Annotated in this window: 47 protein-coding genes (1 of these 47 only partly in view); 19 read left to right on the forward strand and 28 right to left on the reverse strand. The window is 35.0% G+C overall.

The window, feature by feature from the left end; all coding sequences use genetic code 11:
- Nucleotides 1-154: 154 nt before the first annotated feature.
- On the reverse strand, nt 155-1,027 hold the full coding sequence (locus MYRA21_RS03100) for a pirin family protein (RefSeq protein WP_006266945.1): 873 nt from the start codon (nt 1,025-1,027) through the stop codon (nt 155-157).
- Between the two features lie 133 nt (nt 1,028-1,160).
- Entirely contained in the window at nt 1,161-7,043 is a 5,883-nt protein-coding gene (locus tag MYRA21_RS03105) for an alpha-2-macroglobulin (protein WP_039328504.1), read from the reverse strand.
- A 223-nt stretch (nt 7,044-7,266) separates the two neighbouring features.
- Between MYRA21_RS03105 and MYRA21_RS03110 the strand changes: the two genes are divergently transcribed.
- Nucleotides 7,267-8,217 carry an alkaline phosphatase family protein gene (locus tag MYRA21_RS03110; protein WP_006259534.1) on the forward strand — a complete coding sequence of 317 codons (951 nt, stop codon included), beginning with the start codon at nt 7,267-7,269 and terminating at the stop codon, nt 8,215-8,217.
- A gap of 76 nt (nt 8,218-8,293) precedes the next feature.
- On the opposite strand, the gene MYRA21_RS03115 is transcribed toward MYRA21_RS03110, so the two are convergent.
- The 8 genes from MYRA21_RS03115 to MYRA21_RS03150 all read right to left on the reverse strand — a co-directional run bounded on the left by MYRA21_RS03115 (nt 8,294) and on the right by MYRA21_RS03150 (nt 14,435).
- A complete protein-coding gene (locus tag MYRA21_RS03115; RefSeq protein WP_039328506.1) occupies nt 8,294-8,680 on the reverse strand; it encodes a hypothetical protein in 387 nt (128 codons plus the stop codon).
- A 104-nt stretch (nt 8,681-8,784) separates the two neighbouring features.
- Nucleotides 8,785-9,216, reverse strand: coding sequence for a hypothetical protein (locus MYRA21_RS03120; RefSeq protein ID WP_006264717.1), 432 nt, complete (start codon nt 9,214-9,216; stop codon nt 8,785-8,787).
- Between the two features lie 199 nt (nt 9,217-9,415).
- Nucleotides 9,416-9,745 carry a hypothetical protein gene (locus tag MYRA21_RS03125; protein ID WP_006264716.1) on the reverse strand — a complete coding sequence of 110 codons (330 nt, stop codon included), beginning with the start codon at nt 9,743-9,745 and terminating at the stop codon, nt 9,416-9,418.
- Between the two features lie 93 nt (nt 9,746-9,838).
- Nucleotides 9,839-11,404, reverse strand: coding sequence for a M20/M25/M40 family metallo-hydrolase (locus MYRA21_RS03130; protein ID WP_016650396.1), 1,566 nt, complete (start codon nt 11,402-11,404; stop codon nt 9,839-9,841).
- Between the two features lie 177 nt (nt 11,405-11,581).
- The gene (locus MYRA21_RS03135) at nt 11,582-12,277 is read right to left on the reverse strand and encodes a hypothetical protein (RefSeq protein ID WP_016650395.1); all 696 of its coding nucleotides are present in this window, start codon (nt 12,275-12,277) and stop codon (nt 11,582-11,584) included.
- 24 nt (nt 12,278-12,301) lie between these two features.
- Nucleotides 12,302-12,988: a hypothetical protein gene (locus MYRA21_RS03140; protein ID WP_016650394.1), complete on the reverse strand. Its 687-nt coding sequence runs from the start codon at nt 12,986-12,988 to the stop codon at nt 12,302-12,304.
- 23 nt (nt 12,989-13,011) lie between these two features.
- Nucleotides 13,012-13,701, reverse strand: coding sequence for a hypothetical protein (locus MYRA21_RS03145; RefSeq protein WP_016650393.1), 690 nt, complete (start codon nt 13,699-13,701; stop codon nt 13,012-13,014).
- A gap of 23 nt (nt 13,702-13,724) precedes the next feature.
- Entirely contained in the window at nt 13,725-14,435 is a 711-nt protein-coding gene (locus MYRA21_RS03150) for a hypothetical protein (RefSeq protein WP_016650392.1), read from the reverse strand.
- Between the two features lie 222 nt (nt 14,436-14,657).
- Between MYRA21_RS03150 and MYRA21_RS03155 the strand changes: the two genes are divergently transcribed.
- The gene (locus MYRA21_RS03155) at nt 14,658-15,554 is read left to right on the forward strand and encodes a DMT family transporter (protein WP_016650391.1); all 897 of its coding nucleotides are present in this window, start codon (nt 14,658-14,660) and stop codon (nt 15,552-15,554) included.
- 180 nt (nt 15,555-15,734) lie between these two features.
- Here the strand turns inward: MYRA21_RS03155 and MYRA21_RS03160 are convergent, their stop codons facing one another.
- The 4 genes from MYRA21_RS03160 to MYRA21_RS03175 all read right to left on the reverse strand — a co-directional run bounded on the left by MYRA21_RS03160 (nt 15,735) and on the right by MYRA21_RS03175 (nt 17,952).
- Nucleotides 15,735-16,088: a hypothetical protein gene (locus tag MYRA21_RS03160; protein ID WP_016650390.1), complete on the reverse strand. Its 354-nt coding sequence runs from the start codon at nt 16,086-16,088 to the stop codon at nt 15,735-15,737.
- Between the two features lie 508 nt (nt 16,089-16,596).
- Nucleotides 16,597-16,986, reverse strand: a complete 390-nt coding sequence (locus MYRA21_RS03165) for a hypothetical protein (protein ID WP_039328512.1) — start codon at nt 16,984-16,986, stop codon at nt 16,597-16,599.
- Nucleotides 16,983-17,297 (reverse strand): hypothetical protein, encoded by a 315-nt coding sequence (locus tag MYRA21_RS03170; RefSeq protein WP_016650388.1) that lies wholly within the window; start codon nt 17,295-17,297, stop codon nt 16,983-16,985. The genes MYRA21_RS03165 and MYRA21_RS03170 overlap by 4 nt, the downstream gene beginning before the upstream one ends.
- Nucleotides 17,298-17,406: 109 nt before the next feature.
- Nucleotides 17,407-17,952, reverse strand: a complete 546-nt coding sequence (locus MYRA21_RS03175; RefSeq protein ID WP_006259546.1) for a HugZ family protein — start codon at nt 17,950-17,952, stop codon at nt 17,407-17,409.
- A 190-nt stretch (nt 17,953-18,142) separates the two neighbouring features.
- On the opposite strand from MYRA21_RS03175, the gene MYRA21_RS03180 reads away from it, so the two are divergent.
- Genes MYRA21_RS03180 through MYRA21_RS03190 form a run of 3 tightly spaced genes read left to right on the forward strand, consistent with a single transcriptional unit; the run spans nt 18,143 to nt 20,785 of the window.
- Nucleotides 18,143-19,036 carry a hypothetical protein gene (locus tag MYRA21_RS03180; RefSeq protein ID WP_016650387.1) on the forward strand — a complete coding sequence of 298 codons (894 nt, stop codon included), beginning with the start codon at nt 18,143-18,145 and terminating at the stop codon, nt 19,034-19,036.
- A gap of 4 nt (nt 19,037-19,040) precedes the next feature.
- Entirely contained in the window at nt 19,041-19,889 is an 849-nt protein-coding gene (locus MYRA21_RS03185) for a hypothetical protein (protein ID WP_039328515.1), read from the forward strand.
- 17 nt (nt 19,890-19,906) lie between these two features.
- Complete coding sequence (locus tag MYRA21_RS03190; RefSeq protein WP_006264708.1) at nt 19,907-20,785, forward strand: hypothetical protein; 879 nt, start codon at nt 19,907-19,909, stop codon at nt 20,783-20,785.
- Between the two features lie 36 nt (nt 20,786-20,821).
- On the opposite strand, the gene MYRA21_RS03195 is transcribed toward MYRA21_RS03190, so the two are convergent.
- Nucleotides 20,822-21,331, reverse strand: a complete 510-nt coding sequence (locus MYRA21_RS03195) for a GNAT family N-acetyltransferase (protein ID WP_039328517.1) — start codon at nt 21,329-21,331, stop codon at nt 20,822-20,824.
- A 113-nt stretch (nt 21,332-21,444) separates the two neighbouring features.
- The gene (locus MYRA21_RS03200) at nt 21,445-22,836 is read right to left on the reverse strand and encodes a M17 family metallopeptidase (protein ID WP_039328519.1); all 1,392 of its coding nucleotides are present in this window, start codon (nt 22,834-22,836) and stop codon (nt 21,445-21,447) included.
- 295 nt (nt 22,837-23,131) lie between these two features.
- Here MYRA21_RS03200 and MYRA21_RS03205 point away from each other — a divergent pair, with 295 nt between their 5' ends.
- The 3 genes from MYRA21_RS03205 (at nt 23,132) to MYRA21_RS03215 (ending at nt 24,595) form a co-directional block, all read left to right on the forward strand.
- Nucleotides 23,132-23,752, forward strand: a complete 621-nt coding sequence (locus tag MYRA21_RS03205) for a DUF2975 domain-containing protein (protein WP_039328521.1) — start codon at nt 23,132-23,134, stop codon at nt 23,750-23,752.
- Nucleotides 23,753-23,833: 81 nt separating this feature from the next.
- The gene (locus MYRA21_RS03210) at nt 23,834-24,376 is read left to right on the forward strand and encodes a DUF2975 domain-containing protein (protein ID WP_235280033.1); all 543 of its coding nucleotides are present in this window, start codon (nt 23,834-23,836) and stop codon (nt 24,374-24,376) included.
- A 9-nt stretch (nt 24,377-24,385) separates the two neighbouring features.
- On the forward strand, nt 24,386-24,595 hold the full coding sequence (locus tag MYRA21_RS03215; protein WP_006259555.1) for a helix-turn-helix transcriptional regulator: 210 nt from the start codon (nt 24,386-24,388) through the stop codon (nt 24,593-24,595).
- An 18-nt stretch (nt 24,596-24,613) separates the two neighbouring features.
- Here the strand turns inward: MYRA21_RS03215 and MYRA21_RS03220 are convergent, their stop codons facing one another.
- On the reverse strand, nt 24,614-25,450 hold the full coding sequence (locus MYRA21_RS03220; RefSeq protein WP_006259556.1) for a hypothetical protein: 837 nt from the start codon (nt 25,448-25,450) through the stop codon (nt 24,614-24,616).
- A 124-nt stretch (nt 25,451-25,574) separates the two neighbouring features.
- Between MYRA21_RS03220 and gcvP the strand changes: the two genes are divergently transcribed.
- On the forward strand, nt 25,575-28,424 hold the full coding sequence (gene gcvP, locus MYRA21_RS03225) for an aminomethyl-transferring glycine dehydrogenase (RefSeq protein ID WP_039328524.1): 2,850 nt from the start codon (nt 25,575-25,577) through the stop codon (nt 28,422-28,424).
- A gap of 321 nt (nt 28,425-28,745) precedes the next feature.
- Here the strand turns inward: gcvP and MYRA21_RS03230 are convergent, their stop codons facing one another.
- Together MYRA21_RS03230 and MYRA21_RS03235 are read right to left on the reverse strand one after the other, a co-directional pair.
- Nucleotides 28,746-32,222 carry an AAA domain-containing protein gene (locus tag MYRA21_RS03230; protein WP_039328526.1) on the reverse strand — a complete coding sequence of 1,159 codons (3,477 nt, stop codon included), beginning with the start codon at nt 32,220-32,222 and terminating at the stop codon, nt 28,746-28,748.
- 833 nt (nt 32,223-33,055) lie between these two features.
- Nucleotides 33,056-33,670 carry a hypothetical protein gene (locus MYRA21_RS03235; protein ID WP_025124533.1) on the reverse strand — a complete coding sequence of 205 codons (615 nt, stop codon included), beginning with the start codon at nt 33,668-33,670 and terminating at the stop codon, nt 33,056-33,058.
- A gap of 142 nt (nt 33,671-33,812) precedes the next feature.
- On the opposite strand from MYRA21_RS03235, the gene MYRA21_RS03240 reads away from it, so the two are divergent.
- From MYRA21_RS03240 to MYRA21_RS03265, 6 genes are all read left to right on the forward strand, one after another.
- The gene (locus tag MYRA21_RS03240) at nt 33,813-34,862 is read left to right on the forward strand and encodes an alpha/beta hydrolase (RefSeq protein ID WP_039328529.1); all 1,050 of its coding nucleotides are present in this window, start codon (nt 33,813-33,815) and stop codon (nt 34,860-34,862) included.
- Nucleotides 34,863-35,072: 210 nt separating this feature from the next.
- A complete protein-coding gene (locus tag MYRA21_RS03245; RefSeq protein ID WP_006259563.1) occupies nt 35,073-36,131 on the forward strand; it encodes a 3-oxoacyl-ACP synthase III family protein in 1,059 nt (352 codons plus the stop codon).
- A 630-nt stretch (nt 36,132-36,761) separates the two neighbouring features.
- The gene (locus MYRA21_RS03250) at nt 36,762-38,147 is read left to right on the forward strand and encodes a phosphatase PAP2 family protein (protein WP_039328531.1); all 1,386 of its coding nucleotides are present in this window, start codon (nt 36,762-36,764) and stop codon (nt 38,145-38,147) included.
- 142 nt (nt 38,148-38,289) lie between these two features.
- Nucleotides 38,290-39,204 carry an AraC family transcriptional regulator gene (locus MYRA21_RS03255; protein WP_006266928.1) on the forward strand — a complete coding sequence of 305 codons (915 nt, stop codon included), beginning with the start codon at nt 38,290-38,292 and terminating at the stop codon, nt 39,202-39,204.
- A 96-nt stretch (nt 39,205-39,300) separates the two neighbouring features.
- Entirely contained in the window at nt 39,301-40,506 is a 1,206-nt protein-coding gene (locus tag MYRA21_RS03260) for an MFS transporter (RefSeq protein ID WP_006266927.1), read from the forward strand.
- 295 nt (nt 40,507-40,801) lie between these two features.
- Entirely contained in the window at nt 40,802-41,713 is a 912-nt protein-coding gene (locus MYRA21_RS03265; RefSeq protein ID WP_006266926.1) for a DMT family transporter, read from the forward strand.
- 77 nt (nt 41,714-41,790) lie between these two features.
- Here MYRA21_RS03265 and MYRA21_RS03270 read toward each other — a convergent pair whose 3' ends face one another.
- A complete protein-coding gene (locus MYRA21_RS03270; RefSeq protein WP_039328533.1) occupies nt 41,791-43,257 on the reverse strand; it encodes a lipopolysaccharide biosynthesis protein in 1,467 nt (488 codons plus the stop codon).
- 136 nt (nt 43,258-43,393) lie between these two features.
- On the opposite strand from MYRA21_RS03270, the gene MYRA21_RS03275 reads away from it, so the two are divergent.
- The 3 genes from MYRA21_RS03275 (at nt 43,394) to MYRA21_RS03285 (ending at nt 45,843) form a co-directional block, all read left to right on the forward strand.
- Complete coding sequence (locus MYRA21_RS03275) at nt 43,394-44,248, forward strand: glycosyltransferase family A protein (protein WP_039328535.1); 855 nt, start codon at nt 43,394-43,396, stop codon at nt 44,246-44,248.
- 68 nt (nt 44,249-44,316) lie between these two features.
- Nucleotides 44,317-45,063, forward strand: coding sequence for an ABC transporter permease (locus MYRA21_RS03280; RefSeq protein ID WP_006259573.1), 747 nt, complete (start codon nt 44,317-44,319; stop codon nt 45,061-45,063).
- 3 nt (nt 45,064-45,066) lie between these two features.
- Entirely contained in the window at nt 45,067-45,843 is a 777-nt protein-coding gene (locus MYRA21_RS03285) for an ABC transporter ATP-binding protein (protein WP_006259574.1), read from the forward strand.
- 53 nt (nt 45,844-45,896) lie between these two features.
- Here MYRA21_RS03285 and MYRA21_RS03290 read toward each other — a convergent pair whose 3' ends face one another.
- From MYRA21_RS03290 to MYRA21_RS03325, 8 genes are all read right to left on the reverse strand, one after another.
- Complete coding sequence (locus MYRA21_RS03290) at nt 45,897-46,964, reverse strand: mannose-1-phosphate guanylyltransferase (RefSeq protein WP_006259576.1); 1,068 nt, start codon at nt 46,962-46,964, stop codon at nt 45,897-45,899.
- A gap of 6 nt (nt 46,965-46,970) precedes the next feature.
- Complete coding sequence (locus MYRA21_RS03295) at nt 46,971-47,594, reverse strand: SprT-like domain-containing protein (protein ID WP_006262099.1); 624 nt, start codon at nt 47,592-47,594, stop codon at nt 46,971-46,973.
- A gap of 12 nt (nt 47,595-47,606) precedes the next feature.
- Complete coding sequence (locus MYRA21_RS03300; protein ID WP_039328538.1) at nt 47,607-48,284, reverse strand: SDR family oxidoreductase; 678 nt, start codon at nt 48,282-48,284, stop codon at nt 47,607-47,609.
- Nucleotide 48,285: 1 nt separating this feature from the next.
- Nucleotides 48,286-49,218, reverse strand: a complete 933-nt coding sequence (locus tag MYRA21_RS03305) for a M20/M25/M40 family metallo-hydrolase (protein ID WP_039328540.1) — start codon at nt 49,216-49,218, stop codon at nt 48,286-48,288.
- A 145-nt stretch (nt 49,219-49,363) separates the two neighbouring features.
- On the reverse strand, nt 49,364-50,977 hold the full coding sequence (locus MYRA21_RS03310; RefSeq protein WP_039328542.1) for a 2-oxo acid dehydrogenase subunit E2: 1,614 nt from the start codon (nt 50,975-50,977) through the stop codon (nt 49,364-49,366).
- Between the two features lie 10 nt (nt 50,978-50,987).
- Nucleotides 50,988-51,986, reverse strand: coding sequence for a pyruvate dehydrogenase (acetyl-transferring) E1 component subunit alpha (gene pdhA / locus MYRA21_RS03315; RefSeq protein WP_006259581.1), 999 nt, complete (start codon nt 51,984-51,986; stop codon nt 50,988-50,990).
- 708 nt (nt 51,987-52,694) lie between these two features.
- Complete coding sequence (locus MYRA21_RS03320; RefSeq protein WP_006259582.1) at nt 52,695-54,143, reverse strand: SusD/RagB family nutrient-binding outer membrane lipoprotein; 1,449 nt, start codon at nt 54,141-54,143, stop codon at nt 52,695-52,697.
- 17 nt (nt 54,144-54,160) lie between these two features.
- A complete protein-coding gene (locus MYRA21_RS03325) occupies nt 54,161-57,409 on the reverse strand; it encodes a SusC/RagA family TonB-linked outer membrane protein (RefSeq protein WP_039328545.1) in 3,249 nt (1,082 codons plus the stop codon).
- 211 nt (nt 57,410-57,620) lie between these two features.
- Between MYRA21_RS03325 and MYRA21_RS03330 the strand changes: the two genes are divergently transcribed.
- Nucleotides 57,621-57,671 carry the start of a superoxide dismutase gene (locus MYRA21_RS03330; protein ID WP_016650376.1) on the forward strand. 543 nt of this gene lie beyond the right edge of the window, so the window shows 51 of its 594 coding nt (coding positions 1-51); it begins with the start codon at nt 57,621-57,623; the stop codon falls past the right edge of the window.

Consider the following 57,671-nt stretch of genomic DNA (forward strand, 5'->3'; position numbering starts at 1 on the left):
AAAGCACAAATTATACAATAGCCATTTATAGTGATTTAATAAATTAACATTTACCACTATAATAAAGAAAGGGAGAGGCAATCCATACCTCTCCCTTCACCAAAACAAAACCACTATAAAAATATAGTCACCTTACTTATTATGAAATTTATTATTATGCAAGATCTCCAAACTTCCCAGAGTTAAAGTCATCTACTGCTTGTACCAACTCATCTGTTGTATTCATTACGAATGGTCCATAGTGTGCTATTGGTTCATTTAAAGGTTCTCCTGAGATTACTAAGACTACAGTATCTTTAGTAACTTCTACCGTAAACTCTTCTCCTTCTCTCTCCATGTGCGCCACATGATCTGTAGCTACTGCTGTTCCATTTACTTTTACTTCACCTTCTAATACTAACAATAAAGTAGTGTACCCTGAAGGAAAGCTAAAGTTAGTACTTGTACCTACTTTTGCTTTTAAATTGTACATGTGAATAGGCGAGAATGTAGAAGCTGTTCCTTTAGTTCCATTATAGTCTCCTGCTATCACTTCGATTACCCCTCCCCCATTAGGCAATGTATATTTTGCCATTTTATCATGTTCTATTGCCTGATACTTAGCAGGTCCTTTCTTATCTTCTCTCTTTAAGTTCACCCATAACTGTACCATTTGAAACTCACCACCTGTTTTACTCCATTCTGTTTCATGAAACTCTTTGTGTAAAACTCCAGACGCTGCAGTCATCCACTGTACATCACCTTCCCCTATGATACCTCCACCTCCGCTACTATCTCCATGTTCTACACGTCCTTTATATGCTATCGTTACAGTCTCAAACCCTTTATGTGGGTGAACTCCTACACCTCTTGGGATTTCTGAAGGCCCAAATGTGTATTTAGAATTATAATCAAACATGATGAAAGGATCCATCTGTTGCATATTCATATTAGGCATACTTGGAATAAAGTTGTGCACTCTAAAACCATCTCCTACAAAGTGTGCTGGTTGTGGTTTTACTACTTGTTTAATATTTCTTGTTTTCATATCTCTTTGTTTTTTGTATTACAAATTTACAACCTCATCCACCTTTAAACACTTAACCTACAACAAGAAGTATGCCTCATAAAAAAGGAGGTTTACCTCAGCAAACCTCCTCCTGTTTATTTGTCTAGTATGACTAGTTCTTAATCTCTATTCTAATGCCTTCGCTATGAGCACTCATCTCTGGTGCGTACATACTCTGCATAGTCGTAATACCATTAGAGAATTGACCACTTACATTAGCTCTTAACTCATACTCGAATACATAGCTTCCTTTTCTCAATCTCGATATAAAGAAATTCGTAGATGCGTCTCTTGTCTCTTCATAGTATCCGAACTCTCCTTTCCATCTATATCCTGATAATACATTCGTAGGTTCAAACCCACTAGCGCGCATATCTTTTAAGTGAACATAATCCATATCCCTATCTGCACTTATCTCTAAACGTACTGTCACTATATCACCAACTTTAATTGGAGACTCTTTAGTGATCTCACGTAGTACTTGACCTTGCTCTGTATTCGCTTTTATATATAGCTTTTTAGTTAACTTAATACCTGTCTCTGCTGTATTAATAGCATCTAAATCTTCAAAGTACTGCCAGTACATCGCGCCATAAGCAATACCAGGAGATGTCTTATTTACTTCTACAACACCTTTTTTAGCTGTCAGCTCTGCTTTAGTCCAACTCTGTTTAATATAACCACTACCCGCCTGAGCATTTGCTTCTGTATCTATAGGATATCCTCCTACTTTTACTTCAAGACCTTGCTCTGCATCTAACCAAGACTTTCCTGTATTTAATAAGGCATATACAGCCTTTGTAGTAGCTTTAGTAGATCTCCATCCAGTAGTTTGTTTATTCTTTAGTAACCAAACTTTCATCTGTTCTATCGCATTAGCGTATTTCTCTTTATTTACCTCGTTGGTAGCTTCTAGAATTGCTACTTGAGTTTCGATAGGCGCCTGATACCATAACCATCCTGCAGTATTATTCTTCCAATACATTCCCATCTCATCAGATTCTATCGCTGTCTCCATAATCCCCTTAACAATACTCTCTGCCTTTTTATCAGAACCAAATCTCTTTGCTATCACAGCTCGTATAGCCTCTTGATAAAGATTATTAGCAGGTTTCTCGCTCTCGATACTTTGACGAATAGCTGTTATCATAGGAGAGTATTTCTCATTGATACCAAAGTCCCCTATAAAATAACTACGTGCATATAGATAGTGTGTACCTAAGCTAGGAACTTTACCTTTTACACCAAACTTCACTTGCTCTTCATAATCTTTATACTGTGCCTGATCCATATACTCTATTGCTCTCTTTAGCATCGAAATATAATTCACATCACTTGCCCAAGGCGCATCCATTGCACCTATGCATTTCAGATTACCAAAACCTTCTACAATAGTTTGTGTAATATAGTTGTCTGATTTACCTCCTTTAAACCAAGAGAATCCTCCATCTTCGTTTTGTTGCTCGATTAACTTATCAATATCCGACTGAAGATCATATTGCATTTTATTCAAATCAAACAAGACTGCCATACGCTTCATTTGCTCAGCCTCACTTGTTGCTTCTCTAACCCATGGCGACTCAGCTAACAGTACACTCTTCAACTCTTGATTCTGTTCTAGTTTAGAAGACATTTCTCCTTTTACATTCCATTGATCAAAGACAGTCTTAATCTTAGGATTGTCATTTAATATCTTCGTTGCAACAGCATTAGCAAACACTTTACTAAACACTTGCTCTGAGCTATCATAAGGATATTCTTGTAAGTATGGTAAAGCAAACACAGCATTCCAAATCGGATTAGTCGTTAACTCTAATGTCAGTTTATGATTCTGCAGTGTATTGCTTCTATTCGCTTCATACTCTTTAAACTTGAATATCTTATTCTGTCCTTCTTTGATGTAGATAGGCATCGTCTCTGTTACTAGCATTCTATTAGTCAATACCGGTAGTACAGACTCTTCTCCATCACTATAATTATCTGACACAGCTACTATTCTACACGATACTACATCTACGCTATTCGGAACTTCTATATCCCAATTTACAGCACTTGACTCTTCCTTATTGACAGAGAACTCTCCTGTTTTCTCTACCAACAACTCATTCGTGTAAGCATTAAACAGTTGAAGAGTAGCTTTTCCTTTTCTATTAGTATCAGATAGATTAACTACTTTAGTAGATAACGTTAACTTATCTCCTTGTCGTAAGAAACGAGGTAAGTTAGGCACTACCATTAACTCTTTTTGAGTTACTACTTCTTTTTCTGCATAGTCACTACGCAAATCCTTAGTATGAGCAAAAGCCATAAACTTCCATTTAGTCAAAGCTTCAGGCATTGTGAACTCAAACTTCACATCACCATTCTCATCTGTCTTTAGTGTAGGGTAAAAGAATGCTGTCTCTTGTAAGTTTTTACGAATAGTCGGTGCAGGGGCATCAGCTTTTTCTACACTGTTACCTCCAGTACTTACGTCCTTAGACTCATTCATAGAAGCATCTTCTTTTAACTCCTCCTTAAACGCAACAGTTGGAGCAACTATGTTTTCAGCCATTGCATCTCCACTCACCTTACTCATCCCTCTCACTCGCATTGTTCCAGAACCAATTCTTACTTTAGGTTGGAAGTTTAAGCCGTAAGTATTAAATACGATTGGTCTATCTATTATAAACTTAGTATAATCAACTGTCTCACTTGCTAATGAATTAAAGTAACTTATTCCCTTGATATTACTAAAATCATACATACTAAATGAAGGTCTGTTGTAATAATGTACAGGAACCTTAAGAGTAGTATTTAGACTATGTGATACGAACTGATCTAAAGAAGCATCATACATAGTAGCCAATATTTCAGATACCACTTGCTCCTTCTCCTTCCCTTTTACACTTAAAGACCACTTTTCTTTAGCTCCTGGTTCTACCTTATCTCTAAAAGACTCAATAACTAAAAACAGTTTACTCTCTTCTCCTTTTAGAGCAACACTAGCCGCATCTTGTGCTGCTATATTGTGCTTTAATGCTAAGGCATAAACATCTACTACCTTATAATCCTGTTTAATAGGAATATCTATTGACGAACCTCTCTTATTGATCTTCATCACTTTTTGATAAACCTGTTTACCGTTTGCTTTTACTTCTACGAATGCATACGTATTATTCTCAGCACTACGTATCTCTACACTAGCCTTATCTCCTACTTTATATACTTTGTCCTCTGCTTTTAATTCTACTAAGACCTTTGATGGCTCTTTTGACTCCTCATTTCTTAATGTAAAGCGTTTCTCTATCTCATTCTTCTCACCGTTCTCGTATACATATCCCTTAACGATATACGCACCCGAAGACAATTGTTTAGCTCCCTTAAATACCACCTCTTTTGTATCTGCTGTATTAAATGATGTACTAAACACAGAATTACCTATTCCCCATTGTGCAGTATCTTTCTCATCTCCGTAATCTAAATGAGGGAATAGAGAGACAAACTCATTGTAATCATACAACTTATAATCTCCTTTATCTAAACCAAAATTATCAGAGATACGCTCAGGATTAGGAGCTAAAAGAGGAAATATACTTAACTCCCCTTGAGAAGCATAGTCTATCCCATTTAAGTTCTTCGTACTAATCGTAAACTTACTCAAATCCTTTACTGTAGAAATAAAAGGAAGATTAACAGCTAACTCTATATTCTTCTCTCCTACTATAACATCTATACTACTGCTATGTGTTTCTCCATTCTGGTCTATTACATCTGCATAGATATAATAAGTAAAGGTACGAGGCAGCTTACTTTCTTTTTCTTCTTTAGGCAACGCCTTAAAGCTGATAGTAAACTTTCCTTTCTCATCCGTTATTGTCTCTCCCTGAATCATTGTCTCAGGATTCAGATATCTACTTGGGTAGTAAGGTCCACATATCCAATAAGGCCATATCTCTTGTCGTTCTACTCTATAGATTACTTTTGCCTTATCTATATTAGCCCCTAAGAAAGCTTTAGCGTTTCCTTCTACTATTACCTCCTCATTTAGCTTATAGATCTCTTTAGGTTTTTCGAACTCTACTTCAAATTTCGGGCGCTTATACTCTTCTACTGACAGATGACTCCATCCTACAGTCTCCTCTCCTAATATGACTTCAACACTATAATTACCTAATCTACCTACAGATGGCAATACAAACTGTCCATTGACAGAACCAAACTCATTGGTCAACAGTTGTTGTGTAGTCAATTCCTTTCCATTAGGATCATATAGCTTTATAGATACTTGTGCCTTAGCTACGACTTGCTCACTCAGCTTACTCTTTTTAGAAACTATAGATTTAAAATATAAGACTTGTCCTGGTCTATAGATACCTCTATCTGTTAGTACAGTCGCTTTATACTGTACATTATCTTCTTTTTCTTCTTGCTGATAACGATTGTATACATAAGAAGAATAATATACCTCTTCCCCTTTTATATTAGCATAAAGATATCGATCAGATTTAGCAAAATCAAGATTAGCCTCTCCATTCGAGTCTGTCGTTATCACCGTTTCCCAATAATTACTATTAGTTCGCTTCTCATCTTCATTAGCGATGTGAATACTAATATTGCTTAATGGCTTACCTGTTCTTCTATTATAAGCACGTAATTTCCCTTCGTTTATTTCTATAATATTAGGTGTCACATTAACTAGGCTCACTTGTACATCCGACTCTCCTTCTTTGATTTGGTCAAAAGGAACATTAGAAAATGCTATAAAGTATCTACCTGCCTCTAATGGATGTAACGCTACCACAGTCTTGTGCATTTCATAATCAGTGAAGGTACTCAACTGCAATGCATAAGTATCTATAGAAGTATATTCCTTATCTAATCTGTTATATGCCTCTATCCCCTTATGAAAGGGTACATTGTTACTTCTCTTAGCCTGGTTGTTCTTATACACGCGCACATATACCTTATCCCCATTCTGATGTCCTATGCTCACAGGTATAGCCTGCTTATCTAGCACATACTTATTGATATTATAAGTGTATTGTTTGCGTTCTGTATACTTCTTCAGTGCACTTAAGTTCTCTGCCGTCTTGGTATTAGGAAATAACTTTACAGCCTTATCTATTAGAGCTACTAGTTCTACTCCATTTAGATAATTAGCATATCCCTCATACACAAGAGGCTCATTAGGATACGCTGCTAATAAGCTTTCGAACTTCTCTTTTCTATCCTCACTAGATTCTATAGTAGCTGCTAGATACATCTCTACATACACATAGAGTGTAGGATCATTCTTAGCTTTTACATCTTTTAGAAGAGATGCTTTTAACTCTTCCTTCTTTTGCTCTAGTGTTCTACGTTCTTCATCTGACAAATCAAATGAGTTATACTGTAGATTGTCTAAATAATTTAGACGCAATGCATCATACACTGTCAGTTTAGTCCTATTAACACCTAAGTTAGAAACATTAGAGCTAAACATATCTCCCCAATTACCAATAGACTCTCCTTGTTCTTTAGCTGCTAGAGAAAGTCCACTTTGATAATACTTTTCTATTTCTTTCTTAAACTCCTCAGCAGTCCAGTATGCAACACCAGAAGCTGTACTTTGTTCTAAAGTTGTTCTACCTCTAAGTTTATATTTATTAGCAGTGTAATAAAGCTTAAATATTTCAGCGATATACGTGTCGATAATAGCCTTATTAATTCCTTTAGCATTTCTTCTTTCTTCAGCGAATTGCTTAATGACTGTATTGACATCATACTTATCATCTTCACTGACTAAGATATTCACTCTTGCCTCATAGAACATTGCCTTAATCATACTAGGATAGTCATTGTGTCTTTTTGACAACTTCTTTACTTCCTGTATATTGGGCAACATGCTCTTTACCTCAGCATTCTCTTCTTGTTTCTGAATAATATTCCACAACTCTTGTATTCTCCCATTCGAGCTTTGTCCAAAGCCGATCATCGGAGCAAGAATCATAAGATACAAACCTAACTTCTTCATAGTTTTATAATTGAATCCTTAAAGATAGAGTTTTTATAAATTACTTCTAAAAACTTGTACAGCAAATGATACAAAATAGTCGTTAACCTATCATTAAATAACAACTTCTGTTCTTCTTTTTTCTAAACATTTATGTAACCTAAGCTTCACAAACGCATAATGCGAATAACTTGTATTATGCAGCATAATCGAGGTTACTTTGTGATATACAAAAAACATCATTATGAAAAGAATTATTCTAAGCCTTATCTTATGTGTATCCCTAGCATCATGCTCTAGCGATGACAACAAAGTAGAACAAAAAGAAAACAAAAAGTATCAAACTGAGAATGTCGTATTACTCGTAATCGACGGCCCTAGAATGACAGAGACGTGGCAAGAAACTACACAAGCGCATATCCCTAACCGTATTGCTCTATTAAAAGAAGGAGTTTTTATCAGCAACTTTAGAAACAATGGACTAACGAATACTAATGCAGGACATACAGCTCTTATCACAGGTGTATATGACAGTATTAAAAATAACGGTAAAGAACTTCCTACCAATCCTTCTGTGTTACAACAATGGTTAAAACAAACGAACAAAGACAGTAGCAAAGCTTGGGTTGTCGTATCTAAAGACAAATTAGAAGTACTAAACAATACTAAAAACCCAGATTGGAACAATAAATATATGCCTAAAGCAGATGCAGGAGTAGCAGGTAATGGTACAGGTTATAGAACAGATGAAGTAACTATCGAGAACTTCAAAAAAGTAATCACAACTGACAAACCTAATGTAGTTGTTATTAACCTAAAAGATGTGGATAGCTATGGACATGCTAACAAATGGAATGAATACATACAAGCTATCAAAACAACAGATCAAAGCATTAAAGATATATGGGATTTCTTACAATCTCAACCTGACTATAAAGGCAAAACAACACTAATGGTATCAAATGACCATGGTCGTCATTTAGATGGGGTAAAAGATTCTTTTGTTAACCATGGAGATGCTTGTCTAGGATGTCGTCATATCGAATTCTTCGCTATGGGACCAGACTTTAAACAAAATACAACTATCAGTACAGGTAGTTATGAACAAATAGATGTAGCGAATACAATGGCTGAACTATTAGGTATAAAGCTAGAATACAGTAAAGGAAAAGTGATAAAAGATATCTTTAAGTAAGTCTATACTTTGTTTCAACAAAAAGAGCTATTAGAGAAAATCTCAAATAGCTCTTTTTTTAGTTATAAGTAATAATTTATTTTATTGGCAACAAAGGATCTACAAATGCAATAACAGGTCTGACATACAACTTTCTATCTTTGATAAATCCGACATCACTCACTTGTCCTTCCACAAGCACTGTCACTGTCGTTACTCCTCCAGGACTTACATTAAAGTCCTCTGACTTAAACTTTTTTCCCTCTACAGTAGTTAGTTCTAGATATCCCTTTAACTGGTTAGTAGTAACAGACTTCACATTGTACATGAACTGACTATACCTTTTTGAATCTCTTTGTATAACAGTATGACTCACATATTCTGTATAAGCATCTTTATCATTACTCTTAAGTCCATTGTCATCTGACGAGCAACTAACTAATAATAGCATCATCATGATCATAGACATCAATATCTTATTCATAAAGCAATTTTTATTACAAATAAACTGCACAAACAAAATAAAACACAATGCTTTAACACTACGTCAACATTAAGTATCCCATTTGTATATATCCTATAGACATTCTATCCTGCCTTTGGAAATTTATACATAGGTGGATTAAAGAAGTCTCTTGAAGGCATTCCCTTATTCGGAAATGCATCAAAATTGATAGGTGTAGCATACACTTTATAGCTTTTTACATAATCTCTTTCAACTACTACTCCTTCTTTCTTCACTAGAACTTCTCTATGTTCTCCCATACTAAGAGAAAATCTATCCGACTTTATCTTCTCATTATTTATAGTAACTATTTCTACATACCCTTGCATAGGTGTACGCACTTTAGATCTAATAGTAAAATAAAAATTAGTGTACTCCTTAGCTTTTCTAGTTTCTACAGATGTACCATTGTACTGAATACTGACATCTTTATTGCTTACTTCTAAGTCTTCTTTTGAACATCCAGTAACAAAAACCATGACTAACATCATGATAACCAAACTTATATTTTTCATGTTATTATTGTTTTAGGGCATCAAAGTAAAATAAAAACAACAAAAGTTTATACCAAAAAAATATTATTTAACGTAAATACAAAACAGAAAACAATAAAATTAAGATTAAAAAATATAGTTTATTAAAATAGTCACCAAAAACTAACCATCAATACTAGAAACTAAATATAAAAACTAGTTTACACTAATATAAAACTCACTACCACTCCTCAAATGTATAACTATGACTGAAGCTCAAATCAAAGTTTTTATATTGCTCTTTAATTAATTCTATACACTCTTCTCTAGTCCCTTCCTTCTGATAAGAGCCTTTTTTACTCACTATAGGAATATCTATAATCCACATATCATCTCTTAACCAACCAAACTGTAGTGTATCATCCTCTCCCTTAAATATTCCAATAAAAGTACCTTCTTCTGTCGACAACTTCTTAAAACACGTGATTACTTCTAGCTCTGTAGCCACCTTAGACTCGTCTCCTTCTTGCCCCTGATCAGTAAGAGCGTCATAGTAAAACAACTTTATCATATCTACCTTTTTATCTTTCAAAATTAAACAACTCTATGCAACATTTTACAACAAAAAAAGAGCATTACCTCAGCAATGCTCTTTCTTTATATCTTAGTTACTTGTGCGCTTAGGTCCTCTTGACTCTGGCCACTCTTGACGTTCTCCTTTACTGTCTAATGGAAGAACAATCTTTTCTCTAGATACCAACTCTTTCTCCTCGCTTGCTTTATAAGCCATGATAGCGATCAGAATAGCGTTGTTCTGTACGTCGTCATAAACGATTTTGTCAGCTGTATCTCTGTTTGTATGCCAAGTATAGTTACCATACCCCCAGCTCAATGAACTCATCATAAACCCAGGTATATCTTTACTTACAAATGACACGTGATCTGAACCTCCTCCTGATGGAGAACCAGGGAAGTGTGTTTTAATTTCTTTCTTATATTTCTCAGGCACTGCGTATAACCAGTCTGTGATATATTGATAAGAGTTTAAGAACCCTTGTCCAGAGATATTAGCCACACGTCCTGTACCGTTATCTTGGTTGAATACTACTTGTATCTTATTGTGTAGTTCTGGGTGATCTGCTACGAAAGCACGAGATCCATTTAATCCTTGCTCTTCACTTCCCCAGTTACCGATTAGGATAGTACGTTTAGGATTAGGCAGTACTGCTTTTAGGATACGAGCAGCCTCCATCATCGTGATGATACCTGTACCGTTATCCGTAGCCCCTGTTCCACCATCCCAGCTGTCTAAGTGTGCAGATAAGATTACATACTCATCTCCTTTCTCTCCACCCTTAAGCTCAGCTATTGTATTATATGTCTTCGTAGTACCTAGATCCTTTGACTGTGCATTCACATGGATATGAGGTTTCTTACCATTCTCTGCTAATCGATATAGCATTCCATAATCTTCTAATGCGATATCGATAGTAGGCACTTTTTTAGTCTCTGCTCCAAAGATTCTATTAGACCCCATGATACCTGTCCAGTATGACATTACCACACCTGCAGCACCTGCGTCTTCTAATACTTTAGGCAGTTCCTTAGCTGTATATCCTGTATTTTTGATACGAGTAGTCCACGCTTTCTCAGCTGCAGCTTTCTCTTCTTTCATTTTAGTATAAGACTCTTCCGTAGCAAAAGTTTGCCATTGGTAGTCTGGTCTTCCTGTAGGTTGGTGCATAGAGATCATGACATACTTTCCTTTTACAGAAGGTAACCAAGCATTAAAGTCCGCCTGAGAAGCTACATCTGCTAATATCACTACTTCTCCGTCCACCCCTCCTTTTTTAGAGGCAGGACTCCATGCCAGTTGCATTCCCTCTAATGATTTAGTACGAGGTGAAGTCATCGTGATCTGTGTAGTACCACGCTCCCATGCTTTCCATGTTCCGTATTCTTCATTACGCGCCTCGAAGCCCATAGAAGAATACTGATCCTTAACCCAATTATGTGCTTGCATCATCTGTGGTGTTCCAACTAAGCGAGGTCCGATGACATCCATTAGTTCAAATGCATACTTCTTTAATTGAGAATTAGTAGTTCCTTCTTTTACGATAGCTTCTACTATAGGATCTTGTTTTTGTGCTAATACTAGCGCACTAGACAGTAAGGTCACCCCTAGTACACTATGTGCAATCGTCTTACTGATTACGTTTGTGATTTTCATATTGGTTAGTGTTTAGTTTAAGATGGGCAAATTACACATTTTAACCATACTTCCAAGGTTATTAATCGCCTATTTCACCATAAACACTAGATTATACAATAAAATTCACAATAATTAACCTCTATAAATACTCATCACGTAATTTTAATCACTTTTTATTACATAATTACAGCCAACCTATTCATAATACTCATACGTAATCTCCTTCTCACTCACTAGTACATCTTGCTCCAGATATACTTCCTGCTTTGTAATATTCCCAAAACTATCGTACCCCTTATTCATTACTATATATTTAGCATCTGTAGAAGCTAGCACATCTTTCTGTATATACCCATTCTGATATCCACTATTATCAAACATAAACTTCGTCAATGAGTTTATCTGTACACTCTCTCCATCCTTTGCTATCATCTGCATAGAGCTTATCTTCCCTTCTTTATCTACTGCCCCTTTTATAGTATTACTCACTGAGGGAGTATTAGTATAAGATGTAACTACAGTATACGCCGTAGGAGAAGACCACTTCTGTATCGCTTCACTTATCACAGCTCCTTCATAATCATATCCTTTTAATACGCGTTGTTGTCCATTATACAGCTCGTATTTAAGAATACCATTACTACTAAATTCTAACAATTCAGTATCTAACTCATTGTCTAGAGACTCCATTGATATCTTATAGCCGTTCTTATCATATAGACTTATACTCTGTGACACAACATTCGAATCAGACATTCGTATTACCTCTGTTACAGCCTTTACCTTTCCTCTGATCCCCTCTAACTTCGCATCACTATAGGGTGTAGTACTCCCCTCTGACTTACATCCTACTAGCATTACCGCTAGTACCAACATTAACCGCTTAATCATTTCTTTTTCTTTAGCTTTTTTTTATTACTGATAATATTCATAAGTATATTCTACTTCGTAATTAGCATCTATGTCCTCACTAACCTTCTTTTGTTTAGTTACATTTCCCTCTTTATCAAATGTAAGGTTAACTACCTTGACCTCTGAATAAGGCTCCTCATTATCACTTTCTTTTTCCATGACTTTATACCCCTTCTCATCATACTCGAATATTCTTCTATTTCTAAAACTACCTCTATTCTTATCTACATATTCTTCATTGATCTCTAAGTATACCTCTCTTCCCTTCTCATCTACCTTTACTTCTTTTTTATTACTAGAATACACACCGTCAGGCTCTATAATAGAGATATAACTAGTATCTGTCAACCACTGATTAGTCACTGTGATATATCTATTCTCATCAGGCACATAGGTCTCGATACTTCTGCTACTATTCTGATAAGGCTTATAATTAATTTTAAACAATACAGTATATTCTCCTGTCTTAGTTCCGTCTATAAATGCCTCTTCATACACTTTATATCCATCTTCATTATAAGTGGAAACACGCTTACCTGCAAATCCAAAGAACATATTTGAACTAGTAACCTCTCTACTCTTCACCTTCCCTTTTAATCCTTCTAACTGTGTATCAGGTATAGGGGTAATGGTATCTTTAGTACAACTCGCTAGTACTATCACTAGCATAAACAGTAAACACTTTTTCATTTTCTTTTCTTTAGTCTTTTTTATTATTCATAATATTCATATGTATACTCTACTTCATAATTAGCATCTATATCCTCACTAGATGTCTTTTGCCTTGTTATATTAGCATACTTATCGAATGCCAAATTAGTTACTTTAATCTTACCATAAGACTCATTCGTAAGTCTTGATTTCTCCAACACTTTATCCCCCTTCTCATCATATTCGAATATATCCCTAAATATAGTATCCACTTGACTTTTGCCTATATACTCTCTTAATCCTACTTTATGGATTTGCCTCCCTTTATCATCTGTCTTTACTACCTCCTTATGTATCTCCCCTTTATCTTCTTCATTCACTCTAATTATAGTATAATCTTGACTAGTAAGCCACTTAGTCGTTGTCACATCATATAACTTGTGATCTGCCCCATACGTTTTACTAATTCTAGTACTATCTTGATAGGGTGCATATTCCATTCTAGCCAATAAAGAATATTCTCCTTTCCTATTTTCATCTATGAGTATCTCTTCTGATATCTTATATCCTAAATCATCGTACAGAATAATCTGCTTACATGGTAATCCAAAAAAGCCATTCGAACTAATAGCAGTTTTACTCTTCACCTTCCCTTTTAATCCTTCTAACTGTGTATCAGGTATAGGGGTAATGGTATCTTTAGTACAACTCCCTAGTATCAACACTAGCATAAACAATAAACACTTTTTCATTTCCTTTTCTTTAGCCTTTTTTATTACTCATAATATTCATAAGTATAAACCTTATAATTATTTAACTCGCCTGATTGGTCAAAACACTCTACCTTTAAAACATTCCCTTTATAATCATAACCAATTTCTACTAAATTAAATTCTTTTTTTTCTGAATTAGAGAGATCATTAAACACATAACTAATAGGTTCTCTCTTATCGCCATAACTATATACTACATTATAATTACTGTGGGGACTAAACTCTCCTTCCTTATGACTCTTATATTTTAAAGACGCCATTTTGCCATCTTTATTAAGTTTAACTACTAGTGTTCCATACATAGGAGTATATCCAAGGTAAGTCCGCTCATGTACATATCTATCTTCTGCCTCCCATACCATACTACCTTTAAAGATGTACTTACGATCTTTATTAAGCTTATTAACTTCTCTTTTGTTACCTATATATTCTTTATATACAGTTATACTCTCTTGACTTGATATAGAATTAACTTTATTATCACTAGAAGTAAAAGTGCGAATCACACTCTCTAAACAATACCCTTCCTTACTATAAGTACCTACTGTTACCTCTACCTCATCAGAGCCTATTTTATACCTCGAAATAGTACGAGATTTGACTTGCCCACTTAGATTCTCTAGCTGCCAATCCGTAGGTGGTATTACATCCTTTCCTTTATCACACGACTGTAGAGTCAAGGTTATTAAAATCAACAACAAACATCTTCTCATATCGAATTTTATGTTAAAGATACACTATTCCTTAATTATCTTATTCTAAAATTATTACGAAAAATGTTATCATCTTAATTTTTCTCTACCAAATCTCTTATCAAAATAAACGGTCCTATCCTAGGTAAAACAAGAGATCAGCAATAATATACCTCCTACTTCTATACCCCGTCTTGAAAATGTACCTTTGCGCAGATTTTTAATTAAAAGATTTTTAAAACAATGAAAAACCTTAAAGGAATTCTATTCGCATTGATTTCTTCGGGTACATTTGGTTTGGTGCCTTTGTTCTCCTTACCATTGATACTGCCGAACTTGCGACCAGAAGGAGTGGTTGCTATAGGCATACCGACCATTCTATTTTATCGATTCTTATTTTCATCTGTGACTATGGGCGCAGTATGTTTGTACAAAAAAACAAGCTTAAAAATTTCTATTAAAGATCTAGCAGTCGTCTTTTTCTTGGCGTTATTGTATGCCGCAACAGCCAAATTCTTAGTCGATGCGTATGAGTATATAGATAGTGGGCTAGCCACTACTGTACACTTCTTATACCCTATATTCGTCAGTATTGTCATGATTATGTTCTATAAGGAGAAGAAGTCTATCGCACTCTTAGTAGCGTCTATTCTATCTCTAGTGGGAGTGGGTATGATGTGTATACACGGTGAGGCTTCGCCTTCACTGATCACAGGCCTGGTACTCTCTGCCCTGACGATATTCACCTATGGACTGTATATCGTAGGCTTAAATAAATCTAGAATATCAGAGATGAACTTTGATTCATTGACTTTCTACGTATTGTTAATGGGATGTTTAATCTTCTTATTCTACTGTCTATTCACGACAGGAATACAGACGGTGACACTAACGAGTGATTGGATTAATCTTATCCTATTAGGAGTATTCGCTACCTTCATTTCTGACTTATGTCTAGTACTAGCAGTGAAGCACGCAGGTAGCACCGTTACCTCTATCTTAGGATCTATGGAGCCTGTAGTAGCTGTACTAGTAGGTACCTTATTCTTCGCAGAGCACTTCGACTGGATGTCTGCCTTAGGTCTACTATTCGTACTAGGTGCTGTAACCTTAGTTATTATTGCTAATCAGAAGAAATAGTAATTAGTTAACAGTTATCGGTTTACGGTTAACAGCCTTGCCCTAAAGGTATAAGGTACTTAGATGATGTGATAAACTATGTATTGATATAACAAACTAAACTACCTCACACCTTCACAAAAAAACGATTTCAAAAAAAGCCTGCTAGTATGTCTAGCAGGCTTTTTCTATTCTTCTTTATTAAGCTTCTCTTTCTAATACATCATCAAGACTCTCTTTGCGTACATCTACTAATTTCATCCGTGGATAGACGAACAGTTGTTGTTTTGTATAAATATCTTTAATGATAGCTAGACATTGTGTCTTGTCAGCATACATCTGCGGATTAACCAACGTAGGAGGATTTAATACCTCTACTAAGATACGGTCTTCGTCACAGTGAAACTGCATCGTGTGTGCACCTACCGTAATACCGACGAAGTTATCCACTAAGTCTATCGTCTCTGAGAATATCTCGATACATTCTTCTAGTGTTAACTCTAGATTTTCTTCGGATAGGTTCTCATAATAATCTGTATAAAATACTGTAATCATACTGCGTTTTAATTGTTATAACACCTTCTAGACAACGCTATCTCAGTGGAAGTACAAAGGTATCGTTTTTTTCATTTTTTGCCTTATCCTCCTGAATCTTCTCTGTAATTAAAACTCCCACCTTCAAAACAACCTATCACAATCTCAAGAGCAAATACATGAAGAATACGTGGAGTATAAAAGGATGATCCTTGGACAAACAACCTCTTAGCTCCACCATTGTCAGTGTATTCTCCTACTATTCTCGAACAATCTGCAATAAAACCGCATTAACACTAGCTTCAGGATAGGTGTATGATAATAGTAAACTTAACACTAAAAAACAACAATAAACTATATATCAAATACTTAACAAAAAAACTACTCAAAAAAAACGTACATCTTTTTTATATTAACCCCCCATAAACATCCAAAAAAGCGGGATTTCTTAAAAAAAAGTGTTCAAAATTTCTAAAATGAGAGAAAAAAAAGACTAATAACTAGATGAAAACAAAAAAAGTAATGCTATTTATTTGTGTGATGCTTTCTTCTGAAGGGAGTTATTTGCGCTCCACACATATTGTTGTAAGAGATAAAAGAGGACACCTCCTAAGATATAACAGCCTACATCATATAAATCTGCTGTATAACGAGAATGGTGTTGAGGAAGATAATATTCAAAATAAAAGGTGTAGTACAAAACTACACTAGTAATCATCAGGGGAGATAACTGATATGTACTCCCTTTCCACAGGCGTAGCATGACTAATATCACTGCCATCGTAAGGGGAATAGAGAGAATATCGTTGACATAATTATTAATAAAGGATGGTAACTCTACCTCCAGGCGTTGTGCTGTGTAGATAACCCCACCCACTACTAACATAGTAATGAAAGTCCAATGCTTCAATACACTCATGCTACTATCATCCCGATTAGCCACGCTATAAACATCGTCACTGCCATCACAGTAAACCAAACGCCATAGACTAACTTAAAAAATAAACGTACTAGCAGCCATGGATGCTTCGTCATACGGAGTAGAAACTTCTCTATCGCAGAAGGCTCTTCGGCTAATGCCTTAGCGATGCGTTCGCGTTCTAAGTGCTTGCGTTCTTCTTCACGTTGTTGTACCATATTCAATGCCTGTCCACACGATATACAGTTATCTGTATCTACATTAAATGTTCCGCATTTAGAACAGCGAATATGTACTTGTCCTTTAGTCATAAATCAAAATAATCTTCTGTCTTCAAAACTACTATATTATAACACAATAAAAAAAGCCTTTACTCCAATAAGGAAATAAAGGCTTCTTCCGTTAATAAAAATATAGTTATTACTTTTGATCTACGTTATGTTGTCCATGAGCACCTCTTCTGTGTTCCATCACTTCTAGATTCTCATCTACGAAGTATGCACTACCGAATCCGTTCACATAAGAACCTTTAACTGGCTTAAAGTTAAACATGATGAAGTCTTCTAAGTTATCTAATACTTCTACTACCTTACCATGTCTTTCTCTTAAGTCAGCGATTGCTTTCTCGTATAATGGGTTTTCTTTCTCGATTAACTCCGCTTGAGTATCTAAAGTTAAACGGTGTCTAGCATATAATTGTTTAGATACGCTCTCATCTTCTACAAACATGAATGATACTTGCTTGCGATCACGTAAGTTCTTTGTATGTTTTGCCATAAAAGAAACTAATATCTGAAACTCATTTCCTACTCTAGAATAAGGAGCTGTACTTACTAATGGTGTTCCGTCCTCGCTGATAGTAGCCATCATTACTGACTTACACTCATTGATTAATTCTTCGATTTTAGGAGCCTTAGGCTTTACTTTATGTTGATCGAAATTTGGGTTTATTGTATCTGTACTCATCTCTTATAAATTTTAATGAAGCGAAGATAATAAATTATTTAAACTAAATAAGAATAAGAAAATGGCTTTAACAACATTATACCATAAAGACACAAATAAATATACTGACTATCCGTACTAGGTTTAAATAAATTGCCTAGAAGTGTGTGTTTAAAAATAATTGTATTTTTATCGCCTAGTCAAGACAACAATGAAAAGAACACTTTTAATAGCACCACTATTATTACTATTAATGAATTGTGGTAGTTTTAACTCTACTACAAAACGAAAAGGGAAAACATTTAAAACAACAGTATTAGACCATGCTGTAGAGAAAAGTTACTTATTAATCACAGAAACTTATGCAGATGGAAAGTCTAATACAATAAATAAAGATAAAGAGAATACAGAAACAGAAATACGCAACTTCTTATTTACTTATGATGAATATGGTCAATTAATCAACACCTACTCTAGTAATATCATCAATGAGAAAGCGAGTAACCCTTCTAGCTTAGGAGTGACGTTAAATACTAAGAAGCAATTGACAACCATTTCACTAGACGAGGATACTGATAAGTTAAAAGCTATTTATAAAGACAATATTCTTCACCAAATCACACATTACGAGCCAGAGTTTAAAGAGCTAGTCGTTAGTACATTTACCTATGATAAACATCAACTGCCTGTACATGCTCGATTAGGCAATGAAAGCAAACCTAATGAAGTTATCAATCTTGACTTCACCTATGACCTTAATCAAAATGTACGTACCTATAAGAATCCTCTTGAGTTATTCTCTTTTAGCTATGATGATAAGCAGTATATACTAGCGGGGCAGCCTTATTACTATAATCCGTTCTACTATATGTCTATAGATTGGCTGACCTTCACGTCTTATGCTCCTAAAAACAACATTGTGGGGTTCGAAGATGATGAGCACATCACTACGATAGACTATACCTATAATACAGACAACTTACCTATCACAGCAAGGGTTAGAAAGACTTCTAAAACAAATGCACTAGATAGTAGAGTGACGTGTGAATATGAGTTTTATTATAAAGAACTAGAGGTTATCCGTTTAAAAAACAAGAAAAGATAAAACCATGAAGTCTATCAGCTTAGTTCTTCTACTACTACTTATATTTCCTATTGCTTGGGGACAACCAATCACAGTAGTAGAACGAGTAATAGAGAAACAACATATACCGAAAGCGCATATTATATCTATCACCCCTAATCCTTCCACAGATCAAACTGATAGAGATACTGAGGTATTTATAAGACACTATGATTTTACATACAATACGCAAGGTGTCTTAATATCGACTAGTAGTTACACTATAGAAAATGATATGCCTAGTTATCCCTTTACTACATACATAGAGATGGAGGATAAGCATACTATTAAAAATATTGATTTAGGATCTGATACGAGCTCTTACAAACTAGAGTACACAGATAAACTACTAAGCTCGTTTATATTTACTAACAGTAATTTTAGAGAAACGAGAACTAGTACATATAACTATAACACGAACTTATTACCACGTCAGATTACGATTAGCACTACACCAGAACAGACGAATGCTATTGAAATAAGTTTGGAGTATAACGATAAGTTAAACTTGAACAGAGAAATATATAATGGTCAATACACTGACTATACTTATGACAATAAAAAATATCCTTTCAGCTATCTGCCATACGGATATACTATATCTAGTTTCTTAGGGAGTGAATCCTTAATATTTACAAATTATATTCAACAAAACAATGTAATTAGAATTGAAAATGTTAAATTTATAACTTCTATAGACTACACATATAACAAGAAAGGATTCCCTATTACTGCTAGAATCACAAGTATAGATAAGGAGGATAAGAACAACAAAAGGCTTTTATATGAGTATGAATTCATCTATAAAGAATTACATATACCAATAATGAAGTAATATATTATAAAAATACTATGAAAAGAAGTTTGTTATTCACTCCACTGTTACTATTCGTAATTAGTTGGAATAGTTATAGTACATCCAGTCCTATACCTTCTGATCAGATAAAGAAACTGACTGTAGTAAGCCAAGTTGTTGAGAAGAACTATGTTCCTGTTGATAACGCTACCCTTATCGATAATGTAAATGTAGTAGACGCAAGTACACCTAATACTGAAGTATCTATTACTAAATATGACTTTAATTATAATGATTTAGGTCAAATGACTTCTGTGGAATCCTATTTAGTAGAGAATGGAGCACCTAGTAGTTCCTTCACTGCTACCATGGAGTTAGATGAGAATAACCTACTACGCAAAGTCATCTATGGAGAGAATAAAATGAGCTTAGACCTAGTATACGACAATAAAATACTTCAATATACAGAGTTTAAGGATTTATACTATGACGAGTCTAGAGTAAGTAAGATCGTGTATAATAGACTAGATCTACCTGGCTCTATAGAGATATCTTCTAAGCCTCAGTACTCTGATCCTGAAGTAACTGACTTTATCTATAATCCTAGTAACAATCTAAAGTTAGTCAACCTAGATAGCAATAAGACAATCTATACTTATGACCAAAAGAATTACCCATTTGCTTACTTGCCTTATGCGTATAATGTGTCAAACTATCTTAGTGCTAATGAGCTGATGTACACTAACTATAATCAACAAAACAATATCGTTAAAATAGAAAGTAGCGACCTCCTAACTACGATAGAGTACACTTATAATGCTCAAGATCTACCTCTGACTGCTAAGGTAAAAACAGTAGTCAAGTCTATGCCTAATGAGCAACCAAGTATTTATGAATATGAGTTTACTTATAGAGTAATAGAGCTGATGTTATAACAAAGAAGGTTAGCCAATGGCTAACCTTCTTTGTTATTATAAATCTAACTGATAGATATAATCATCCATTACATATCCGCCCCCGATATCAAAAGTCTTAGACTCTATACACTTCATATTATTGCGGATATAAAAGTCTATAGCTCGTTGGTTATTTTTATTCACAGTAAGATATACCGCAGTAGCGCCTTCGCGTCTAGCATAGTCTACTACATGCTCAAACATAAAATGCCCTAAGCCCTTTACTTGTTTATACACATTAGTATATAATTTAGAAAGAAACACACGGTTGTCCTCCATAAGCTTATAGTTTGTGTAGCCTAATAACTCGTCCCCTTGCATTAACAGTTCCCATTGGTACCCTTCTTTTAGTTCACCTAAGATACGCTCATCACTATACATCATTGGTAGCATATAGTCTATCTGTTCTTGTCCGATAATATGAAGATACGTATCCTCCCATATCTTCTCTGCTAAAGGAAGAATTAAGTGTATATTACTTTTATCTACAGATATAAAAGTGGTTGTTTCTACTAAGTTATTCATTGTTATGATTCTTTATAAGATGACGAAAATACGATAAAACTATAAATACAAGTATAAAAAAACGAGAGTAGTTAGACTACTCTCGTTCTCCTTCTTTATATCCTAATCAGATATTATCCTTTATAGTTAGTCAAGAAGTCAACTAGAGTACGTACTCCACTTCCTGTACCACCATTACCTTTATAATCTCTAGGAGCATCCATCCAAGCTGGACCTGCGATATCCATGTGTACATAAGGTGCTTTAGCAAAATGCTCTAAGAACTTACCTGCTGTGATAGTACCTGCAAAACGTCCACCGATATTCTTCATATCTGCTACGTTAGATTTCAACAAGTCTTTATAGTCGTCCCAGAAAGGTAACTTAGCTAAACGCTCGTGTACGTTGTAGCCTGAAGCGATAATAGCATCGATAGTCTGCTCATCATTCCCCATAATACAAGATGCCATATCTCCAGCTACTACTAAAGCTGCACCTGTAAGTGTAGCTGCATCAATAATAACCTCTGGATCATACTGAGTAGCATAAGCAATAGCATCTGCTAAGATCATACGTCCTTCTGCATCTGTGTTTAATACCTCGATAGTCGTACCGTCAAACATAGTAATCACATCACCAGGAGCATAAGCATTTCCTCCAGGACGGTTATCTGTAGCAGGAACTAATCCGATAACGTGAACATTCACATCATTTAAAGCTGCTGCATAGATAGTACCTGCCATACATGCTGCACCTCCCATATCGCTCTTCATAGAGTCCATAGAACCCGCAGTTGGTTTTAAGCTTAGACCTCCTGTATCATACACTACTCCTTTACCTACTAGTACGATAGGCTTTTTATTGATTGGATTAGCAGGCTTGTACTCCATAATAGTAAAAGTAGGTTGATCAATAGATCCTTTATTAACAGCTAATAAACCACCCATTTTAAGATCTTCAATCTCTTTGCGACCTAATACTTTCACTGAGAAGTTAGCCTCTTTACCTAGAGCTTCTATTTCAGTTGCTAATTGAGTAGCATTTAAGAAGCTTACAGGTTCGTTTACCATAGTACGAGCCCAATACACCGCTTTTACAGTATTGTTTAAGTCGCTGATTTGTTTAGCTGTGAAATCTCCTTTTACCTCAACATTACTCAAAGCGAACTTCATTTCTTCTGCTTCTTTGAAGTATTTTAAGAATTGGTAGTTTGACAACATAAATCCTTCTACTAAAGCTAATGTAGAAGCGCCATTACCTACGATAGTAAGGTTGTCAGCTTTTTTATCTAATTGTTTACGAACGCTATTACCAGCTAAACGCATTTTTTCTAAGTTCTCATTCTCTTTTACGAAAAAGAAATACTGACTTCCCACTTTAGCAAAGTCTTCTTCTTTTTTCCCTTCTCCGAATGCTTTTACAAAATCATTTAAGAATGCAGGAACCTCAACAATTCCTTTGTTCTCACTACTTAAAACGAAAACAACGTTCCCGTTTTCTTTCATGTTATTTACTAGTTGTATCATCTTTGTCTTTTTATATTACTGCAAATATAACATTTTTAGACGCAACTAAAAAAGAGCTTTTCTTAAAACTCTGCTATAATCCTTGAAGTATCCAAAAAAGACACGTTTTACGTTTTTAGACAAGTATTTATCGAATAACAATAAATTTTATTTGTTTTATAAAAAATTAAATATACTTTTGAATTACAATTAACCAACTAAATTACTAACGATGATAAAATTACTAATCCATTGGGCTATGCTTTTAATAGCATTATGTGAACGATTAATAAACGTATTATTTTAAACCTAGATTATGAAGCTGAAATTACTTACAGTTATATTTATTGTATTATATATAGCCAATCTTTGTGTACACTTTAGAGATTTTCAACAAGGGTATAATAATGCTCCAGAATGTCATGATGATAAAGTGTATACTACTTTGATCGTTAAACAGACTCCTAGTGATACCTCTGACCTTCATTTATCTCTAACAGATAAAAAAACTACTGGTATACAAATACGTGAAATAAAAGAGACTATTGAAATAGAAGTTCCTAAACAATATTCGAACGGGATTAGTAATTTCTTCATAGGTTTGTTAGGTATCCTTACTATACTCCTTTTCCCAGTTATCATTATTGTATTTATAAAATTCTTTAAAAACTTATATAATGGTAATATAGCATCTAATAGTCAAATAAGACGACTACAAATTCTAGCTTATTTTCAATTACTTCTACCTGTATTAGGGAATATATTTATTTATTATTCAAACAAAGAACAACAAGAAGTAGCTAATATCTATAACCTCGACCTAGTTAAGTATGACTATGATTTTTCGTTATTTATTATTCCTTTAATTCTGTTATTGATTGTTGAAGTATTAAAGCAACATTTAACTTTAAAAGAAAATGCTGAACTAACCATATAACTTGATCTTATGAAACTAAAATTTCTAACTATATTATTAATCATTGCCTATTTATTTTCCTTTAACAACCACTTTAGGGATATGAAAAGAGGTTTTAATGAAGGTTCTGACAGCGCAAGAAGCATTTCGACAAATCCTTACTATATAACAATCAAAAACGGTACAGAATACAATGCAAAATTAACTACTAATCATAACTCACCTAAGATAGCAGTAACTGATTCAACAAGTAGAATTCGTGTAGATGATGTTCCTTTTAGTTATTCATTTCTTAGAACTGTTATGATAATGAGTTCATTTATTTTTATCGGCTTTATAGTCTATGCCTTATACAATAGCTTTACTATTCTAAAGTTTTTGTACAAAGGAGAAACTGTTAGTCGTATTCAAATTAAACGTATAAAAGTACTAGCTTCTATACTTTTAGGTCTTGCTATTTATGAGAATATACTCGAATATCTATCTACTTACGAAGCATCAAGAATAGCATCTCTATATAACCTAGAAGCTGTAAAAGGTGATTTTAATTTCACGATGTTCTTTATTCCTTTAATTTTGCTGATGATTGTAGAAGTATTGAAACAACATTTGCGTCTAAAAGAAGATGCAGAACTAACCATATAACCCCACGATATGCCAATAATAGTAAACCTTGATGTCATGATGGCTAAGCGAAAGATATCGCTTAATGAGTTGGCTGAGCGTGTAGGTATCACCGTGAGTAATCTATCCATACTCAAGACCAATAAGGCAAAAGCCATACGCTTCAGTACATTGGAGGCAATCTGTAAAGAATTAGATTGTCAACCAGCTGATATACTAGAATATGTAAATGAAGACTAAGCTAAATGCTTGGTCTTTTTATTCTAACATACTTGCATTCCCTTGAATAACAACAATTAACCACCATACAATAGGCACACTCTCTACCCAGAATAGCGTAAAGAACTTAGTTCGTTTCGGTGAAGCATATACAATAAAAAACAGCGTTAATAATACAATCAACATATTATTCCATGCCTGTATAGGCTGATAACCTACCTTAAAGAATTCGATAACATAAAAAGGAATTAGCAGTAATCCTAATAGCCATTTGGTATTAGCTATTCCTAGCATCTGAGGTAAGGTCTTCAAATACTTATCGTCATACTGTAAATCAACGACTTCAAATATTCCAATTAGAATAAACACTAAGATAAAACGCTGTATAAACTTAACTACAATATCCCAACTGACTGGTATATCAGCATTCATCACTGGCACTATAAGCGTTACAGTAGCCCAACACAGACATACGATATACACTTTAAGTCCTGCTAGATTGCGCAGATTACTTCGGTTACTACTGATAGGAATAGCGTATAGTACTGATAACACCAATAAACTCAAAGTAACGAATTGTGCTTTCCAATTCAGCATAAAGAAGGCAACAGTACCTATCAGCAACGCAATAATACTTATCCCTATAATGACTTTCAGACGTAGTGTAAATGGGTTCTTATGTCTATAGATTACTTCAGCATACTTAATAAAGTTATAAGAAAACAGCGTTCCTGTAAAAGCTAAAGTAGACACGACTGCATCAAATGGAAGGTGACAGAAATAAAATGTCATCTGCACTAAAGCAAAGACTGCTAACGAAACGTGAACACTTCCGTTTAAATAAAGAGCAACTATTCTGTTTTTTAACAAATCCATATTAATTATCAATCTAACAAGTGTAATGCTTATTTACTTTTCAAAATTAATCGATATAAACATACAATTGTCAGATTAATGGTTATTTTTGTGTGATTAAACACAACTTTTATTTATTGTCCAAATGAAAACAAACGCATTTGCATTAAGACACATTGGTCCTCGTCCTGAGGATATGGCAGAAATGCTTAAAACAGTGAAAGCTGATAGCATCGAACAATTAATCAACGAAACTTTCCCAGACGCAATCCGTCTTAAAGAAGACTTAAACCTTGCTCCTGCAATGACTGAGTATGAGTACTTATCTCACATTCAAGCATTAGGAAACAAAAATAAAATATTCCGTTCTTTCATCGGTTTAGGATATAATGAGGCAGTAGTTCCTGCAGCTATTATCCGTAACGTATTTGAAAACCCAGGATGGTATACAGCTTATACTCCTTACCAAGCTGAAGTAGCTCAAGGTCGTTTAGAAGCGTTATTAAACTTCCAAACTACTGTTATCGAGTTATCAGGTATGGAGATTGCTAATGCTTCATTACTAGATGAGGCTACAGCAGCAGCTGAAGCAATGATCTTATTATTCGACGTAAGAACAAGAGATCAAAAGAAAAACAACGTAGTGAAGTTCTTCGTTTCTGAAGAAATATTACCACAGACTTTATCAGTATTACAGACTCGTGCTACTCCATTTGGTGTAGAGTTAGTAGTAGGTAACCACGAAGAGTTTAACTTCTCAGAAGAGTACTTCGGAGCGATCTTACAATACCCTGGTAAACACGGTATCGTAGCTGACTACGCTGACTTTATCAACCAAGCAAAAGCAAAAGACATTAAAGTAGCTGTAGCTGCTGATATCATGTCATTAGTATTATTAACTCCTCCAGGAGAAATGGGAGCTGACGTAGTAGTAGGTACTACTCAACGCTTTGGTATTCCATTAGGATTCGGAGGTCCTCACGCTGCTTTCTTCGCTACTAAAGAAGAGTATAAACGTAGTATGCCAGGTCGTATCATCGGAGTATCTAAAGATGCTGATGGTAACTTCGCTCTACGTATGGCTTTACAAACTCGTGAACAACATATCAAACGTGAGAAAGCTACATCTAATATCTGTACGGCTCAAGTATTATTAGCTGTTATGGCTAGTTTCTACGCTGTTTACCACGGACCTAAAGGGTTGACTAATATCGCTTCTTTAATCCATGCTAAAGCAGTAACTGTAGCTACTGAATTAGGTAAATTAGGTATCGAGCAAGTGAACGCTAACTTCTTCGACACTATCTTAGTGAAAGCTGATGCTGCTAAAGTGAAACCTATCGCTGAAGCAAACTCTATCAACTTCAACTATATTGATGCAAACACTATCTCTATCTCATTAAACGAGACTGTAGAGTTAGCTGATATTAACGCTATCGTTAATGTATTTGCTCAAGCTACTGGTAAGACAGCTACAGAAGTAACTACATTAAGCACTGAAGTTAAATACCAAGATAAACTAAAACGTACTTCTAAGTTCTTAGAGCACGCTGCATTTAACAGCTACCACTCTGAGACTGAGTTAATGCGTTATATCAAAAAATTAGAACGCAAAGACTTAGCTCTTAACCACTCTATGATCTCTTTAGGTTCTTGTACAATGAAATTGAATGCTGCTGCTGAGATGTTACCATTGAGTAACGCACAGTGGAACAACGTTCACCCATTCGTACCTGCTGACCAAGCACAAGGATACTTAGAGATGTTACACGGATTAGAAGAGAAGTTAAATGTGATTACTGGTTTTGCTGGTACTACATTACAACCAAACTCTGGAGCTCAAGGAGAGTACGCTGGTCTTATGGCTATCCGTGCATACCACCACTCTAGAGGAGACTTCCAACGTGATATCGCACTTATTCCTGCTTCTGCACACGGTACTAACCCTGCTTCTGCAGCAATGGCTGGTATGAAAGTAGTAGTGACTAAAACTACTCCAGAAGGTAATATCGACGTGGCTGACTTAAAAGCTAAAGCTGAACAATATAAAGATAACTTATCTTGTCTGATGGTTACTTACCCATCTACACATGGTGTATATGAGTCTGCTATCATGGAGATTACTCAAATCATCCACGATAACGGAGGACAAGTATATATGGATGGTGCAAATATGAATGCACAGGTGGCAATCACTAACCCTGCTAATATCGGGGCAGATGTATGTCACTTAAACTTACACAAGACTTTCGCTATCCCTCACGGAGGTGGTGGACCTGGTGTAGGACCTATCTGTGTGGCTGAGCACTTAGTACCATTCTTACCTACTAACCCTATCGTTAAAGTAGGTGGTGAGAAAGGAATCACTGCTATCTCTGCTGCTCCTTATGGATCTGCATTAGTATGTTTAATCTCTTATGGATACATCGCTATGTTAGGAACTGAAGGTCTTAAGAAAGTAACTCAACAAGCGATCTTAAATGCTAACTACATGAAGACTCGTCTTGAAGAGCACTACGCTATCCTTTATACAGGAGAGAAAGGACGTGCTGCACACGAGATGATCGTTGATGTACGTGAGTTCAAAGAAAAAGGTATTGAAGTAACAGATATCGCTAAACGTCTTATCGATTACGGTTTCCACGCTCCTACAGTATCTTTCCCTGTTGCTGGTACATTAATGATCGAACCAACAGAAAGTGAGAGCAAAGAAGAGCTTGACAGATTCTGTGATGCGATGGCTTCTATCCGTCAAGAAATTGAGAATGCAACTATCGAAAACCCTGTGAACGAGCTTAAGAATGCTCCTCACACATTAGCATTATTAACTGCTGATAACTGGGATCTTCCATACTCAAGACAGAAAGCAGCTTACCCACTTCCTTATGTAGCTGAAAACAAATTATGGCCTACTGTACGTCGTATTGACGATGCTTACGGTGACAGAAACTTAATTTGTTCTTGTGCTCCTATCGAAGTTTATATGGAGAACTAATCTTAACAGATTTATCTATACAGAAAACGCCATCATTACGATGGCGTTTTTTTATGCTCTACTATGTTCTTTTTGACCAAAGCTACTAGGTAGCACCTCTATAGTTATCAACAATATTGTTAACAACTATAATTCATCTTATTCACATTATAAACAGTGATAACCTCAACACTAAATAACAATCAAATACCACTAAAACAACAACTTATAAAAAAATAGTAAATATAAAGAATAAATACCCTCTATAGTTATCAACATTTTCATTCCATAAACAACTCTTATTAACAAGGTTATCAACATAGTTATAAACACTGTTGTTAACTATAAACTATCGTATTCGAAGTAACCTCCTTGTTCTTTAATATGAGTGATCATCTCTTTATATATACTATTATGACTAAGCACCTCAGCATTACCGATGATAATCATTTGCTCTTTTGCACGAGTCAGAGCCACATTTAACTTACGGTCTACTGACTGATCATCATTAAGACTCACTACCCCATCTAGCTGAAGTACTTCATTAATGGTAAACGAATAAATAATAATATCTCTCTGTCCTCCCTGAAAGCGTTCTACTGTATCGACTACTATATCTTCAGCATTTAGAATATCACTACCTTCTAATTTATTTTTAATCAGTGCTATCTGATTCTTAAACGGAGCTATAATTCCAACCCGCTTAGTCAAATCTGTGCTGCATCCATTTAGTTGATTAAGCTGCTCTATCTTCTGCAATAGACAAACAACAAAATCAGCTTCTTTCTCGCTTGTTTTCTTTTGTTGTCCTGCGTGGTGTTCTTCCACATTGACAAAGATGACTCTGTTCTGTGCTAGTATTGCACTTAATAGATCATTATCTACAGGCTTTAAGTTTAACGGAGCTACTTGTCTCTGTAGGCTATTTTTAGCTATTGTAGTTAAATTCTCTAATGTATATGCCTCTTTTAGTTTGCCTTCATAGAATGCTATATTAGGAAATGCCGCTATCTCTCTATGCATACGCCCTTGATAGGTCAATGTATCATGTGCATAACTAAGCTTATTCAGTTCACAGAAGTTATATAATCGTTCGAATAATGAATTGCGTCTATCCGCTAGTCCTATCTGTTCTAGCAGAGGATTATTAGTCTTAGACAATGTATCACTCTGTACCACTATCGCAGGCAGTTGTTTGTGATCACCGATCATAATAAACCTTTTACACTTAGGCAATAGCCCTATAATCTGAGGTTCTAATATCTGAGAAGCTTCATCTATGATAACTGTATCAAATTTCTTTAGCTTGAACACATCATTCTTACTAGACATAGTAGCTACTGTAGACAGAAACACTCTATTATTACGAATAATATTAGACAAAACATTTCTAGTAAATCTCCTACCTGACTTTTCTAACGCCTCACTCTCTCGCTTAATAATCGTGCTGACTAGATGATCAGCATATTTCTGACTACTAGATAACGGGCTACCTATACGCACAAACTTATCTATAGCAGATACATGCTCTAGCGCATCCGTCACCGCACCACATAGCTCATCCACAGCCTTATTAGTATAGGCTAGAAGTAATATATTCTGATTGGTATTGGTATATAATTCTTCTACAAGCTCCTTAATAATATGAGAAGTCTTACCCGTACCAGGAGGCCCATTTAGTACAAAGTAATCTTCTGATGATAAAGCATTGTTTAATATTCTATTCTGCTCTACAGAAAGAGTAGGCTTATAGAACCCATAATTTATCCCTTGTCTAGGAGGTAGCACATTGAGGATTACCTCTCTCTTATTCTTCGGTGCGTTCATGAACGCATATAGACTCTTATACATACTCGTAAAAGAAGAATCCATAGAGTCGCGTTCTAGCGCCCATAAGCGATATTGATTAAAGTAATTAATCCCTCTCTGTTTATGACGAAATACAACTGTTACCGTTTCTTTAGTGATACTCTGTATCGTACATTTAAATATCTGATGCTTCACTGCTGTGTCAGTATCGTGATCTCGAGGATATAATACACAGACATCTCCCTTTCTAAAGTTGACAAAGTCATCTACTAATGTTCGCCTGAAGATAATTTGCTTTTCTTCTTCGAAGATTTTATTCTCTATAATCTCTAGATCATATAAGATACTATACTTATCTTTTTTGACCTCAGCACTGTCTATCCATAAACTTGCCAACCCATGACTTCCTTCATAGTCACTCGCTCCTAACTTACTAATGTATTGTTCTCTTGCGATAAAGCTGACAAAAGAATAAAAATAAGTACGCTCTAACGCTGAGCACTTCTCTAGCACAGACGTAAACATATCTATCTGCTTATAGAGCATATCTTTAAACTTGGTATTCAGATTAGGGTTACGCACTATATTCTCCCCTTTTACATAGTGGAGTAGCAGCGCTACTTTATCCAGATCATCTGACTTTAAGATATGTTCGTTTAGCACGATTCTATTTCTCAACTCACATATTGCTTGTACCCTACGAAGGTTGATCTGATCTTTACGAAGATTATTAGTTCTTGGTTTACTATAAAAAATAAAGCCACTTAGATACTTCTCATTACCTATCTCTCGATATGGTATATCATATACCACAGATAGCATAAGGTGATATAAATACAGCTGTACAGTGTGATTAGGTTTCACCCCTACTCCATCATCAGGATAGACCGTCCCGCCAGACTTCAGCTCCACGATAGTTGTCTTTAGATTATCTTTCTTTATACTATGCAGAAGGTCTAAACGCCCCTGCACCCCATAGACATCACACAGAAAGCTTGGTTCTAGGTTAATATCTCCCTCATTCGTGATACCATAATGTACGAACTCTTCAAGATATACTCTCTTGATCGTATTAAAATGAGTTTCACAGTCATATCGATATTGTTTAAACTGTTCTATATCTAATATATCAGGACAAGCCGTATGCTCAAAAGGATAGTTCTCAAAGTGGTGGACAAAGACTGTATTAAAGTCTACTGTCTGCGCATCTTCTGCACCTACTAACTCATCCATGACAGCATTAGCAAAGTTACCAATGAGTAGATACTTATTATTAGGTATCTCATCGAACTTCGACTTTATAAAACTCAATGAAGAAGTCCCATAGTCTTGAAAACACTCTGCTATAGCAGACACATCTATTAAGTAATCTGGTTCTAGTATAAATATCTTCGGGTGGTGTATCTGATGATCATCCACTCCTATATTAATGAGGTGTAGTGTAGCTCCCTTCCATATTTTCTCTATGGAACTAAATGAAGCATTCACTCCTTCTTCATTAATCTGTACTCGTATAGGCTGTCCATCTTCTGCGTTCTCTACATCGCATAAGAGTAAATTATCTTTTATCCCCAATACATTAACTCTCAACTTATCAATAATCTGCTCAAACTCATTATGCTTCAGGGCTAACCTCTGAATAGGAAATGGGTAATATGATCTATTCTCATCAGGTACAGGCACCTGAAATACGTAAGATATAAAATCATTTACATCCATCCAGTAGGTCGCTAGATATAGCTCTAACTCTGCAGAATCATGCTTAGTCAGATCATTACTAATCATTCTAAAACTATGGATAACACGGCTCGCATTATACTTATTACATATGTAGGATAGACGAGAGAATAGATTAGAAAGACTGATCACCTCATCCTTTACTACATATTTACATATTTTCTCTAGTAGATTTCTAAGTAGTCTGTACTTAGCACGAGTAGTCAGTTCTGTATTATTGATAATATCTACTAATGAGGTAAAGTATAAGGAAGTATATTTATTATCAAGCATGTGCAGTATCCGTTTTAAACATCAAAGATAATCTAGATTTTACAGTTAGTAAAATATCTCACCTATACATAAAAAAAAGAATTGTCTTATTAACTAAGACAATTCTCCTCTAAAACATTTAATAACTTGTGAACTATAATTGTAACCTCTCAAGCAAATTTAAATTACAAAAGCTTACAAAACCATTCACTATTCAAAGTAAAAATAACTAATACATCAACTAATCAAATATTTGATTAGACTTACTCCTATTACACTATATGATAGTGTATATTTATCCTATTGATATACTATTCTTTAGTACAGAGTAAAACAACTGTCAGTATAGTCGAGAAGTACAGTCTTCTGTCCTCCACTATTTTCTTCTAAGTTTACTTCTGCATACTGTTACATTTCATTCAGTTTTAGTCGCCTTGAGTCCGTAGTGAGTCCGTTATGAGTCCGCAGTGAGTCCGTTATTTTAACCAAAACAACGGACTAAAGAAGGAGACACATCCCTTCTAGTGTAGAATCAAAAGCAACATAACTGCTATAAGACTAAAAGCTAACTAAATGCACAGAAGAACCACTACTTCCTCATATTCTTTAACTAAACATAACACATGCTATTTATAGACAATATCCTTACCTGATCTACCCTCTTATAATCATAGCGTTCATGAAATAAAAGTAAATTTCTCTACAGTGATATTGTTTTTAGACAAACTGATAACTATCATATAATATCGATTTAGATATAAGTACTTTTACCAGTGCCAATAATTCGTATAAAGTTTTTATACAGCTGTTTTTTAGACGAAAAGAGAAGTATATGGGATATACTTCTCTTTTTATTATTTCACGATAGGAACCTTGTTAGACTCTAGTGGAGCCTCATAGATTTTATACCCTAATTTCTTCACCTCTTCTAGTAGCTTAGGACTTAGTACCTGCTCTACAGCCTTCGTATTATACACATAGGCTACATAGTACTTATACCCACCATCACTGATACTATCTTTACACGCATACCAAGTAGGAGCTACTGCTAGTTCGGATTTAAAAGGAAGTCTTAGCTGTACGAAGCTTTTCGGCTTGATGATCACATAGTCTGTTACCTTCTTTGTTTTTAGCTTCTCTTGCCACTTCGCTAATAAACCGTCCGAATCATAATCCCCACTCATCAGCATCGGCTCATCGATATGACTTGCCTTATTATACACTCTCTGTCTCAACACATATACTTGGTTCTCATACGTACTTCCTACACTAGCCCCATAAGCTAACTCTGAAGTATCCCACGGAAACCAATATGTATCATTGGAGTTATTCATTACTACAATAGTAGCTAGGCTATTATCCTGCACAGTGGAGTCTAACACCTTCACTTCTATTGGTTTTTTTGCGCTTTGGCCAAAAGCACAAAATGCACTAATAAGTGCAACAAAAACAATAATTAATCTATTCATTTTCAACCGTCTCTTTAATCCGCACAAGATAATAACTACATATTATTTGTCCTCTAAAAGGAATTATAATTTTACAAATTAGAACAAATATAAATAAGGACTTATATTTGTATCCAAACACAAAACAATCATTATCTATATCATGAAGAAATTTTTCTATACATTATTAGTTCCATTCGCTCTACTATTTGCTCATCCTATCACAGCTCAAGAAGCAATAGAAATAGGTAAAACATATACAATCAAATCTAAAGTGCTTAACGAAGATAGAAAGATACAAGTATACCTACCTGCGGGATATAATGAAGCTCAATATCCTAATCAGCAGTATCCTGTCATCTACTTACTAGATGGAGAAAGTAACTTTAATTATCTAACAGCCTATCTAGATAAGTTAAGCAGATATCCATACCCTTCTATACCAGAAATGATTATAATAGGAGTGATTAATACCAATAGAACAAGAGATTTAACTCCTACTAAAGTAAGTAGTGAGGAGATGTCTACTGAGCAGGCTAAAAAAATAAAAGGTGAAAACGGAGGGAATGATGCCTTCTTTAAATTCTTAAAAGAAGAGGTCTTTACTTATGTAGATACTAACTATAGAACGCTGGATTACAAAATACTAATCGGTCACTCATTCGGGGGGATTACTGCTCTAAATAATCTACTGAACTACACGGATATGTTTAACGCTTATATCGTACACGATCCTAGTATATGGTGGGATAATAAGGTTATACTGAGAGAATATACTGATGGGATAAACCAAGACTTTAAACACAGAAGACTATTCCTTACCCAAGTAGGCGAAAGCGAGAACAAAGGCCACCTAAGTGATCATTATAGTTCGATTAAAGAATTTGATAAATTATTACGTACTAATACTCCTACTACACTGAGTTATCAATATGTAGCCTATGAAGGAGAAGACCACGGTAGTATACCACTAAAAGGGAATCTAGATGGACTAAGATATATATTTGACGGCTATCGAATCAACTTTAAAGAATTAAAGACCAATCCAACACTCTTAGAAGAGACTTTCGATCAGCTGAATAAACAGATGCATTATGATTTTAAACCGACTGAAAAATTCTTAGATACGGTGATTAAATACTTCACCACAACAGGAGACAATGACACAGCCAATCAATTAACTAAGTATAAGAATACGCTTTACAAGAAATAACGCAGTAGTATCGCGCGCGCATTCTTTTAATGCCAATAAGTAATAGTACACAATAAACATTACTTATTGGCATTATTATTATATACCTACACGAAAAGTACTACGAAATCAAAACAGCATTTCAGAATACTTCAAAAAAAAGAGAAAAAACTTATCATTAATAAATATAAAGCTCTAAGTTTACCTTACAATTAACCCAAAAACGATATTATGAATATTAAAATAATAAGTTCAGGATCTTATATCCCGACTAAAGTAATAGATAATACGAATTTCGACCAGTTTGACTTTAGAGATGAACAAGGACAACCATTAAAAGATACTAACCAACGTACAGCTTATAAACTACAACAAATAACAGGGATAGAAGAAAGAAGATATGTAGAACATGAATTAACTACCAGTGATATCGGTACTATCGCCTCTGAGCACGCTATCAAAAGTGCAGGTATAGACCCAGAGACATTAGACTATATCATCTTTGCGCATAACTTCGGAGATGTAAAGCACGGAACATTGCAGTCTGATATCGTACCTAGCTTAGCATCTAGGGTAAAACACAACCTAAAGATCGCCAATCCATCATGTGTAGCATTTGATGTTCTTTTTGGGTGCCCTGGTTGGCTACAAGGTGTGATACAAGCCTATGCGTTTATGAAAGTAGGTATGGCGAAGAGATGTCTAGTCATCGGAGCAGAAACATTATCACGTGTAATAGACTTACACGATAGGGACTCTATGATCTATGCAGATGGTGCTGGAGCTACTATATTAGAACTGACTAATGAAGAAGGCGGAATACTATCTGTAGAGTCTGCTAGTTATACACTAGACGAGGCTTTCTTCATTCACTATGGCAAATCTTATAATCCTGACTTAGACGAGAACACTAAGTACATCAAGATGTTTGGACGCAAGATTTATGAATTTGCACTAACTAATGTACCGTTAGCAATGAAGAGCTGTGTGGATAAGAGCGGAATAGATATCAACAAAATCAAAAAGGTGATGATACACCAGGCTAATGAGAAAATGGATGAAGCTATCGTAAAACGTTTCTTCGAGTTATACGATATGGAAATGCCAGAACATATCATGCCTATGAATATTCAAAAACTAGGGAACAGTAGTGTGGCTACTCTACCGACTCTATATGATATGATTATCAATAAGCAACTAGACCCGCACCAATTAGAACAAGGGGATATTATCCTATTCGCTTCTGTAGGAGCAGGTATGAACATTAATGCCTTTACTTATCAGGTATAAAATATGTATTAGAGAGAGAGCTTCATGCTCTCTTTTTTTTATAATACTCCTCTATTAATATTTCTATTATTTGTTTTCCTTTCTCTCTTTTCCACAAGACTTTCCTGTATAAAAGAGAATAGCTGTACAGACACCTAATGCGCTGTAACATATATAACTAACTAAATTATTACTAAAAAAGTCAAATAAATCAACTATTAGTAATAGTGTAGCTACAGCTATTATAAATTTTAAAATCCGATCTAAACTATACACTCGACTATACTTTCTATTATAAACTCCTTCTGTTGTGTTTAGTTACTTCACTAAAAACACAATAAAAACTCTATCAAATAATTATCAATAGTAATGCCAATTTTTCACAAAATATAAGCTCAAAAGACAAGTTCACATATAGTCATTTTAATTAAATCGAAAGTTTACTAGAAATATTTAAGTTTAAATCAATAATAAAAGAAGCAATCGTCTATTTTTAGTCATTCTTCTTATTCTTTATTAGAAGAAAAATAATTCCACCTTCCTTATACAAATAACAAATTTTCTAAACTAACGCCATCAGTATAATAAAGCTCTTTTTGATTCTAAAAAACACCTTAAAAGGTAATTTTGCAAACAAAAAGAAAGTAAAGAATGAAAAACACTATTTATTTCGTCTGTTTATTAACATTGTATCAAACCCTAGGTTGGGGGCAATTAATCAATAATAAACAACATCTAACTGCACCGACAACGCCTAACTACGGTTTATCTCCTAAGAAAGAGAAGACTTTTTTTGAGAAAGATGCTGTACAAATTAGCTTTGTCCCTGCGATACTCTTAACAGCTTCAGGGCTAACGTGGAATAAAAAAGAAGAAATTAGAGAAATACGCAATAGATACGTTCCCACATTTCAGTACAAATATGATGATCTATTACAATATGCTCCTGCGGCGGCTACCTTTGGTCTAAAAGCAGCTGGTGTAAAAGGGCGTAATGAGTTTAAGCGTTCTGCTATATCCTATGCTACTAGTATGGCTATCATGGCTATTCTAGTCAATGGAGTAAAATATACTGCAAAAGTAGAACGCCCTGATGGTTCTTCTAAAAACTCATTCCCGTCTGGTCATACTGCAATGGCCTTTGCTAATGCTGCCTTCTTAGATAAAGAATACGGTCTAGTCAACCCTATGTATTCCATAGGTGGATATGGTGCTGCTACCATGACTGGTCTTGGGCGTAGCCTCAATAATAGACATTGGGCACCCGATATATTAGCTGGAGCAGGTATTGGTATATTGTCTACTCAACTAGCTTACTTCTTCGTAGATAAAATATATGGGAACAAAGGAGATAATCTCAGTCTCATATCAAAATTCGAAGGAAATGAAAACCCTTCTTTTATGGCTATAAAACTTGGGTACACAAGTGGGCTAGAAAGCATAATAGAAACAGAAGACAATAAATCTCTTGCAAAGCTCGGCTGGGAAGCAGGACTAGAAGGAGCTTACTTCTTCAATAGGCACTGGGGACTAGGAGGTCAAATCACAGTAGCTAGTTTTCCCTTTGCAGAGAATAAAGTCAATGATCCTGAGGACCCAAATATCAGAGGAAAAATCTTATCCGAATCTATGGGTAATCTAACTTTCTCTGTAGGGCCATACTATGCGATCCATTTCTCTGACAGATGGGATCTGATGATAAAAGCATTAGGTGGCTATAGCATAGGGGCAGATGGAAATATCTCGTTAAAAGTGTTGTCTCACGAAGTTCATATCCCTGAACTAGAAGATGGAAAAGTACAGCTAGCAGAATATAAACCTGCTAATGTATTTCAATTTACAAGTGGTTTAGCGCTTACTTACAATATCACTGACAACTTAGGACTAACTGCCTACTCAGACTTCAATCACAGTCAATCTAAAATCACCTACATCATAAACGAAGACATACTAGACGAAGACGACCTAAAAGTAAATGTAGTAAGGCATCCTCTTAATTATTTAAGTATGGGGGTAAGGCTGACTGCATACTTCTAATTAGTGCTTCTATAAAGACCATAAAAGAGAACCAAGTTATGGTTCTCTTTTATTTACATCTACTCCTAAATACAATATCCCTACTAATTGTATTTTATTTGATTTTAGTAACTTTGCTCTTCTATAAAGTTCTAATTATATTATGAGTAAAGATTTAGAGACTATTAGCGATTATTATAAAGATGGAGTGACTAACCAATACTATGCTTTAGATACTGCTGAGTATCAGTGTGGCAAATCTCACTTTAATATTAATATGCGCAAATACTGTAACTTTAAAACGCCTTATAACAGAAGAGATTATTATAAAGTCTGCCTTATTATAGGTGCAGGAGAGTTTAAATACGGAGAGCATCACCTCGTTATAGACAGGCCTGCCTTATTCTTACCATGCCCTACTACTCCATACGAATGGGAATGTCTGAGCAATCGACAAGAAGGATACTTTTGCTTATTTAACCAAGAGTTTCTGATAGAACACAGTACCATTGAATTCTTTAAAAAAACCTCTTTATTTAAAGAGTGGAGTAAGCCTTTTATCTTCTTAGATGAAGAACAATTAGAGTTGGCCTCTACCTACTTTAAACAGATGTATAGCATGGCACAGAGTGATTATCCCTTAAAGTTTGAGATTATCAGAAACTTGTTAGCCCTATTACTTCATCAAGCATTACAACTAAAAGTAGACGATCTACAACTAGAAGAAACACCTAGTAGCACTAGACTATATAGACTATTCGATGATTTACTTAACAAGCAATTTCCCTTGGACTCACCAGCTTATCCGCTACAGTATAAATCAGCTTCAGACTATGCTAAAGCCTTAAATGTACACGTCAATCATCTCAATGCATCTATTAAATCAACTACGAATAAGACTACTACTCAGCTAATCAAAGAGAGACTATTCGAAGAGGCAAAAAGCCTGCTAAAGAACACGAGTTGGGACATAGCAGAAGTAGGATATACACTAGGATTTGACCAACCTTCTCACTTCAATAACTTCTTCAAGAAAAATGCTGGCATCACTCCTTTAAAATATAAAAGCAACCACTAACCTAATCTTTGATTTTTACAATTATCCCTTTGAGATATTTAATTCCAAAAATCACTCATAGACTTAATTTTGCCCCACAAACAACAATTATTATCTATGTTAAGAGAAGCAAGTGAACAAAGAAAGAGGCTAGCCACTATACTTGCCTTTTGTTCTATACCCCTTTCTGGTTTTGTGACCGATATATATTTACCGTCATTCCCTTCTATGGCTAAAGGACTAGCTGTATCAGAACAAGACATACAGCTTACCCTTACCTGCTATCTATTAAGCTATGGTATATCACAGATATTCGTAGGTAGTCTTTTAGACAATATAGGAAGATACAAACCGCGTTTAGTCGCGTTACTGATATTAATCTTTACCAATCTTAGTATCACACAGATGGATAGCGTCTTCTATATCTGTATTATGAGGATTATACAAGGGATGGCCATCTCTACATTAGTAGTTGCTACACGCGCTATCTTTATAGACATCTATGATGAAACGAAGAGACAGTATTACTTAAGCTACTTTACGATCGTATGGTCATGTGGTCCTATATTAGCGCCTTTCTTAGGTGGATACTTAGAGAAGCTATTTAACTGGCATGCTAACTTCTATTTCTTAGCTATCTATTCAGGGGTTTTATTAATCTTAGACCTGTGTATCAGTGGTGAGAGTATTCCTGAGAAGAAGAAGTTTAATTTATCTGATACATTAAGCTTATATAAAATGATGCTAAGTGAAAAGAGATTTATGATTGGTACCCTAATATTAGGACTTAGCTACTCTATCGTAATGATCTTTAATATAGCAGGGCCTTTTCTAATTGAAAACACATTTAACTATGGTTCTGTAGTTATTGGTTATTGTACATTAGTACTTGGATTCTCATGGATGCTCGGCGGTATAATAGGAAAGAAAAGAATGCACTTAGACTTAAAGCCTAAAGCTCTTAAGCCTTCATTAGTACAACTATCTCTTATTGCAGTTCTATTAATTACTACAATATGGATAGAGAGCTTGCCTTTATTAATTGGTTTTCTATTTCTTATACATATCTGCTCTGGTACTTTATTTAATAATTTCTTTACCACGACCATGTTACAGTTTCCAAATAATGCAGGTACAGCAGGTGGTCTAATGGGCGGATTGGTATATGTGCTTACCTCTTTTGTCACATTAATAATCTCATCTACAGGAGCTATTACCACTCCCACTGCACTAGGAATAAGATACCTCATAACGGCTATAGCATTACTACTAGCTATACTTTATATAATCAAGCTATACAATAAAGAAAAAGTAATAAACTAGAAGAAAAATAACTAAGCTTTGCATATTTCTATACAATACAGCATAAAATAGAACATCGCTGTAATTATAAAACTAAAAATAACTTATCGAATATGCATTACATCTCGATAAATACTTAATAAACCTCTCTTAAAACTAGCTATTTTATACAGAGTAGACAATTCGTATACTGTAGTATTTTTTACTATTTTACAGTCATATTTATCAGTAATTTTGCATTAGTCTTTAGGTAAAAAGAATCCTTTTTATCACAATATATTCAACTAATAATGTACTTAGAAGTACGTTTTTAAAAATGCAATTAAACAATAAGTTTTTAGGCTTTGCATCCGCAATCTTTGCAGCGATGTTATGGGGAGTATCTGGAGCTTTTGCTCAGTTCCTTTTTAGAGAAAAAGAGTTTAACGCAGAATGGTTAGTTACTGTTCGTCTTCTTATCTCAGGAGTATTAATGTTATTATTTGGGATTGTCAGAAAGAATCCTGATGTCGTAAATATCTGGAAAGACAAAAAAGATGTCATTCAATTAATGCTTTTTAGTTTATTAGGAATGCTGACAGTACAGTACACTTACTTTGTAACTATACTTCACTCTAATGCAGCAACAGCAACAGTAATACAATACACTGGCCCTGTGTTCATCGCTATCTATCTAGCATTAAGACTGAGCAAATGGCCTAAGCCTATTGAATTCTTAGCGATAGGAATGGCGATGTTAGGTACATTCTTATTGGTAACACATGGAGATATTAATACACTGAATATCACTCCTACAGCATTAATATGGGGTATAGCTTCTGCTATAGCATTAGCCGTATATACACTTATGCCTGTACATTTATTGAATAGATATAGCCCTATTGCTATTATAGGTTGGAGCATGCTTATCGCAGGTATAGCGATGAGTATTATACACCCTCCACATAAGCTAGAAGGTATATGGGATACAGATACATATTTGGCAGTATTATTCATTATCTTCTTAGGTACATTGATACCGTTCTATATCTTCTTAATGGCGATAAAGAATATTGGACCACAAAGAGCTAGTTTATTAGCTTGTGCCGAACCTCTGTCTGCTACTTTAATAGCTGTAGTATATTTTGGGGTCAACTTTGAATTAATGGACTATATAGGAAGTCTTTGTATTATAACAACGATATTCCTATTGACTAAAATCAAGAAGAAAGTTATTCCAGAAAATTAAACAACGAGAATATCCATTTTTTATAAGCAACGCGGTATATCCCTGTAAGGTATATCGCGTTGTTGTTTTTATATAGGTTACAAACCTAGTTTGCGAAGTAGCTTATCTAACATTGACTTTATTCCTATAACCCAATTTGTCTTTAATAGAACAATGAAGTTTAAGATAATCACTAATCCAACTTTTAAGACTAAGACTAATAGAGGGTGAGAACTATTAGGTATAGAAAATATAATAACAACAAAAGTGACCATCAATAACAATAGCTTAAAGAAGTTAGTATCGAATGGCCATAACTTCATCTTCTGATAAATGTAGTAAGTCTTAGCTATATTAAACAACGTTAGAGACAATAGTGAAGCTAGTCCCACACCGAATATTCCTAAATCTGTATAGGCTAATAATACATAGTTCAAAACAACATTAAGAACCATCAAACTAAGAATAGACACTAAATTAAAACGGTAATACTTAGAATAAGAAATAATCTCTGTATTAAACCCTGTAGACATATTAATCACCACATTAATACCTAGTAAATAGATAATCGGCAATGAAGGGGCTAACTTATCATAAGTAGGCAACAACTGAAATAGAGGTTCTATACCTACGGCAACACAGCTAAAAAGAAGCATACCAATAAAGAAAAGATTACGTGCTACTTCTTTATATTTCATATTCAGTGTACGCAATTCCGCTCTCTTTATTAAATCAGATATAATAGGTGCATATAGTGCAAATACTCCTGTAGCTGGTATAGCGAGTGTAGACGCTAAGGTCACTCCAATATTATACGTACCATTCGCTTCATAAGAGATAAAGTAAGGAATCATCAAAGAGTCTACCCTAAACGCAAAGAAAGATCCAAAGCTTCCTGCAAAGGCGAATAAGCTATATGCATAATACTCCTTCTTTCCTACATAAGTAAATAAGTCGTCGTATTTCCAATGCCAATTAAACTTAAAATGTCTATATATATAAGCACCTATTACTATGGCGATAACGTAGTAAGAAACAATATAATACCACACTGCATTATCTATCGAAAAACTACCATACACTACTATTAAGAACACTGTTGGTAAAGCTATCTTTGGGATAATCTTTTCAAAAAACGTAGGAAAAGAAAGGCGTTGTAGATTAGTCGCTTGTCGTCTAAATAGCTCTATATAAGCCATTGAAATAGCTAGTACAAACCCCATAACTACATATCTCAGCTCAGCACCATCATAGACATAGGATCCTAATAGTAATACTATCCCTACTCCTATCGTGAGCTTAATCATAGAGAGCATACTATAACTAAAGAGTTTGCCTTGTAAACGCTCACTTAATTTGGGGTAAAAGTTGATCAAAGCATGTGTGCTCCCTAATACAATAATCGGAAATATAATCTGCGCACATGCATCTACAAAACGGATAATACCTAACAGTTCTTTGTCCTGAGGATAGATTAACACAGTAGACACCACTCCTATCAATACACCAATATAATTGATAAGAGTAAAAAGAAATGCCTGTTTTGTAGATATTTTATCTTGCATGAGGATGCGTAAATCTGTTAATCACTTACAAATATACTTGCTAATAAGTCCTTAACTACTATTTTTTTTAAATTTGTAATTCTTATGTGAATATACCAACTTATAAAAGAAAACTTATTCGCACAAACACTATTACATGAAATACCTAATTATCATGCCTGCTTATAACGAGTCGGCTTTTATCGGTCATACTCTAGACAGTATAATTTCTCAAACGTTATTACCTACTGATGTAATAGTTGTAAACGATAATTCCACAGATGACACAGCCAATATCATTATGAACAACTATGCTCATCTTCCTTATATCACACTAATCAACAAAACGTCTGAGGCTATACATCTACCTGGTAGTAAAGTTGTACAAGCTTTTAACTATGGTTTAGAACAAGTAAACAACTTAGATCAATACGACTTCATTGTAAAGCTAGATGCTGATCTTATCCTACCTAATGATTACTTTGCTACTATTGCAAGTACTTTTGCGCAAGACCAAGCTATAGGTATGGTGGGAGGCTTTGCCTACATAGAGAAAAACAAGGAATGGACAATCGAAAACCTTACAGATAAAGATCATATTAGAGGCGCATTTAAAGCATATCGACTAGACTGTTTTAAACAGATAGGAGGACTTAAACCTGCCATGGGATGGGATACAGTAGATGAACTCTTGTGTAGATTTTACAACTGGAAGATCATTACGATAGATACGCTAAAAGTGAAACACCTCAAACCTACTGGTGCAATGTATAATAAAGCGGCTAGGTATAAACAAGGAGAAGCTTTCTACAGACTTCACTACGGAATAGTAATCACAAGTATAGCAGCATTAAAACTAGCAATGAAGAAGAAGAAACCTTTCTTATTCATAGATTATATCAGTGGCTACTACAAAGCAAAAAGAGAAAAACAACCGTATTTAGTCACTGAAGAGCAAGGCATTTTTATACGTAAATACCGTTGGAGTAAGATAAAATCAAAGTTACTCTAATCACTTTTTTACTTTAATAAACTTAAAACTCATTTGTAATTGGTAATTTAGCCGATATTTTAATATTTATGATCAAATCTGGATTAACACATATAGGACAGTACTTTATAATGCTAAAAGAAATGTTTAGCAAAATGACAAAGTGGAAGGTTATGAAAGTACTTATATTTAAAGAAATAGATGATCTTATCATTGGTTCTTTAGGTATTGTGGCATTCCTATCGTTTTTCGTTGGTGGTGTAGTAGCTATCCAAACTGCTCTTAACTTAACCAACCCTCTTATACCTAAATATCTTATTGGATTCGCAACGAGACAATCTGTAATCCTAGAGTTCGCTCCTACCTTTATCTCTATCATTATGGCAGGTAAGATGGGATCATTTATTACCTCTAGTATTGGTACGATGCGTGTAACAGAACAAATCGATGCACTAGAAGTAATGGGGGTTAGCTCACTTAACTACCTAGTGTTCCCTAAGCTAGTAGCAGTAATGTTATATCCATTCGTTATCGGTATCAGTATGTTCTTAGGAATCGTCGGAGGATGGTTTGGTGGTGTAATGGGGAACTTTGTTACATCAGAACAATTCATCATTGGATTACAAGATTCATTTACTCCATTCCACGTTACATACGCATTTATTAAAACCTTCTTATTTGGATTCTTATTAGCTACCATCCCATCATACTTTGGTTACTATATGAAAGGTGGTGCATTAGAAGTTGGTAAAGCCAGTACAACTTCATTCGTATGGACGAGTGTAGCTATTATCTTAACCAACTATATATTAACCTCTCTACTTTTAAGCAACTAAGAAATGATCGAAGTAAAAAATATACAAAAGTCGTTCAATGGTACACAAGTACTGAAAGGAATTACAACTACTTTCGAAACAGGTAAAACTAACCTTATCATTGGGCAGAGTGGATCTGGTAAAACAGTAATGCTTAAAACTCTTCTAGGTATTCACACTCCTGATGAAGGAACCATCAGTTTTGATGGCAGAATATATACAGACCTGACAAATACCGAAAAAAGAGAGTTGAGGACAGAGATAGGAATGGTATTCCAAGGAAGTGCCTTATTTGACTCTATGACTGTAGAAGAGAATATAGCTTTCCCTCTTCGAATGTTTACTAATAAATCTGATGCAGAAATAGCACATCGTGTAAATGAAGTTATAGATCGTGTAAATCTAATCAATGCTAACACAAAAAAGCCCTCAGAGATATCAGGAGGTATGCAAAAAAGGGTAGCGATAGCTAGAGCAATAGTTAACAACCCTAAATACTTATTCTGTGATGAGCCTAACTCAGGTCTTGATCCGAAGACAGCTATCGTTATAGACAACCTTATTCAAGAGATCACACATGAGTATGGTATTACTACAGTAATCAATACACACGATATGAACTCTGTATTAGAGATCGGTGAGCACATTGTATTCTTAAAGAATGGAGTATTAGCTTGGTCTGGTAATCATAAAGAGATCATTCAGACAGACAATGAAGATGTAGTTGACTTTGTGTACTCATCAGAATTATTCAGAATGGTACGCCAAGCCATGAGACAAATCGGAAACGAAAAGAAATAATATAAAAAAGGAGTAAAACTAATAGTTTTACTCCTTTTTCTTTTCTTGTATTCTTACTTAAGTTTATCTGTCACTTGCTGACTCACAACCTTAATCTCTTGTTCTTTCTTCTTAGGGTATAATAGTAAGATATCATCCTTATCTACGATGATATAGTCATTCAGACCATCTACTACCACCACTTTTCCTTTCGCAGTTCTAACAATGTTATTTGTAGCATTATTAAAGAAAGCTGTAGCATTAACTACTGCATTGTCATTATCATCTTTAGGAAGTTTATCATATAAAGATCCCCATGTACCTAGATCGTTCCAATCAAATGTAGCTGGCAATACATATACATTATTAGCCTTCTCCATCACAGCATAGTCTATAGAGATATTTTCTGCCTTAGAATAATTCTCTTCTATAAATGCTTTTTCTTTATCTGTATTTAAGAACTCATATCCTTTATCAAACAACTCAGTCATCGCAGGTTGAAATTCTGAAAAGGCATCTAAAATAGAGCTTACACTCCATATAAAAATACCCGAATTCCACAGAAAATGTCTACTTTGAATAAATTTACGTGCTGTAACATAATCAGGCTTCTCTCTAAACTGAACTACCTTTTTGATAGGACGAGAGTCTAACTTGTTAAACTCTATATATCCATACCCCGTATTTGGGAACGTAGGTAAGATACCTAAAGTCATCAATACCTTATCTCGCTCACATACATCAAAGGTACGTTGTAAGTTAGATACGAACTGTAACTCATCTTCTATCCAGTGATCACTAGGAGCCACAACCATTACAGCATTAGGATTCTTCTTCTTAATCTTCATAGCTGCATAGAGAATACAAGGAGCTGTATTACGCATATCTGGTTCAAGGATAATACTATCAGATTCTACAGAAGGCAATTGTTCTTTTACAATTTCTTTATAATTCTCATGTGTTAAGATCAGAATATTCTCTTTAGGCACTACCTGAGACAGACGTTTAAAAGTCTTTTGTATCAAGGTATCTCCTGATCCTAACATATCGTGAAACTGTTTTGGAAACTCTGGTGTACTCACAGGCCAAAAGCGTGACCCTACTCCACCTGCCATAATCACAGCATAATAATTTGAACTCATATATCTTTATCTATTTACAACATAATGGGTCAATAACTCTACTTCAGCATTTGCTTTAAAAGTATACATCTTTCCCGTTGAAACTTCTAAACACTCGAAGCGTTTTACCCGTATAGGACCACGCTTAAATATCTTTCCGTTATACGTTTTAAAATGACTCCCTAAAGGAATTTCATATATAAAACAATTGTTATTATTTATATCCTGTACATCATAACGCCTCATCGCTATAGATAGCTTCTCATCAGTATCGCTACTAGCAGAAGGATTTCTAAAATGATTTGCTAACAAGGGTAATAATGCACTAGGAAACACTTCTTCTCTTAAAAAGGGTAACATTAATAATTGAAAAGTACTTTTCCACTCTACTCCGTGCGGTTTTATTCCTCCTCTATACTTCTGATAAGCCACTAGATGAGCTATCTCGTGAATCAGGGTCATCAAAAAACGGTAAGGATTCAGGTTAGAATTTATCGTTATAATGTGTTTCCCATCGTGATTACGAGTATAATCTCCATGACGTGTAACTCTCTCATGTACAATCTTTAGATGCACATGATAGTGTTTTATCAATTCAAATACAGGTTCAACTGCTTGTTCTGGTAAGTATGGCTTTAGCTTCTCTATCAATTATACTTTTATTTAAGGGGTAGTAGTAGACACTTGCAACACCTTCCCATTAAAAAATCTATTCCCATGTATCGCAAAATTCACGATATACTCAGCCATCTCATCTGGCATAAGTGGAGCTTGATATCCAGGGAATGCCTCTTCTAACATCTCTGTCTGTACTGCTCCTAAAGCTACTACATTAAAGAATATTCCCTTATCCTTATACTCTTCAGCTAGCAACTCACTTAAGATAGTGATAGCCCCTTTACTAGAACTATACGCAGCTAATCCTCCGAATTTTAATACTCCTTGCACTCCTCCCATACTACTTACTGACACCACATGACTATTCACTTTCATAAATGGGATAGTAACTTGCATTAGACGAGCAGCACCGAATACATTCACATTGTATACATACTGAAAATCTTCTTGTGTGATCTCCTCAAAAGGTTTGTTCACGATAGCCCCTGCATTATTAATCAGGATATCTACATGCTCCCAATTATCCTGTACAAAGGTAACTACCTTCTGAAGGTCCTCTTCTTTAGTTATATCAACAGCTAAACAAGTAACATTATCTAAATCAATAAGTTTATCAGATATTTTTCTAGATACAGCCAATACATTATGACCTAATTTTGACAACCATTGTACGCACTCTAGTCCAATACCTCTACTTGTCCCTGTAACAATTACATTTTTCATCTTAATACATTCTTATTTCTCCCGGAGCTAAATTAACAAGTTTGTTCACAACCGGTATTATATCTTGTGTAAAAGAAGTCATAAAATTTAAATCCATTAAATGAGCTTCATCCTTTACATGGTGGTAATATTCATAATTTTCAAAGTCAAAAGAACTAAATGTTTGACATGGTACTTTAAACATTTGATAGAAAGGATAATTATCAGAACGCTTAAACAAATTAAACTCCTCAGCCTTTTCTAATTTACCTACAATAGGCTTCCCTGCCAATTCGTTTAACTTAGTTGCCATAGTAGATAGATCATATCCTGTAAGATAAGTCATATAATCTCTCTTCATTGGTAGCCCTAACATTTCAAAATTAAGCATGGATACCACATTCACATTTTCTTTCTTTAAACGCTCTGCTAGATGCTTAGATCCCCATAGTCCCTTCTCTTCTCCTGTGAAGAATGCCACAAGTACTGTACGTTTATTATTTTGCAACTTCAAGTTACGTGCTAACTCTAACAGGATAGCTGTACCAGCAGCATTATCATTCGCTCCATTTGCAATAGAATCCCCATCTACAGGCTTTTCTATTCCGATATGATCATAATGAGCACCTAACACCACTACCTCATTTTTTAAAGTCTCATCACTACCAGGTATAACTCCTACGATATTCCAAGCATCTGTTACATTCTGTAACGTATCGTTATAAGAACTATAATAAGGCTTAATCTTGTACTCTTCTAATCGCTTAGCTAAGTACTCTCCAGCCATTTTACCTCCTTCTGTACCAGTATCTCTACCTAGTAACTCATCAGAAGCTAAATAATATAATGTTTCTTTAATATTCTTTTGTTCAGCATTAGCTTTAACAACAGATGGTGTCTTAGTAGTAGCACATCCAACTAATAAGACTGCTGCCAATAGGCTTAAAATTCTCATTTATAAATATTTTTATCAAAAATACAAAAAGGTAATCAACTATAGAAAATAAATTCTATCGTATATCAAGCATACACCATAAATTATTACCAATAAAAAAGCCCTTATTCAAAAGAATAAGGGCTTAAGTATATTATTATTTAGATTACGCCAACATAGTCACTGGGTTCTCTACATAATCTTTAAATGTTTGTAAGAACTGAGCACCTGTAGCACCGTCCACAGTTCTGTGGTCACATGCTAGAGTTACTGTCATTGTATTACCTACTACGATTTGACCATTCTTCACTACTGGTTTTTCTACAATAGCACCTACTGATAGAATTGCAGAGTTTGGTTGGTTAATAATAGAAGTAAATGACTGAATACCAAACATACCTAAGTTAGACACAGTGAATGTACTTCCATCCATCTCAGCAGGAGTAAGTTTTTTAGTCTTAGCTTTACCAGCTAATTCTTTTACTTTACCACCGATATGAGTTAAAGACATCTGATCTGTGAATGGTAATACTGGTACTACTAATCCATCCTCTACAGCTACAGCTACACCGATATTGATGTGGTTGTTATAGATAGTTGCATTATCAGTCCATTGTGTATTCACCTGAGGGTGTTTGCGAAGTGCCATAGCACATGCTTTCACTACCATATCGTTAAACGACACTTTCGTATCAGGTAAGTTATTGATAATCTTACGAGATTCAATAGCATTATCCATGTCTAACTCGATAGTTAAATAGTAATGAGGAGCAGTAAACTTAGACTCAGCTAAACGACGAGCAATCGTCTTACGCATTTGTGAGTTTTTCACTTCCTCTACACTTACTTCTCCAGCTGGTACGAATGCCTTAACAGCAGGTACAGCAGCAGTAGCTGCAGCTTCAGGAGCAGCAGTTTTAGCAGCAGGTGTATAGTTTTCAATATCGCGTTTGATGATACGTCCATTCTCACCTGAACCTTTCACCTCAGTAATATTTATTCCTTTATCTTCAGCAATTTTCTTAGCCAATGGAGAAATGAATACTCTCCCATTAGTAGAAGTAGCAGCCTCCACACTTACAGTTTTTGGTTCTTCAGCTTTAGGAGCCTCCGTAGCAGGAGCCTCAGCAGCGAAAGTACCACCATTTTGAGCAGATGTAACTACAGCTGATACGTCAGTTCCTTCTGGCCCTAAGATCGCTAATACGCTATCAACAGGAGCAGACTCACCTTCGTTAATACCAACATATAATAAAGTTCCAGCCTCAAAAGCTTCGAACTCCATAGTAGCTTTATCAGTTTCGATTTCTGCAAGGATATCACCTTCCTGAACCTTATCACCTACTTTTTTAATCCAAGTAGCTACTGTACCATCAGTCATAGTATCACTAAGACGAGGCATAGTAATGATTTTAACTCCAGCAGGCATAGCAGCCGCAGCAGGAGCTGGTGTTTCAACTTTAGCCTCTGCTACAGGAGCAGCAGCCTCAGCAGCAGGAGCAGCATTACCCGCACCACTGATTAAAGCAGAAATATCTTCACCTTCATTTCCTATAATAGCAAGTAACGAATCTACAGGAGCAGATTCACCTTCTTGTAATCCAATATATAACAATGTACCTGAATTAAATGATTCAAACTCCATTGTTGCTTTGTCTGTTTCAATTTCTGCAAGGATATCTCCTTCAGAAATCTTATCTCCAACTTTTTTTAACCATGCTGCAACAACACCTTCTGTCATCGTGTCGCTTAAGCGTGGCATTGTAATTACTTCTGCCATGTTCTTTTTATTATAATCTGTGAGGGATAAAAGGGTAATTCTCTTGTTCGTATACTACGTCATACATTACGTTTTTCTCTGGGAATGGAGACTCTTCAGCGAATTTCTCACACTCAGCCACGTAATCTTTTACTCTTTGATCCATTGCTTCGATCTCAGCTTCAGTAGCATATCCTTTTTCTCTAATTACATCTAATACTTGTGTAATTGGGTCTATTTTTTTGTACTCTTCTACTTCCTCTTTAGTACGGTAGTGTTGAGCATCTGACATAGAGTGACCTCTATATCTGTATGTTTTCATTTCTAATAAAGTAGGTCCATCTCCACGACGAGCTCTTTCGATAGCCTCGTACATAGCTTCAGCTACTTTTACAGGGTTCATACCATCTACTGGTCCACTAGGCATTTCGTATCCTAAACCTAATTTCCAAATATCACTATGGTTAGCTGTACGCTCTACTGAAGTCCCCATAGCATATCCATTGTTCTCAATGATGAATACTACTGGCAATTTCCAGTTCATAGCCATATTAAATGTCTCGTGTAAAGACCCTTGACGTGCTGCACCATCACCGAAGTAACACATAGTCACAGCATTTCTGTCAAAATATTTATCAGCGAATGCTAATCCAGCTCCTAGAGGAATTTGCCCCCCTACGATACCATGACCACCATAGAAACGGTGTTCTTTAGAAAAGATGTGCATAGATCCACCTAATCCTTGTGATGTACCAGTACCTTTTCCTAATAACTCAGCCATAATACGCTTAGGATCTACTCCTAATCCGATTGGCTGAACGTGATTTCTATATGCTGTAATCATCTTGTCTTTAGACATGTCCATTGCATGTAAAGCTCCAGCCAATACTGCTTCCTGCCCATTATATAAATGCAAGAATCCTCTCACTTTTTGTTGAATATATAAAGCAGCAAGCTTATCTTCAAACTTTCTCCAAAATAGCATGTCTTCATACCACTTTAGATAAACTTCTTTTGTAATTTCTCTCATATGACTTTACTTTTCATAAACGGTCTCCCGTTTAAAATACAGACTTTCTCGTTTAACCACACTACTGTGGAGAAGCAAAAATAATATATCTACACTAGACTGAAAAATTTATTTGAAGTATTTTAGATTTGATAATATTTTAGACAATTAATTTAACAATACCTTATAATTAGATCGTTTACTTACATTTCTATTTTTTAAAACTTAAACCTAAAAATCCCTCTTTTGCTTTTTTAATCTTATTATAACATCCTCAATATTGCTAATATCAACCTCATTTAAAGAGACATAAATTATACCACCTTTCGAATAAAGGGCAACTAGTCTGTAAAATCTTCTAAAAACTCCTATTATAGCTCATTTATAGTATTCTCCATCTGCTAGTGTTATTATCTGTCATCTATCAACCTTGACTATTCATTGTCTCTTAGTGCAGATCAGTTAATCGCACTTCTATCTTGCCTGCATACTAAGTCCGTTTCTATCCTTGTTTTAACGGACTCACTACGGACTCATAACGGACTCACTACGGACTCAACTCGCATTACTTTAGTACCAATTCATACTAAGTTTGCATGCAATACCTAAAAAAGAAGAGAGCCTATTCTCACAGGCTCTCTTCTACATTATAAAATATATAATACACTATAAACACTCTCTTACTTAATGATCTATAATAGTGAATAAACTAAGTAGTTCTAATCAAAACTAATTTTGCCACCACATCTTATAGTTAATATTATCTCCTCCCATCTCTGCTACCTTTTTCTCATAATTACCTTTGTTCTGAGTACGTATATTGATCGGGTATGGGAATCTATTAGGCATATTCCCATCGTTTAGCATTGACTCTGTCTTAGGTAGTTTAGGGTATCCTGTACGCTTGTATTCGAACCACTGTTGATAATCGTTCATATACAATGCATAATATTTCTGCAACATAATACGCTCTAATGTACCATTATACCTAGTACTTTCTAAAGTAAAATAATTAGTTGGCATCTCTAATCCCTTAGATGTAATAGCCTCTTTCACCGCCTGCTCATAATAGCTCTTAGCATCTGATAAGTATCCCTTCTGAGCTAACTCAGCCTTTATAAATAATACTTCAGCATACGTTAGTATAGGTGCTTCTGTAGGATTAGCCGCCATAACATTATTCAATGTAGAAGCTTCGTAATCAAACTGTGAATCTGAACCATCAAAGGCACTAGGTATTCCTTTATACCCTATATATATTTTCTTCTTTCCTTCTACTCTGTATGCTTCTGTTGCATATAATGGAAGCCTTGGGTCATTAAAATCATTTAAATTATCAATAAAGAAAGAAGCCATCTTACGACTTAATGTAAAATCTTGAATACGACTCCATGGAGAGATATTAGGTGTTACCCCTGTTATCTTTAGGTTAGCCTGTGACTTCACATCATTAATAATAGGATATTTATCTGGATCGTTAAGTATCGTCAGCATACGTTGATATGCATTCTTATTTTCTTTATTTGATATTCTCAACAATAAACGCAAATGCAAACTATTCGTAAACTTTTGCCAGTCATCCCAATATGTCTTTGAGTCTATATATAAAATATCAGGATTATATACTAACTTCCTATTTAAATCATATAAGCTATTTGCTCTCTCTAGATCAGCTAAAAGACTATCATATATCTTCTCTTGTGAATCAAATGCTGGATATAGAATCTTCTCTTCTCCCTTAGACGCTTCAAAATAAGGTACATCCCCAAATAAATCAGTTAAGTTAGAAGTGATCCACGCTTTTAGAGTTAAAGCCATCGCTTCATAGTTAGGATCTGCTACCTTCACGGCTTCATACTCCATATCTCGAGCATTCTTTAACCATCTGTAATAAGCATTCCACGATGACGCTCCTACATCATCACTTAAATCATATCGTTGCATACCTGGTACATCACTAGGATAAACCACGATATCTTGCATTAAATGATTATTATGAGACCAACTGCGATACATATTATGACTAGCCATCTCATAGATGATAGGGTTTAATAACGTTGCTGGGCTAATCTGTTGTAAACGGTTAGGATCAATATTCTTCTCTTCAAAATCAGAAGTACAACTCACAGTCAGCAATACTGTTGCTGATAATCCTAAAAATATATTTTTGATTTTCATCTGTCGTTTTCTTAATATTAGATATCTAGTTTAATGCTAAAACCGTAAGTAGCAGGTGATGGCATCTGCCCCATCTCTACTCCTGGCATCATAGAACCTCCATTTAACGCTGCTGTCTCTGGATCAAATAACGGGAAGTTAGACAACATCGCTAGATTACGTCCATATACAGACACACTTAGCTTCTTCAGGCGTAACTTATTTAATATCTGCTTAGAGAAATTATATTCAAAACTCACTTCTCTCAATTTGATGTAAGAAGCATCGAATGTATTAGACTCTAGATTAGCTCTTCTATAGTATTCTTTATAGTAACTAGCTGGGTCTACCTTAGTCGTATTAGGAGAGAATGTACCATCTCCATTTCTCACTACTCCATCTCCTATGATATATCCTTGTTCTCTACCGTATAAAGTGTGTTCTAGTTTCCCCTGTTCACTCATCTTATGATGAGACTGTGAATATACATTACCTCCGTACTGCCCATCTATCGTAAAGCTGAACTTGAATCCTTTATACTTAAACGTATTAGTCCATCCCATCGTCCAATCTGCATAAGCACTACCGATATATTCTATTTCTTTAGATTGTTCAGGAAGTCCTTTATCAGTATATACGATTTGCCCTTGATCATCTCTCACAAATTTATAACCGTATAAGTCTCCTGTGGTTCCTCCTACTTTAGCTATAATAGATGCTGTACCAGATGTAGCTAATACTTGTTGATCTCCTCCTTCGAACTCTTCTGCTAGGCTTAAGATTTTATTCTTGTTTTTAGCCCAGTTCACTGAGGTGTTCCAAGAGAAATCTTTTGTCTTAATAGGTGTACCACTTAACATTAGTTCAATACCTCTATTGCGTACATCTCCTCCATTAATTACAGCCTTATTATATCCTGTCACATAATTTAATGGTACGGTAATAATTTGATTTTTTGTATTGGTTTCATAGACTGTCACATCAAGACCTAATCTATTGCCAAACATTTTGTGCTCATATCCGATCTCAAACGAATTAGTTCCTTCTGGTTTTAATTCACCATTATGTAAAGTCGTAGCAGACGTAGCAGAGCTCGCAAAAGCACTATTAGAATAGTATTTCAACGTTTGATATGGTTTAGTACCATTACCTACTTTTGCTACAGACACTCTCAATTTAGAGTAATCAATACTCGCAGGCATTCTAAAAATATCATTCAACACAAAACTTGCGTTTAATGAAGAATATAAAAATGACCAATTCATTTTAGGCAATGTACTCGACCAGTCATTTCGAATAGTTCCATCTAAGAATACCATATTCTTATACCCAAATGAAGCCATTCCATAGACAGAGTTCACTTTATAGTCGTCATCTAGAACATTAGTGATAGGATTATTGATACCATTCGCTAACATATATACACCAGGCGTAACTAGTCCGTCTACATAAGATGTCACACTGTGATATTTAGAATCAAGCATATTCCCTCCTATAGATCCACTATAGGTAAATATATCTGAGTCATTATCTGTATAAGTTAATAACACATCAGTATTGATCTCTTGGAAGTTTATCTGTTGTGTTCTAAAGTATCCTTTACCAAACTTAGTGGTACTATAAGGTCTACGTTGTTCACGTTTATCATTACGAGAGTTCAGCGCAGCACGCAACATTAATTTTAATTTAGGTGCAAGAGTAATATCAGTCGATAGGCTTCCTGTTATAGTGTTTGTATTTACTGGATTAGTCGTCTCATAAGCGATTAGATAAGGATTCTCTATATATGAGCTAAACGGATGTATTTGTTGTGTCTGATTATAATCTTTTTTCCAGATAGGTCTATACCATTCTAAGTCAACATTAGGATTCTGAAAGATCATAAAATATCCTATCGTATGGTTACCATATCCTGTACCTGGTAGGTTATCACTCTTTCTGTTGGTATAACTAACATTAGCATTTAAAGTAACTGCATCAGAGATATTATACTTCGCCTTAGTAGACAGCGTAGTTCTATCGAAGCCGGTGTTAGGCATGATCCACTCATTCTTAGAGTGCGTTATCGTTGTTCTAATATCTCCTTTATCACTTCCACCTGATAGGCCTAAAGTGTTAGTAGTAGTAATACCAGTACGCCAGAAGTCTTTTATATTATTCTTATATGGCCTCCACAAGGTTCTTTCTGCACCTTGAGTCTCTGTTGTAGGGTCATACTGATAGTAATATTGTCCTTCAAACTTAGGTCCGAATGCACTACTCGTACTTCCCGTATTCGCACCATCATCTGATAAGCCGTAAGAGTAATAAGGATTACCTTCCTTGTCAAAGCTATTTCCACTACCTTGACCATATTCGTATTGATATTTTGGCCATCTCTGAATCACGTCAAAACTAACATTAGAATTAAAAGAGATACCTAATCCTTTGTCTTTTTTTCCAGATTTAGTAGTAATCATTAATACTCCGTTACTAGCTCTAGAACCATACAATGCAGCTGCACCTGGTCCTTTAAGCACAGAGATACTTTCTATATCATCAGGATTTATATCAGCTATACCGTTACCATAATCTACAGGAGCATCAGTACCAATATAAGAATCACCCGCCCCACTACTCCACAAAGTACTATTGACAATCACACCATCTACCACTACTAATGCCCCATTAGCATCAGCATTTAATGATCGATCACCACGCAACTTAATTTGTGTCGAATTCATTGGTCCAGAACTAGCAGAGGTCATAGTCATACCAGCCACTTTTCCTTTTAAAGCATCTGACCAAGTATTAGAACGAGTATTGTCTAATTGTTCACTGTTCAAAGTCTGTTGGGAAAACCCTAATTGCTTCTCTTCTCTCTTAATACCTAAAGCCGTTACTACAACTTCATTAAGCATACTGCTTGACTCTACTAAGGTCACATTCACAAAATCACCTTTACTAACAATCATTTTCTTCTCTTCAAATCCCATAAAAGAAATGATGATCTCACCTTTTAAGAAAGTATCAGGCACAGATAATGTGAAGTTACCATCTAGATCAGTCGATGTGATGTGCTTAGATCCAGACAGCTGAACCACTGCACCAGGTAAAGTCAATCCAAGGTTATCAATTACTTTTCCCTTTACGATCGAGCCACTACTTTGCTCTGAAGAAGATTTAGTAGTCATACTATCTAACGCATCAGTTGAAACATTAGAAGCGAATAATGAATTTGATTGTAGCAATAAAACACTTCCTATAATCAAACAAATTTGATGACAATTACGTCTAACTTTTTTCATTACTTAAAATTGTGTTGTTGTTGGTTGTACTAAATACCCCACTTAATACAGTCACAAAAGAATGAAATGCCATTAGTCGACACAACGTTTAACGATTACCAAACAGTTAATCATTGTTATATAATTGTAAACAAAAAAATATCTAAATAATTTTTTAGTCTAATCTAAATTATTAATTTAGCCTTGTCTAATAAAAATAAAACTATAAATAATGAAATTCAAACTTCCTGATTTACCATATGATAAAAATTCTTTCAATTCT

This window comes from Myroides sp. A21 (assembly GCF_000807225.1).
Taxonomy (GTDB): domain Bacteria; phylum Bacteroidota; class Bacteroidia; order Flavobacteriales; family Flavobacteriaceae; genus Flavobacterium; species Flavobacterium odoratimimum.

Excerpts from the sequence above, each read along its gene's own strand:
- MYRA21_RS03100 (WP_006266945.1), bottom strand. The coding sequence starts at position 1,027 with ATGAAAACAAGAAATATTAAACAAGTAGTAAAACCACAACCAGCACAC.
- MYRA21_RS03105 (WP_039328504.1), bottom strand. The coding sequence starts at position 7,043 with ATGAAGAAGTTAGGTTTGTATCTTATGATTCTTGCTCCGATGATCGGC.
- MYRA21_RS03110 (WP_006259534.1), top strand. The coding sequence starts at position 7,267 with ATGAAAAGAATTATTCTAAGCCTTATCTTATGTGTATCCCTAGCATCA.
- MYRA21_RS03115 (WP_039328506.1), bottom strand. The coding sequence starts at position 8,680 with ATGAATAAGATATTGATGTCTATGATCATGATGATGCTATTATTAGTT.
- MYRA21_RS03120 (WP_006264717.1), bottom strand. The coding sequence starts at position 9,216 with ATGAAAAATATAAGTTTGGTTATCATGATGTTAGTCATGGTTTTTGTT.
- MYRA21_RS03125 (WP_006264716.1), bottom strand. The coding sequence starts at position 9,745 with ATGATAAAGTTGTTTTACTATGACGCTCTTACTGATCAGGGGCAAGAA.
- MYRA21_RS03130 (WP_016650396.1), bottom strand. The coding sequence starts at position 11,404 with ATGAAAATCACAAACGTAATCAGTAAGACGATTGCACATAGTGTACTA.
- MYRA21_RS03135 (WP_016650395.1), bottom strand. The coding sequence starts at position 12,277 with ATGATTAAGCGGTTAATGTTGGTACTAGCGGTAATGCTAGTAGGATGT.
- MYRA21_RS03140 (WP_016650394.1), bottom strand. The coding sequence starts at position 12,988 with ATGAAAAAGTGTTTACTGTTTATGCTAGTGATAGTACTAGCGAGTTGT.
- MYRA21_RS03145 (WP_016650393.1), bottom strand. The coding sequence starts at position 13,701 with ATGAAAAAGTGTTTATTGTTTATGCTAGTGTTGATACTAGGGAGTTGT.
- MYRA21_RS03150 (WP_016650392.1), bottom strand. The coding sequence starts at position 14,435 with ATGAGAAGATGTTTGTTGTTGATTTTAATAACCTTGACTCTACAGTCG.
- MYRA21_RS03155 (WP_016650391.1), top strand. The coding sequence starts at position 14,658 with ATGAAAAACCTTAAAGGAATTCTATTCGCATTGATTTCTTCGGGTACA.
- MYRA21_RS03160 (WP_016650390.1), bottom strand. The coding sequence starts at position 16,088 with ATGATTACAGTATTTTATACAGATTATTATGAGAACCTATCCGAAGAA.
- MYRA21_RS03165 (WP_039328512.1), bottom strand. The coding sequence starts at position 16,986 with ATGAGTGTATTGAAGCATTGGACTTTCATTACTATGTTAGTAGTGGGT.
- MYRA21_RS03170 (WP_016650388.1), bottom strand. The coding sequence starts at position 17,297 with ATGACTAAAGGACAAGTACATATTCGCTGTTCTAAATGCGGAACATTT.
- MYRA21_RS03175 (WP_006259546.1), bottom strand. The coding sequence starts at position 17,952 with ATGAGTACAGATACAATAAACCCAAATTTCGATCAACATAAAGTAAAG.
- MYRA21_RS03180 (WP_016650387.1), top strand. The coding sequence starts at position 18,143 with ATGAAAAGAACACTTTTAATAGCACCACTATTATTACTATTAATGAAT.
- MYRA21_RS03185 (WP_039328515.1), top strand. The coding sequence starts at position 19,041 with ATGAAGTCTATCAGCTTAGTTCTTCTACTACTACTTATATTTCCTATT.
- MYRA21_RS03190 (WP_006264708.1), top strand. The coding sequence starts at position 19,907 with ATGAAAAGAAGTTTGTTATTCACTCCACTGTTACTATTCGTAATTAGT.
- MYRA21_RS03195 (WP_039328517.1), bottom strand. The coding sequence starts at position 21,331 with ATGAATAACTTAGTAGAAACAACCACTTTTATATCTGTAGATAAAAGT.
- MYRA21_RS03200 (WP_039328519.1), bottom strand. The coding sequence starts at position 22,836 with ATGATACAACTAGTAAATAACATGAAAGAAAACGGGAACGTTGTTTTC.
- MYRA21_RS03205 (WP_039328521.1), top strand. The coding sequence starts at position 23,132 with ATGAAGCTGAAATTACTTACAGTTATATTTATTGTATTATATATAGCC.
- MYRA21_RS03210 (WP_235280033.1), top strand. The coding sequence starts at position 23,834 with ATGAAAAGAGGTTTTAATGAAGGTTCTGACAGCGCAAGAAGCATTTCG.
- MYRA21_RS03215 (WP_006259555.1), top strand. The coding sequence starts at position 24,386 with ATGCCAATAATAGTAAACCTTGATGTCATGATGGCTAAGCGAAAGATA.
- MYRA21_RS03220 (WP_006259556.1), bottom strand. The coding sequence starts at position 25,450 with ATGGATTTGTTAAAAAACAGAATAGTTGCTCTTTATTTAAACGGAAGT.
- gcvP (WP_039328524.1), top strand. The coding sequence starts at position 25,575 with ATGAAAACAAACGCATTTGCATTAAGACACATTGGTCCTCGTCCTGAG.
- MYRA21_RS03230 (WP_039328526.1), bottom strand. The coding sequence starts at position 32,222 with ATGCTTGATAATAAATATACTTCCTTATACTTTACCTCATTAGTAGAT.
- MYRA21_RS03235 (WP_025124533.1), bottom strand. The coding sequence starts at position 33,670 with ATGAATAGATTAATTATTGTTTTTGTTGCACTTATTAGTGCATTTTGT.
- MYRA21_RS03240 (WP_039328529.1), top strand. The coding sequence starts at position 33,813 with ATGAAGAAATTTTTCTATACATTATTAGTTCCATTCGCTCTACTATTT.
- MYRA21_RS03245 (WP_006259563.1), top strand. The coding sequence starts at position 35,073 with ATGAATATTAAAATAATAAGTTCAGGATCTTATATCCCGACTAAAGTA.
- MYRA21_RS03250 (WP_039328531.1), top strand. The coding sequence starts at position 36,762 with ATGAAAAACACTATTTATTTCGTCTGTTTATTAACATTGTATCAAACC.
- MYRA21_RS03255 (WP_006266928.1), top strand. The coding sequence starts at position 38,290 with ATGAGTAAAGATTTAGAGACTATTAGCGATTATTATAAAGATGGAGTG.
- MYRA21_RS03260 (WP_006266927.1), top strand. The coding sequence starts at position 39,301 with ATGTTAAGAGAAGCAAGTGAACAAAGAAAGAGGCTAGCCACTATACTT.
- MYRA21_RS03265 (WP_006266926.1), top strand. The coding sequence starts at position 40,802 with ATGCAATTAAACAATAAGTTTTTAGGCTTTGCATCCGCAATCTTTGCA.
- MYRA21_RS03270 (WP_039328533.1), bottom strand. The coding sequence starts at position 43,257 with ATGCAAGATAAAATATCTACAAAACAGGCATTTCTTTTTACTCTTATC.
- MYRA21_RS03275 (WP_039328535.1), top strand. The coding sequence starts at position 43,394 with ATGAAATACCTAATTATCATGCCTGCTTATAACGAGTCGGCTTTTATC.
- MYRA21_RS03280 (WP_006259573.1), top strand. The coding sequence starts at position 44,317 with ATGATCAAATCTGGATTAACACATATAGGACAGTACTTTATAATGCTA.
- MYRA21_RS03285 (WP_006259574.1), top strand. The coding sequence starts at position 45,067 with ATGATCGAAGTAAAAAATATACAAAAGTCGTTCAATGGTACACAAGTA.
- MYRA21_RS03290 (WP_006259576.1), bottom strand. The coding sequence starts at position 46,964 with ATGAGTTCAAATTATTATGCTGTGATTATGGCAGGTGGAGTAGGGTCA.
- MYRA21_RS03300 (WP_039328538.1), bottom strand. The coding sequence starts at position 48,284 with ATGAAAAATGTAATTGTTACAGGGACAAGTAGAGGTATTGGACTAGAG.
- MYRA21_RS03305 (WP_039328540.1), bottom strand. The coding sequence starts at position 49,218 with ATGAGAATTTTAAGCCTATTGGCAGCAGTCTTATTAGTTGGATGTGCT.
- MYRA21_RS03310 (WP_039328542.1), bottom strand. The coding sequence starts at position 50,977 with ATGGCAGAAGTAATTACAATGCCACGCTTAAGCGACACGATGACAGAA.
- pdhA (WP_006259581.1), bottom strand. The coding sequence starts at position 51,986 with ATGAGAGAAATTACAAAAGAAGTTTATCTAAAGTGGTATGAAGACATG.
- MYRA21_RS03320 (WP_006259582.1), bottom strand. The coding sequence starts at position 54,143 with ATGAAAATCAAAAATATATTTTTAGGATTATCAGCAACAGTATTGCTG.
- MYRA21_RS03325 (WP_039328545.1), bottom strand. The coding sequence starts at position 57,409 with ATGAAAAAAGTTAGACGTAATTGTCATCAAATTTGTTTGATTATAGGA.